This is a genomic window from Streptomyces sp. NPDC002643 (assembly GCF_053592555.1).
The window spans coordinates 1-57,671 of the sequence record NZ_JBSFVY010000008.1; the positions used below are offsets into that span (position 1 = coordinate 1).

The window sequence follows — 57,671 nt, forward strand, 5'->3', positions numbered from 1 at the left end:
GTCAGCCCACCACCCTGCGCATACCTCATGAAGACGGCGTACCGCGAGGATCAAGCCCTGTCAGCCGCTACGACAACCCGAGTTCAAGCTCAGTAACCTCCGCCGAGTCCACTGCCGAGGACTTTTGCCGCGATCATCCTCTCGCATGCGTGCGTATATCGATCTCGAATCTGGGCACCGGTGATCGATTCGAACCCGATCAGCCAGTGTTTTCCCGGTCGGAACATGGGCGTAACAGCGGCGGCGGGCGCGGCTTCACGAGCTGATTCCTGTACCCGCAAGCTTTCTCACTACTCCGCCGCGGCCGCCGCACCCAGCCTAAGCATCGCTTATCCCGGCGTAATTCTTCCTGCGTCTTGAGCCACTTCCTCAAAAGTTAATCATTCGGGCAATGTGACTCGCCAGACATCAGTCGCGGCGATCGCGGCGGACCGCTCTCAGGCCCGCGTGTGACGGGCGGTCGTACCGAGACGACCACCTCTCATGGGCCCGTCCTGTCTTCGCCACGAGGAGAACCACCGATGAACACATTGACCGAGTCCGTGATCGATGTGCGCTCACTGCGCAAGCACTACGGAGATCACGTGGTTCTCGACGATGTCAGCCTGTCCGTCGCCGAGGGCGAGGTCGCGGCCGTCATCGGACCCAGTGGTGCCGGCAAGAGCACCATGCTGCGCTGCCTCAACCTGCTGGAGCGCCCTGACGGCGGGCGGATACGCGTGGCCGGTACGAGCATCGATGTCGGCAAGACGGTCAGCGGCAAGGACCTGGCGGCCCTGCGGGGCAAGGTCGGCATGGTCTTCCAGTCGTTCAACCTCTTCCCGCACCTGACGGTGCTGCGCAACATCGCCCTCCCTCAGGAGCGCGTCCTCGGCCGCTCCAAGGCCGCGGCCGAGACCCGGGCCCGCGAACTGCTGGAGCGGGTCGGGCTCGCCGACAAGGCCGACCAGTATCCGAGCCGCTGCTCCGGCGGCCAGCAGCAGCGCATCGCCATCGCCCGCGCGCTGGCCCTCGACCCCGAGGTGATGCTCTTCGACGAGCCCACCAGTGCCCTCGACCCCGAACTCGGCCTCGAAGTCCTCGCGGTCATGCGCGAGCTCGCCAAGGACGGCATGACGATGGTCGTCGTCACCCACGAGATGCAGTTCGCCCGGGACGTCTCCGACCACCTCGTGGTGATGGCCGACGGCGGCATCATCGAGCAGGGCGCCCCGGAGCGGATCTTCTCCGCACCGGAGCAGGAGCGCACCCGCCGGTTCCTCCGGGCGGTGCTGGAGCGATGAACCTCGACGTACTGCTCACCATCCTCCAGGGCGCGCCGGTCACGCTCATGCTCACTGCCGCCGCGATGGGCATCGGCATCGTCGGCGGCATCCCGCTCGCGCTGGCCCGACGCTCCGGCAGGCTGCCGGTGCGCTTCGCCGCCCGCTGCGTCATCGAGTTGCTGCGCGGCATCCCGCCGATCGTCTGGCTCTTCGTCATCATCTACGGGCTCGGGCCCTCGATGCCCCAGATCGACCCGATGACCGGCGCCGTCGTCGGTCTCGGCGTCGTCTCCGCCGCGTACATGGCCGAGATCTACCGCGGCGGCGTCGCGGCCGTGCACCAGGGTCAGTGGGAGGCCTCCGCGGCCCTCGGTATGTCCGGCGGCGACACCCTGACCCGGATCGTCGGCCCGCAGGTGGTCCGAGTGTCCATCCCCGCCGCCGCCACGTACGCCATCGGTCTGATCAAGGACTCGTCGGTCGTGTTCACCATCGGTGTCACCGAGCTCATGTACTGGGCGAACGATCAGTCGCGCTCCACCACCGACGCCATCGGTCCGTTCCTGCTCGTCGGAGCCGTCTACATCACCATGTCGGTCCTGTGCGCCTGGGGAGCCCGCTCCCTCGACGCGCACCTGCGGAAGCGAGTCGCGCGATGACGTTCCTCCACGACTGGGCCGGCTTCCTTCCCGCTCTCCTCGACGGCCTGTGGATCAGCCTGCAGCTGACCGTCTTCAGCCTCGTCATGGGCCTGCCGCTCGGCCTGGGGCTGGCCATCGCCAACGGCTCCGGCGGACCCCTGATCAGGCGGGTCGCGGTGGCCGTGGTCGAGATCGGCCGCGGTATGCCGGCCCTGGTGATGCTGCAGATCGTCTACTTCGGCCTGCCCGAGGCGGGTCTGACCCTCACCGCCTTCCTCTCGGCGGGTATCGGCCTCGGCCTGACCACCGCCGCGTACACCAGCGAGATCATCCGCGGCGGACTGCAGGCCGTGCCGCAGGGCGAGGTGGAAGCGGCGCAGGCGCTCAACATGTCGCGGACCGACACGCTGCGCTACATCATCGTCCCGCAGGGGCTGCGGGTGGCGATCCCCGCCCTGATGGGCTTCGCCGTCCTCATCTTCCAGAGCACCGCGCTCGCCTACACGATCGCGCTGCCCGAACTCCTCGGCGCCGCCTACTCGATCGGCTCGTCGACCTTCCAGTACCTGAGCGTGCTCACCCTCGCGGGGCTGCTGTACGCCGCTGTCACGATCCCCGCGAGCCTGCTCACCGAACAGGCGGAGCGCCGCCTCTCCAGGCACCTGTGACCGGGCCGATCCGGCCCGCTCGTCGGCCCGGACCCGCGCGGCCGCTCCGGCCGTGACCGCCATCAGCTCGTGACGCCGTGACCGCCCCGACTGCCCTGATTGCCGTGACTGCCCTGGCCGCGGAGAACCATCCCGAGGAGAAGAAATGCTGAAGCGTACGACCACCGCGCTGGCGGTGACGGCCCTGGCCGCGGGTTTCCTCACCGCGTGCGGCTCGACCACCGCCTCCACCGTCGCCGACGACTGCGAGGCCAAGCACGAGTTCAAGACGCTCACCGAGGGCACCCTCACCGTCTCCACATACGATCTGCCGCCGTTCACCAAGGTGGAGGGAGCGAAGCTCACCGGCGTCGACGGCGACATCCTGGACGCGGTCGCCGAGATGGAATGCGTCGAGCTGAAGATCGCCCCGGCCGCGGCCGCCGCCGTCATCCCGGCCGTGCTGGGCGGGCGCGCCGACCTCGCCGCGGGCGACTGGTACCGCACCGCGGAGCGGGCCGAGGTGGCGGGCCTCACCGACCCCGTGTACACCGACCAGATGGGCATCATCTCGTCCGACGGCATCAGCGACATCACCGCGATGAAGGGCAAGAAGGTCGGCACCGTCGACGGCTATCTGTGGGTCGCCGACCTCAAGAAGTACCTGGGCGGCTCGCTGCGGCTCTACAACTCCCCGCTGAACATGTACCAGGACATGGAGGCCGGCCGTATCGACATCGCGGTGGACAGCTACGGATCTGGTGTGTACAACGTCGGCGAAGACGACCTGAAGGTGAAGGTCGCGGAATCCTTCGAGGAGGTCGCCGCCTCCACCGAGGGCGCGCAGTCCACCTTCCCCGTCCGCAAGAACAGCACCGATCTGCTGAAGGCGCTCAACGAGGACATCGCCGAGCTGCGCGAAAGCGGCCGACTGGCCGAGATCCTCAAAGAGAACGACCTGGACGAGTCCGCCGCCGAGCCCGGCGAAGCTCGCCTGATCGGCGACTGACCAGCGAGGCTCATGATGGCCCAGCAGCACGACGGGGCGGCCGGCAAGGAGGTCGCCGACCCGCTCGGCAGCGCTCACTCGCGGCTCGGCGCAGTCGCCCCGCCGCGTCACCGCGGGACGTCGGCGTGACCGGCCGACCGGACATCCAGCACAGCAACCACAGCACCGACCGGAGGAACCCGTGACCACCACAGCACGCCATGTGCCGCCCGACGTGGCGGACGTCGTCATCATCGGGGGCGGCATCATGGGGCTCAGCGCCGCCTACCACCTCGCCTCGGCAGGCGTCGAACGGGTCGTGCTGGTGGAGCGCGGTGCCCTCGGCGAGGGCTCGACCTGCAAGGCGGCCGGCGGGGTCAGGGCGCTGTTCTCCGACGAGATCAACATCAAGCTCGGGCTGCACAGCCTGGAGACCTTCGAACGCTTCGGCGCCGAGTTCGGGCAGGAGATCGACCTCCACCAGGTCGGCTACCTCTTCCTCCTCGACGACGAGTTGGACCTGGACACCTTCGCCAGGAACGCCGGGTTGCAGAACGCCCTCGGCGTGCCGAGCCGCGTCATCGACGTGGCCGAGGCCAAGAGGCTCTCCCCGCTCATCGACACCGACGGCATGGTGGGCGCGCTGTACTCGCCCCGCGACGGTCACTGCACCCCGGAATCGGTGGTGCTCGGCTACGCCACCGCCGCCCGCCGCGCCGGCGTCCGCATCGTCACCGGGTGCGCGGCCACCGGGATCGACACCGAGGACGGGGAGATCACAGCCGTGCACACCGAGCGCGGCACCATCCGCACCGCCACGGTCATCTGCGCCACCGGCGCCTGGGCCAAGCAGGTCGGCGCGTGGGCGGGGGTGACGCTGCCGGTGGAGCCGCTGCGCCGACAGATCGTGATCACCGAACCGGTACCGGGTCTGGCCCCAGACACCCCGTTCACCATCGACTTCTCCACCTCCTTCTACTTTCACAACGAGGGCAAGGGCCTGCTCATGGGCATGTCCGAGCGCACCGACTCGTGGGGGTTCGACCTGACCCGTGATCCGGAGTGGCTCGCCGACCTCGCCGAGGTGATGGAACGGCGCGTCCCCTCGCTCGGTGATGTGGGCATCGCCAGCGGCTGGACGGGCCTGTACGAGATGACGCCCGACCACAACGCGTTGATCGGCCGCTCGGCGGAGGTGCCCGGTTTCCTGTACGCGACAGGCTTCTCCGGGCATGGGTTCCTCATGGGACCCGCGGTCGGCGAGGTGATACGCGACCTCTACACCGGCGCCACCCCCCTCGTGGACGTCAGCGCGCTGAGCGCGGACCGGTTCACGGGCACGGACGTGCGGCCCGAACTCAACATCGTCTGACCCTCTGTCCGGCACAACCAGTAAGGAAGCTGATCCACCCATGACCCGAACCCTCATTCCCAGCCCCGACGTCCTCGGCGCCCAGGCCTTGGAGGCCGCCCGCCGCTGCGGCGTGGACGTGGCCGCCGTCGGCGGCGACGCCCCGCACCGCTCGCCGGTCAACGGCGGCTCGCTGGGCGGCGTCGCCTGGTGCGAGCCCGTCGGCCTCGACGAGGTGGTCGCCCGGTCCCGTGAGGCGTTCCTGGCCTGGCGCAAGATCCCCGCCCCGGCGCGCGGAGCCGTGGTCAAGCGTTTCGGTGATCTGCTCACCGCGCACAAGTCCGACCTCGGCGAACTGATCAGTCTGGAAGCCGGAAAGATCACTTCCGAGGCGCTGGGCGAGGTGCAGGAGATGATCGACATCTGCGACTTCGCGGTCGGCCTCTCCCGCCAGCTCTACGGCCGTACCGCCGTATCCGAGCGGCCCGGACACCGGCTCATGGAGACCTGGCACCCGCTGGGCGTGGTGGGCGTCATCAGCGCCTTCAACTTCCCGGCCGCGGTGTGGGCGTGGAACACCGCCATCGCGTTGGTCTGCGGCGACACAGTGGTGTGGAAGCCGTCCGAGCAGACGCCGCTGACCGCGTGGGCGAGTGCCGCGCTGCTCGACCGGGCCCTGGCGGAGGCGGGCGCGCCGCTCGATGTGAGCCAGGTCGTGGTCGGTGGCCCGGCGGTGGGTGAGGCGCTGGTCGACCACCGGGACGTGGCGCTGGTCAGCGCCACCGGCTCGACCCGGATGGGCCGCGCCGTCGGCCCCCGGGTGGCGAACCGCTTCGGCCGCTCGTTGCTGGAGCTGGGCGGCAACAACGCCGGCATCGTCGCCCCCTCGGCGGACCTGGACCTGGCCCTGCGCGGCATCGTCTTCAGCGCGGCGGGCACGGCCGGCCAACGCTGCACCACCATGCGCCGTGTCATCGCCCACCGCGGCATCGCCGACGAACTCACCGAACGCCTGGCCGAGGCGTACGGCAAGCTGCCCATCGGCAACCCGATGGCCGCGGGCACCCTGGTCGGCCCGCTGGTGAACCGGACCGCGTACGAGACGATGGGCTCCGCCGTCAAGCAGGCCACGGCCGAGGGCGGCTCGGTCGTCGTGGGCGGTGGCCGGGAGCTGACGGACGAGGCCCCGGACGCGTACTACGTCCAGCCGGCCATCGTGCGTATGCCGGCCCAGACGGACGTCGTCCGCGCCGAGACCTTCGCCCCGCTGCTGTACGTGCTGACCTATGACGACCTCGACGAGGCCATCGCGCTCAACAACGACGTCCCGCAAGGGCTGTCCTCGTCCCTCTTCACCCGCGACCAGGCGGAGGCGGAGATCTTCGTCTCCGACGAGGGCTCGGACTGCGGCATCGTCAACGTCAACATCGGCACCTCGGGCGCCGAGATCGGCGGCGCCTTCGGCGGCGAGAAGGAGACGGGCGGCGGCCGCGAGTCCGGCTCCGACGCATGGCGCGGCTACATGCGCCGCGCCACCAACACCATCAACTACTCAGGTGAACTCCCTCTCGCCCAGGGGGTCGATTTCTCGATCTGACCTATCGAACCTTCCCACCGCGTGGATGGGCTGCCGCCGATCACCGGGCGGCAGCCCCAACGCCGCGGGACCGCTGGGCGGCCGGGGCGTGAGCGTCAAGCGCGTGTGGTCAGGTCCTCGTCCGTGATGGGCCGGACCACCCGGCAGGGCGTGCCGACCGCGACGGTCATCGGGGGGATGTCGCGGCTGACGACGCTGCCGGCGCCGATGACCGAGCCGTAGCCGATGCGGACGCCGGGCAGGACCACGGCGTTGCTGCCGATCCATACCTTGTCCTCGATCACGATCGGCTCGGAGAAGCGGCCGAAGTCCGTGCGGCGCGAGGGGTGGACGGGGTGGCCGGTGGTGGTCAGGGTCACGCTGGGGGCGATCATCACCCCGTCGCCGATGCGGATGTCCACGTCGTCGACGAAGGTGAGGTTCACATTGCCGAAGAAGTCGTCGCCGATGTGGACGTTGCTGCCGAACCCGGCGTGGAACGGCGGCAGCAGCACCGTGCGTTCACCGACCGAGCCGAAGATCTCGACGAGCAGCGCTCGGCGTCTGTCCGGCTCGCTCGGTGGTGTGTGGTTGTACGCGAAGATCTGCTCGGTACGGCGCCGAGGGGCCTGGAAGGCGGCTTCCGACTCGGTGTAGACGCGGCCCTCGGCGATCCGCGCCAGGACCTCTTTCCGCGCTTCGTCCTGATCTACTTTCTGATCTGCTTCCTGCTGTTCTTCCCGCACTTCTTCCTCGCCCTCTGCCCTACTTGACCGTCTTGCAGTCGGTGCCGTTGAGGGTGAAGTCGGCGGGGGCCGTGTTGCTGTCGTTGTCCCAGGAGCCGAGGAAGCCGACGCCGAAGGTGGTGCCCTCGGTGACCGACCTGTTGTAGTCGGCGGCGGTGGCGGTGACGCGGGAGCCCTCCTGGGTGGCGGAGCCGTCCCACATCTGGGTGATGCGCTGGCCGTCCTCGTAGGTCCAGCCGATGGTCCAGCCGTCCAGGTCCTCGTCGGCGGTGACGGTGACGGTGGCCTGGAAGCCGCCGGGCCATTCGTTGACGACCTTGTAGCGGGCGTGGCAGGTGGCGTCGGACGAGTCGCCGGTCTCGACCGGTACGGGCTCGTGGGTGATCCGGGCGGGGGTGGAGGCGTCGCCCTGGGTCTCCTCGTTGCTGTCGTCGTCCTGGTCGGAGCCGGTCTCCTGGGGGCGCGAGGTGCTCTGCATCTCCGACTCGGAGTTCGCCGCGGACCTCCCCTCCCCCGCCGACGGCAGCGACGAGTCGTCGTCCTGCTGGACGACCGAGGACTCACCCGCCACCGCGCCGTCGGCGACCGTCCGGTCGTCGCCGGAAGGCATCAGGGTGACGGCGAGCGCGAGCACCGAGACGAGTCCGGCGCCGACGAGGAGGCCGTTGCGGCCGATCCTCGGGCGGGGTTCCCGGCCCGGCGAGAGCCCCCGGTCGGTGCCGGTCAGGTCCGCCCGGCCGGGCAGCAGTCCCGCCTCGGCCGCGCGGCGGCGGCGCTCCAGATAGGCGAGTCCGCCCCAGCCGATGACACCGCCGGCGAGCGCGGCGGGCAGTCCGCCGCCGTGCAGCCCGAGGCAGGCGGCGGCCTCGGCGCACTCCACGCAGGTGGCGAGGTGGCGGGACAGGTCGTCGGGGGTGTCGGTGCCGGGTGAGCGGGTGATCGCGTCCAGCAGCCGGGCGTAGCTGTGGCAGTCGGTGTCGACGGGGATGTCGAGCTGATTGCGGTGGCAGCGGTCCCGGAACAGGGCGCGCACCTGGTCGAGTTCGGCCCGGGCGACCGCCGGGTCGAGGCCGAGCCTGCGGGCGACCGAACCCAGCGGCAGCGACTCGACCTCGGCCAGCCACAGCAGGTTCGCGTCGGGCTCCTGCATGTCCCTGAGGGCGCGCAGGGCGAGGGGGCGGTGCAGCGGCGGGCCGATGTAGCGGGCGGCCTTGGCGGAGTTGAGCCACAGCCGCAGATCGGGGTCGAGTCGATGGCCCTGGCCGTCGCGCTCCCAGACCGCCGCGCTGGTCCTGACCCAGGTCAGCAGGAACGGTATTCGGGGCAGTCGTAAGGTCCGCCGCCCGACGCCGCGGCCGGCGCCCGTCTCCAGCTCCAGCGCCTGTGCCTCGTGCATGCCGTTGGTGAAGGCCTCGGAGGCCAGTTGGGTCGCCGCGATCGACCCGGAGGTGCACAGATCGGCGTAAGAAAGGACCGCGTCCCAGCACTCCGAGAACAGCGCGGCCTCGGCGGCGTCCTGGGGCTTCGGCAGGTCGGGCATGGGTCTCCTGCATCCACAGAGCGAGGGGGGAAGTCCACAAGAATGGTCAACTACCCTCTGATTCAAGGGAGTTGGGGGGACCACCTTGCGGTGGCCCCGAGCTTTTCACGGTTCCCACACAACTGACAAGCCACGTCTTCAGATGTGGTTACCGCCGGTTCTCGCTGTGGAGTTGTACGGACAGGAGCCCCAACCGACTCACCCGTCACGGGAGTTACTTGACTGTAACCTCCGCCGCCTTCGCCGTGTCCTCGACCGCGGTGTTCTCGACCGCCGGGAGGCTGTCCATGAACGAGCTCACCGAGAAGACGGCGTTCCCCGGTCCGGGCGGGCCGTAGCCGGGGGGCGAGGAGAGCCCGAAGTCGTCCATCGTCTGCCGGTAGGCCTGCAGCAGCCGGATGTGGTACTCCAGCGGCGCGCCCTGAGGGTTGGCCTTGCCGAGCGGGGTCGTGGGCTCCGGGCACCAGGTGGTGAAGCGGGGCGTGATGCCGTGCGACATGAAGAACCGCAGGCCCTCGGTGGTCGAGGCGATGGCCTCGTCGACCGTCTTGAACCCGAACGGCTCCGCCATCTCCACGCCGGCCACGAAGTTGGGGATGACGTTGCGGGCGCCGAACACCTCGGCGGAGTCCAGGATGCGCTTGTGCCACTCGTCGCGGCCGACGTACCGCTCCTTGCCCGGGCAGTACATCTTGAACAGGTACTCGTCCCACACCTCGTAGTTGGGGTGGTAGATCTGCACGCCGTAGTCCTTGAACCGCTGCACGTCCTCACGCGGCAGCGCCTGCGCGACGACCTTGCCGATCCACCGTCCCGGGAAGCGCTCCTCGATGGCCTTGGCGTAGTGGCCGTAGAAGTCGGCCTCGTCCCGCCCGGAGACCGTCTTGGTGATCGCGCCGCCGGTGAGGGTGTACGCGGTGGAGGTCTTGGCGGTGTCGTACCGGTCGATGATCTCCAGCGCCTCCAGCACCTCCTCGACGTCCTTCACACCCGTGTACGGCCGCCCGGCCGCCTTGTGCTGGCGCCAGTTGTGGTTGATGTCGCAGTACTGGCACTCCTCCTTGGCGCCGAAGTACTGACAGACCCGGAAGACGGTGAGGTAGATCAGATAACCCCACTGGATGGTGGGGGCCACCTCCATCACGGACTTCCCGTTGGAGAGGGTGTGCCGGTAGTACTCGGGCATCGGCGGCACACCGACGTCGGCGATCCGCTTCCCGTCGAGGTACAGCCCGAGCAGGCCCTCCTCGTCGGCGGCCACGCGGTACGGCGAGGCCGGGTTCACGCGGACCGAGACGACGGTCCGCCTGAGGTCGTACGGGCCGCCGGTGAGGATGATCTCCTCCGGCGGGCGACGCAGGGCGGCCTCGCCCAGCTCGGGGAGGGTGCCGTGGTCGAAGGAGAAGATGAAGTACGACTTCGGCTTGACATCGCCGCTCTCGTTGTCGCTGAGCGCGGACGCGTCGAAGGCCACGCCGCCCCTGAGCAGGTCCTCCTTGAAGACGGCCTCCCTCGGTACGTGCGGGAACCTCTCCATCAGGTCCTCCACCAGCGCGGTCCGGCTGCCGCCCATCCCGTTCTCCTCGCGTTCCGACGTCACACAGGGGTCGCCTGTGCCCGACCCTCACGGTATGCCGGGAGCGCGGCACCGATGGCAGCGGGGGTGGTGACCGGCGTTTCCCCGGTCCCCGGTGCGCCGTACCGCCGGGCGGCCGGGGCGGCCGGGGCGGAGAAACGGTCCGGATACGGCGAGGGCGGTTCGGCCGGGTACGGCACCCGTCCGAGACCTGCCGATCACGCCGTGCGCTCAAGCACCGAGCGGTCGATCGCATGGGCCAACTGCCGTCCGGCCGCGAACAGTTCGGCCTCCTCCGCCACCGCCAGCCCCAGCCGGGCCACCTCGTTGCCCTGGGAGCCGGCCAGGTGCGGGGTGATGAAGGCGTTGGGGAGGTCGTAGAGGGGGGAGTCGGTGGGGAGGGGTTCCGGTTCGGTGACGTCCAACACCGCCGAGAGCCGTCCGGTGCGGAGTTCGTCGGTCAGCGCGTCGTGGTCCACCAGTGGGCCGCGCGCGGTGTTGATCAGGACCGCGCCGTCCGGCATCAGGGACAGCGCCCGGCGGTCCAGAAGACCCTGCGTCTCGGGTGTGTCGGGGGCGTGGATCGTCACGATCTCGGAGGTGCGCAACAGGTCGTCCAGCGGGAGCAGGGGCACCCCCAGGGCGGCGGCGCCCGCCTCGTCGACGTACGGGTCGGTGAGGGTCACCCGCAGGTCGAAGGGGCGCAGCAGCTCGATCACCCGGCGGCCGATGCGGGACGCGCCGATCACGCCCACGCGGCGGCCGTGGTTGCCGATGCCGGGGACGAACGCCCAGCCGGGGGAGGTGCGTTCGGTGCGGAGGCGGTCGCGGTGGGCGAAGAGGTCCTTGCCCGCGAGGAGGACCATGGCGAGGGTGTACTCGGCGACCGGCAGGGCGTTCGCCTCGGCCGCCGTGGAGATCGTGATCCCCCGCTCCCAGACCGCCGGGGCGACGAAGCCCTTCACCGAGCCCGCCGAGTGCAGGATCGCCCGCAGCTTCGGCGCCGCGCCGAGGACCGTCTCGTCGATCCGGGGGCAGCCCCACCCGGTCACCAGCACCTCGGCCTCCGCCAGCGCCTCCCGCACCCGGGGGTCGCTGAAGTCCTCGGCGATCAGCGACGGGTCGATCTCCACGGCCTCCCCCAGTCGCGACAGCACCTCCGGCGGGAAGACATGAGGCACGTTCTCGGCGGTCATCGCGAACAACGCACGGGGACGCTCGGGCAAGGAAGACGCCTTCCGGAGGGGAGATCAAGGGACGGCAAACGCTTTCTACGGTAGGTGGGGCCCGGCGAGCCGGTCAATGGACGCGACCCGGCGGCGAGCGACGCACCCGGACGCCCGGGCAGCGGGACGGGATCGCGCGGCGGGAAGAGACCGGCCGACGAGAAGGGATCGGCCGGCGAGAAGGCGCGAGAACGGCACCCGGGAGCCGCGAGGGAGGATGGCCCCGACAACCACCACGGCTCGCGGACCGCTGAGGAGTGCCGGTATGACGACCGAGACCCTGACCAACTGGGCCCGGAACATCACCTACAGCGCGAAGGAGCTGCACCGGCCGCCGTCGGTCGAGGCGCTGCGCGTGCTGGTCTCGGGCAGCGAGCGGGTGCGGGTGCTGGGCAGCGGGCACTCCTTCAACGAGATCGCCGAGCCCGGGCCCGAGGGGGTGCTCGTCTCCCTCGCCTCACTGCCGCCCGCCGTCGATGTGGACTCGGCGGCCCGTACGGTACGGGTCGGCGGCGGCGTCCGGTACGCGGAGCTCGCCCGCGCCGTGCACGCCCACGGGCTCGCCCTGCACAACATGGCGTCCCTTCCGCACATCTCCGTGGCGGGCTCGGTGGCGACCGGCACCCATGGCTCGGGCGACGGCAACGGGCCGCTCTCGGCGGCCGTGCGCGAGGTCGAGTTGGTCACGGCGGAGGGGGATGTCGTCACCCTGGGGCGCGACGACGCGCGCTTCCACGGCGCCGTCACCTCGCTCGGCGCCCTCGGGGTCGTCACCGCGCTCACCCTCGGTCTGGAGCCGGGATTCGAGGTGAGCCAGCGGGTCTACGGTGATCTTCCGCTCGACGGGCTGGATTTCGAGGGTGTGGCGGCGTCGGCGTACAGCGTGAGTCTGTTCACCCGGTGGCTGCGCTCCGGGTTCGACCAGGTCTGGGTGAAGCGGCGGACGGACCGGCCGGTGGTGGACTTCCCCTGGGCCGAGCCCTCGACCGTGGCGATGCATCCGGTGCCGGGGATGCCTGCCGTGAACTGCACCGGGCAGTTCGGGGTGGCCGGGCCCTGGCATGAGCGGCTGCCGCACTTCCGGGCGGAGTTCACACCGAGCAGCGGGGACGAGTTGCAGTCGGAGTATCTGCTGCCGCGCGCGTACGCCATGGAGGCGCTGCGGGCGCTGGACGGCATCCGGGCGGCCGTCGCCCCGGTGCTGCAGGTCTGCGAGGTGCGGACGGTCGCCGGTGACGAGCAGTGGCTGAGTCCGTCGTACGGGCGGGACTCCGTCGCGCTGCACTTCACCTGGGTCGCGGACACCGCCGCCGTACTGCCGGTGGTGGGGCGGGTCGAGGAGGCGCTCGCGGGGTTCGGGGCGCGGCCGCACTGGGGGAAGGTGTTCACGGTTCCGGCGGGTGAGCTGCGCTCCCGCTACCCCCGGTCGGGTGAATTCCGGGCGCTGGCGGATGCGCTGGACCCGACGGGGAAGTTCCGCAACGCGTTCGTACGGGACGTGCTCGGGGGCTGATCAGCCGGCGGCGCCGGGGCTCTCACCTGGAGTCTCTCGGGGGCGTCGGGCTCCGGCCACAGTGGAGTGTTCACCGACCCGACTTCGTAAAACCCCTTTCCTAACCCCTTGTCGAAAGTCCTACCGGGTCATAGCCTTGCGCCGCGCCGGGGCATCAGGCCTCGCCATGGCCTGGAGGGATCGAGGGAGACCCATGTCTGAGGGAGACCCATGTCATCGTCGATGAAGCGCACCTCTCGCGACATCCGCACCGCGAACCGCTACGAGGTGCTGCGCCAGATCATCGCCGAGTCTCCCACGTCCCGGCAGGAGCTGGCGGCGGCCACCGGGCTCAGTCTGGCGACGGTCGCGACGCTGGTCGGCGAGCTGCTGGAGCTGGGGCTGATCACCGAGGTCGGGTTCGAGGACTCGGCGGGGGGACGGCCCCGGGGCCTCGTGGCCGTCAACGCGTCGGGGGGCGCGTTGATCGGCGTCGACATCGCGGAGACATACGTCCATGTGGAGCTGTTCGATCTGGCGCTGAACGTGCTGGCCCGCGCCGAGGAGAACATGCGCCCCGGCGAGAGCCGCCCCGAGCAGGTGGTCGGCCATGTCGCCACGGCCGTCGGCTCGGTCGTCGCCCAGGCCGGGGTGGACGCGGCCCGGGTGCTCGGCGTCGGGGTGAGCGCGCCGGGGCAGGTGGACCGGGACACCGGTATCGCCGAGTACGCGCCCAACTGGGACTGGCACGACGTACCGTTGCTCGATCTGCTGTCCAAACACATCGCGTACCCCCTGTACCTGGACAATCCGCTGCGGGCCAGCGCGGTCGCCGAGCTGTGGTTCGGGGCGGTGCGCGGACACGGCGACGCGGTCGTGGTGAACCTCGGTACGGGCGTCGGCGCCGGTCTGGTCCTAGGCGGCGGGCTGCACCGGGGGGTCAGCAACAGCGCCGGCGAGTGGGGCCACACCACGCTCGTACTCGACGGACGGCTCTGCCGCTGCGGCAACCACGGCTGTGTGGAGACGTACGTCGGCGCGCTGGGGATCATGCAGAACCTGCGGGAACTCAGCCCCGAGAGCGCCCTGCTGCACCCCGGCGACCAGACCGCCACGATCGACGCGCTGGCCGCCGGGGTCGCCGCGAAGGAGCCGGTCGCCGTCAAGGTCCTCAAGGACACGGCCCGTTACCTCGGCGCCGCCGTGGCGGTCCTGGTCAATGTGCTCAATCCCGAGGTGGTCGTGCTGAGCAGCTGGGTCGCGGCCCGGCTCGGCGACCCGCTCCTTCAGGAGGTGCGCGAGGCCGTCGCCCGGCACGCGTTGCACCGGCCGCTGGCCGCCAGCGAGATCGTCCTCTCCCCCATCCCCACCGACCCCGTGTGCCTGGGGGCGGCGACCTTCGCGCTCGAAGGCGCGCTGGCGTCGATCAACCAGAAGCCCGCCCGCCGCAACGGGCCGGCGAGGAGTCGCACCGCATCACCCTCATGACGATGCGGCCCCCCTGAGCCGAGGGCCGCCGGACCCTGACCCGGCGGCCCTCTTCCCCCTGCCTCGCTCGGTTTCCGCCCGCTTCACCCTTCGCGCCGACCCCTCGCCCACCCCGGACGTTCGGGAGACCGAACCGAATACAACGCTTCGAACAGACTTCGTCCAACCCCTTGCCGAAGCCTTAGCCGAAGGTTAACGTCCCGCTCCGCAAGCCCCTTTGAGCCATCTGGCGCTGAGCCGCCCCGCCATGACGAGGCCATGGCGAGGTACAGAGCCGCAGCCGTACTACGAGACAAGGACGTCAGCATGTCGGCATCGAGCAACAGCAACTTCAGCCGCCGCAACGTACTGCGGGCCGCCATGGGCCTGGCCGCCGCCGGCGGACTCGCCGCATGCGGCAGCAACACCGGAAGAAGCAGCGGCGGGGGTTCCGGTCTCACCCAGTACTTCCACGCCTACGGCGAGGCCGGCACCGAGCAGGCCATCAAGCGGTACGCCAAGGCCTACAAGGACGCCAATGTGACCACGCAGTGGATCACCGGCTCCAACTTCGAGAGCAAGCTGTTCGCCTCGCTGCTCACGGACAAGGCCCCGGACTGCTTCGAGTTCCACCCGCAGCTGCAGATGATCGAGAGCGGTCAGGTGGCGGACCTGTCCGAGCTGATCAACCCGGTCAAGGACGACTTCAACCCGGCCGACATCGCCTCGCACACGGTCGACGGCAAGATCTACGGCATCCGGATGATCGACGACCCACAGTTCTTCTTCTACCGCAAGTCGATGTTCGAGGACGCCGGTGTCGAGGTCCCCCAGACGCTGGAGGAGCTGATCGCGGCCGCCGCCAAGCTGACCACGGACAAGGTCAAGGGCGCCTACCTCGGCAACACCCTGCACTCGATCATCAGCCCGCTGATCTGGTCGGCCGGTGCCCAGCATCTCGACGACAAGAACCAGATCGCCTACCACACGGACGCGGTCGTCGACGGCTTCAAGCAGCTGCGCTCCCTGTTCACCAGCGGTGACCTGCTGCTCGACGCCCCCACCGACTTCTGGGACCCGTCCGCGCTCAACCAGGGCCTCACCGCCATGCAGTGGTGCGGTATGTGGGCGATGCCGCAGATGCAGGAGGCGCTCGGCGACGACCTCGGCATCTTCCCCTTCCCGAAGGTCGGCGACGCCGGCAAGCAGTCCGTCTACAACGGCGGCTGGTCGATGTTCGTCAACGCCAAGGGCAAGAACCTCGACGCGACCATGGAATACGTGAAGTGGCTGTGGATCGACCAGAAGGAGTACCAGGAGGACTGGGCCCTCTCCTACGGCTTCCACATCCCGCCGCGCACCTCCATCGCGGAGTCCGCCGACAAGCTGAAGTCGGGTCTGCCCGCCGAGGGCGTGAAGCTCTTCAACGAGTTCGGCCACTTCGACAACATCGGCTGGACCCAGGCCAGCATCACGGCCCTGGAGGACGTCATGGCCAACTGCGTCCGCAAGGGCGGTGACCCGGACGAGGAGCTGACCAAGGCCGACGCGAAGGTCAACAAGGAACTGAAGAAGCTCTTCGGATAGGCCGCCGGACAAAGGTACTGACGACATGTCGACCATCACCAAGGACGGCGCCTTGCACCCCGCCCCGGCGAAGGCCACCCCGGCCAAGCCGCGGCGGGGGCTGCGGGGCTCCCCCACCGTCAACTTCTGGCTCTTCACCGGGCCGTTCCTGATCGGCCTGGCGATCTTCGTCTATCTGCCGATCCTGTGGAGCTTCTATCTGTCGTTCTTCGAGGCCCGCTTCACGGTCACCCCGAGCGAGTTCATCGGCTTCGACAACTACGTGACGATGCTGACCGACGAGGACTTCATGGGGTCCCTCGGCACGTTCACCGTCTTCGCCGCCCTGATCGTGCCGCTGACCTGGGCGACCTCGCTCGGTCTGGCGCTGATGGTGAACCGGCTGCGGTTCATGCGGGCGTTCTTCCGCTCGGTGTTCTTCATGCCGATGGCGGTCAGCTATGTCGCCGCGTCGCTGATCTGGAAGATGTCCATCTTCAACGGTGTCCGCTTCGGTCTCGCCAACACCCTCCTGAACCTCTTCGGCATCGACAACACCGCGTGGCTGGCCAGCCCCGACCCGCCGTGGTACTGGCTCGTCATCGTCACCGTACGGCTGTGGCTCCAGGCCGGCTTCTACATGATCCTCTTCATCGCGGCCCTGCAGAACATCCCGCAGGAGATGTACGAGGCCGCCGCGATCGACGGTGCCAAGCCCGGCTGGCAGACCTTCTGGCACATCACCCTGCCCCAGCTGCGGGCCACCTCCACCGCCGTGATCCTGCTGCTGCTCGTCGCCGCCTATCAGGCGTTCGACGAGTTCTTCAACCTGCTGAGCAAGACCACCTGGGGCCGACCGCCGCTGATGGAGCTGTACTACAAGGCGCTCGGGGAGAGCCAGGACTACGGCGCGGGCAGCGCGGGCGCGCTGATCCTGACCGTGCTGATCTGCCTGGTCACCCTGCTCCAGGGCAAGTTCATGGGATTCGGAAGGGGGGAGGAGTCCAAGTGACGACCACCACCACACCTCCGGCGGAGCGGACGACCGCGCCGGCCAAGCCGCGTCGCGTCAAGAAGAGCGGCAGTGTGATCGGCTCGACCGGTCTCTACATCGCCACCGGCATCGCCGCGATCCTCTTCCTCATCCCCTTCTATCTGATCGTCCGCAACGCGCTGATGACGGACCCGGAGATCACGGGCGAGGAATGGAAGTGGTTCCCCGCCGACGTCCAGTGGGGCAACATCAAGGAGCCGTTCGAGGACCCGTCGGTCGACTTCGCGCGTTCGCTGTGGAACTCGGCGGTCGTCGGCGTCCTGCACACCGTCGGCACCCTGCTGGTCTGCTCGCTGGCCGGCTACGGCCTCGCCCGCATCCCGTACAAGCACGCCAACAAGGTCTTCTACGTCGTCCTCGGCACCCTGATGGTCCCGACCGCCGTGACCTTCGTGCCCAGCTTCGTGCTGGTGTCGTCCCTCGGCTGGATCGACACCTACCGGGGTCTCATCATCCCGGGCCTCTTCAGTGGTTTCACCTGCTTCCTGTTCCGGCAGTACTTCCTGGGGTTCCCCAAGGAGTTGGAGGAGGCGGCGCGGGTGGACGGGCTCGGTTACATGGGCGCGTACTGGCGGGTCGTCGTACCCAACTCGCTGAACTTCTTCGCCGCGATGGCGACGATCACGTTCATCAGCGGGTGGAACTCCTTCCTGTGGCCCTTGGTCATCGGCCAGGACCCGAGCGCGTGGACCGTCCAGGTCGCGCTCTCGAACTACACGACCGGCCAGACCGTCAACTTCCATCTGATCTTCATGGCCACGGCCATTTCCATCCTGCCCCTGGTGTTCGTCTTCCTCTTCCTCCAGCGCTGGCTGGTACAGGGCATCGCGCAGACTGGCATCAAGGGTTAGGACCGAGCTAGGAGACCGATGTCTTTCCGCACGACCAGCGGCGCCGCCGCATCCGTCGACCATGTCGACTACGTCGAGGACGTGTCACCCGGCAGCGGGGCGCTCGCGCCCCGCGCCTGGTACGCGTCCTCCGACGCCCAGTCCCTCTCGCTGGGCGGCAGCTGGCGGTTCCGGCTGTCGCCGACCGCCGACGCCGAGGACGACTCGTTCGCCGCCGAGGGGTACGACGCCGGGGACTGGGCCGAGGTGTCCGTCCCCGGCCACTGGGTCCTCCAGGGCGACGGGGCCTTCGGGGCGCCGATCTACACCAACCACCTCTACCCCTTCCCGGTGGACCCGCCGAGGGTGCCGACGGAGAACCCGACCGGTGACCATCTGCGCCTCTTCGACCTGCCCGATGGCTGGCCGGCGGACGGCGGTGCCGTGATCCGCTTCGACGGCGTGGAGTCGTGCGCCCGGGTCTGGCTGAACGGCACGGAACTCGGCGAGTTCAAGGGCTCCCGGCTGCCGCACGAGTTCGCCGTCGGCCATCTGCTCAAGCCGAGCGGCAATGTCCTCGCGGTCCGCGTCCACCAGTGGTCGGCAGGCTCGTACCTGGAGGACCAGGACCAGTGGTGGCTGCCGGGCATCTTCCGGGACGTCACCCTGCTGCACCGCCCCGAGGGCAGCGCCGCCGACTTCTTCGTCCACGCCTCCTACGACCACACCGGGGGCCTCGGGACCCTGCGGGTCGAATCCGATGTCGACGGCCGGGTCCTCGTACCCGCCCTCGACATCGATGTCGCGACCGGTGAGCCGGTGACGGTCGCGGTCGAGCCGTGGTCGGCGGAGATCCCCCGGCTGTACGACGGTGAGCTGGTCACGCCGGGCGAGCGCGTGCCGCTGCGCATCGGCTTCCGCACGGTCGTCGTGGAGGACGGCCTGATCAAGGTCAACGGCCGGGCGGTCCTCTTCAAGGGCGTCAACCGCCACGAGTGGCACCCCGAGCAGGGCCGCGCACTCGACCTGGAGACCATGCGCGAGGACGTCCTGCTGATGAAGCGGCACAACCTCAACGCCGTCCGCACCTCGCACTACCCGCCGCACCCCGCCTTCCTCGACCTGTGCGACGAGTACGGGCTGTGGGTCATCGACGAGTGCGACCTCGAAACCCATGGCTTCACCGAGCAGGCCTGGCGGGACAACCCCGTCGACGACGACCGCTGGACCCCGGCCCTCCTCGACCGCGCCGCCCGTATGGTCGAGCGGGACAAGAACCACCCCTCGGTGGTCATCTGGTCCCTCGGCAACGAGGCCGGCACCGGGCGGGGCCTGACCGCCATGGCCGAGTGGATCCACGGCCGCGACGACTCCCGGCTCGTCCACTACGAGGGCGACTGGAACTGCCGGGACACCGACGTCTACTCCCGGATGTACGCGGGCCACGCCGAGGTCGAGCGCATCGGCCAGGGCCTCGACGGCGGCACCCTCAAGCGCCGCGAACTCCCCTTCATCCAGTGCGAGTACGGCCACGCCATGGGCAACGGCCCCGGCGGCATCGCCGACTACCAGCGGCTCTTCGAGGCGTACGACCGGCTCCAGGGCGGCTTCATCTGGGAGTGGATCGACCACGGCGTCAAGCACCCGGAGCTGGGCTACGCCTACGGCGGTGACTTCGGCGAGGAGCTGCACGACGGCAACTTCGTCTGCGACGGCCTGATCTTCCCGGACCGCACGCCCTCCCCCGGTCTCGCCGAGTACAAGAAGGTCATCGAGCCGATCCGCATCGAGGGCGACGGCCCGGCCGGAACGGTGAAGGTCACCAACAAGTACGACTTCGCGGACCTCTCCTCCCTGGCCTTCGAGTGGTCGTACCAGGTCGACGGCGAGACCCTCGAACACGGCCCCCTGGCCGTCCCTGCCCTGGCCCCCGGTGAGTCGGCCGAGGTGAAGCTGCCGCAGCCGCCGGCGGGCGGTCCGGGCGGTGAGGCGCAGTGGACCGTACGGGCGCTGCTGGCCGAGGACACGGCGTGGGCGAAGAAGGACCACGAGGTGGCGTGGGCCCAACTCCCGGTGACGGAGCGGGTGTTGCCGACCCTGGCACCCGGCGACGGTCCGACGGCGAGCGAGAAGCTGATCTACCTGGGGCCCGCCTCCTTCGACGTCCGCACGGGTGCGCTGAAGACCATCGGCGGTGTCAAGGTGACGGCACCGAGGCTGGACGTCTGGCGGGCGACCACCGACAACGACGAAGGCGCCGAGTGGCAGACCGACACCCGCTACGCGACGCTCTGGCGCAAGTACGGCCTGCACCGTATGCGGCACCGTCTGGACTCCGTCGAGCTGGGCGAGGACGCGCTGACGGTACGGACCCGGGTGGCGCCCGCCGCCTGGGAGGTGGGCCTCGCCACCGAGTACCGCTGGACCTCCGACGGCACCCGGCTGCGGCTGACCGTGTCCGTGGCACCGGAGGGCGACTGGACGGTGCCGCTGCCCCGGCTCGGCATCCGGTTCGGGCTGCCGCAGGCGGACGCCGTCACGTGGTTCGGCGGCGGTCCCGGTGAGGCGTACCCGGACACCCGGGCGGCGTCGAGGCTGGGCCGCTGGCACTCGACCGTCGCCGAGCTGCAGACGCCGTATGTGCGCCCGCAGGAGAACGGGGCCCGTGCGGACATCCGCTGGGTCGAACTGGGTGGTCTGCGCATCGAGGGCGACCCGGAGTTCTGGTTCAGCGCCCGCCGCTGGACCACCGAACAGCTGGACGCCGCCCGGCACCGGACCGATCTCACCCCGGGTGACACCGTCTGGGTCAACCTCGACCACGGCCAGCACGGCATCGGCTCCCAGTCGTGCGGCCCCGGCCCGCTTCCGCGGTACTACCTGAACGCGGAGCGGACGGAGTTCTCGTTCGTGTTCACGGCGACGGACTCATAGATCACGGCCGAGCGGGAGCGGCCGGTCGGCGAACTGCCGGCCGGCCGCTGTCGTGTTCTTCACCAGAGCTGTTCGGCCTTGGTGGCTAGGGGCAGCTGATGCGGGTGTCGCCCGGGTCCGTGGTGCAGGTGTCCGTGCCGAGGCCGCCGTTGGCGGTGTCGTTGCCGGGGGTGTTGTCGACGGTGTTGAGGCGGTCGTTGCCGGAGTTGCCGATGAGGGTGTCGCCGCCCGGGCCGGCGGTGAGGGTGTCGTTGCCCCCGCCGCCGTCGACGCGGTCGTTGCCGAAGTCGCCGTAGGCCGTGTCCGTGCCGGAGCCGGCGTTGATCGTGTCGTCGCCGCCGAGGCCGCAGATCACGTCGTTGCCGATCGTGCCGGTGATGGTGTCGTTGCCGCTGGTGCCGACGCGGGTGCAGCCTCGGGGGTTGGTGACCGTGGTGGTGGCCGTGGCGGTGTTGTTTCCGGTGTTCGGGTCGCTCTGGCCGGCGGTCGCGGTGGCGCGGTCGGTGAGGGTTCCGGTGGCCCTGGGTTCGACGACGACGGTCACCGTGGTGCTCGCGTCGGCGGCGAGGGTGCCGAGGGCGCAGCTCGCGCCGGTGGCGGAGGTGGTGCAGGTGCCCTGGGCCGGGGTGGCCGAGACGACCGTGGCGGCGGGGCCGGTGACCGTGTCGGTGAGGGTGACGCCGGTGGCCGCGGTCGTGGTGCTGTTGTTGGTGACCGTCACGGTGTAGGTGGCGCGGTCGCCGATGCCGACCGTGCCGGTGCCGGTCTTGGTGACCGACAGGTCGGGCACGGTGGGCTCGGGGGCGCCCTCGCCGCCGAGGTAGCGGGCCAGGGCGCGCAGGCCGTCGCTGTTGCCGCCGTGGGCGACGACCTTGCCGTCGGACTGGAGCGCGAGGCTGGTCACCCGGTCGCCGGTGCCGAAGTCGGTGGTGGTGCGGCCGCCGGTGCCGAACCCGGTGTCGAGGCCGCCGTTCGCGTGGAAGCGGGCCAGCGCGAAGTCGCCGCCGGCGGTGCCGCCGGCCACGATCCGGTCGTCGGGCTGGAGCGCGACGTCGTACACGGAGGAGCCGCTGTCGAACTCGGTGGTCGCGACCCCGCCGCTGCCGAAGCCGCTGTCGAGGCTTCCGTCGAGGTTGTAGCGCACGAGGGTGAAGCGGCCGCCGGTCGGTCCGGCGGCGACGATCTTGCCGGTCGACTGGACGGCCACGGTCTCGCCCCAGTTGTAGCCGCCCAGATCCGTGGTGACCTTGCCGTCGCCGCCGAAGGTGGTGTCCAGGCTGCCGTCGGGGTGGTAGCGGACCAGGGCGAAGTCGAAGGAGGTCCGGCCCACGTCACCGACCATGACGATCTTCCCGTCGGTCTGGAGGGCCAGGTCGCGTGCGGTCGCGCCGACCGCGGGGTCGTCGGAGAGCGAGGTGGTGACCACGCCGTCGCCGCCGAAGGAGCTGTCGGGGGTCCCGTCCGTCAGATAGCGGACGACGGCGAACTCGCCGCCCGCCCGGGCTCCGGCGACGATCTTCCCGTCCGGCTGCACCGCGACACCGGCCGCGTCCTCGGCGCCACCGGCCAGACCGGGGCTGACCCAGCCGTCGCCGCCGCCGAAGGTGGTGTCGGTGGTGCCGTCGGCGTTGTAGCGGGCCACGGTGAACCAGCAGCAGCCCGCGAACTCGTCGTCGGTCTCCTGGTGCCGGCCGACCACGACGATCTTCCCGTCGGGCTGGACCGCCACCCCCTGGGCCAGGTCGTCCCCGCCCTCGAAGTCGGTCAGCACCTCGCCGTTGCCGCCGCCGAAGGAGGTGTCGCGGCTGCCGTCGGGGTTGTGCCGCACCACGGCGAACTCGGCGTCGAGGTTGTTCGGGTCCTGCTCCCAGCCGACCGAGACGATCTTTCCGTCGGGCTGGACCGCCACGTCCTCGCCCTCGGCGTAGGAGGGGGTGGTGATCGTGACCTTTCCGCCGGTGCCGAAAGCGGGGTCCAGGTCACCGGGCGCGGCGAAGGCGCCGGGGGACGCGGCCACGACGAAGGTCAGCGCGGTGACCAGGACGGACACGGCGCGCAGGGTTCCCCGTAGGCGGGGAGGCGGTGTTCCGGGTGGGGCTGCGGGCGGTGTTCCCCGTAGGGAAGGAATGGTGGACATGCCGTCAGAGTCGGGACGCGTCCGTGCCGCCCCGGTACGGCTGGCCAGCGGATCGGCTCACTGGGCGGCGGAGTTCCACCCTGCCGGGTGACCGGTCCGACGACGGTACGGGAGCCCGGTACGCTCGCCCGATGCATGAGCATGACGACCGTCTGAAGGCGTACGCCGCCGAAGCCGCCATATGGTCCCGTCTCGCCTCGCTGCTGCCGGACGCGGGGGACGTCGAGACGGTCCAGGACTGCTGGGACATCGGGGAACAGGAGGCGGGGCTCGGTGTGCTGGTGGAGAGGCTCACCGAGCTGCGGCTGCCCGTCGACGACAAGGCGCGCACCGAGATCGCGGTGATGGCCGAGGAGTGGAGTGTGTGGGACCGGCACGGGGCGGAGATCGTGGAGCTGGCCCAGGACGCCGAACGGCCGCCGCGGCTACGGGTCTTCGAGGACGGCGCCGAGGACACGCTCCCCGCGCGTGAGGTGCTGGCGGAACCCCCGTCCCCGACCTCGGAACTCGTCCCGTGGATCGCCTGCCCGCCCTGCGGCCGGACGCTGGCCCGCTCGCACCGGCGCGAGGAGTGGGGCGGTCTGTCGTATCTCTCCGAGGTGTACGTGGTCTTCGCCCACGACGGCGCCTTCGCCCCGCTGGTGTTCGACCGGGAGCGGGCCGGCGCGGTGTGGGCGGCGCTGGACGGACTGCGCACGGCGTGCGCGTGCGACTGAGGAGAGCCGGGGCGCGGCGGTGTGGCGGCGAGCCGATGCCGGGCCCCGGCCGTCCTCATGGGTGACTCCTCGGCAACCTCGCGGCGGCCGACGGCAACCTCGCGGCGGTCGGCGGCGACCCAGGAGTGAGACACCCGCATCCCCCCACCCCGCAGGAGTAGCCGTGTCCCGCTCCCCTCGCACCCACCGCCGTCGGCGTCTCTTCCGTCCGTCGCCCCTCGCCGCCGTGGGCGTGCTCGTCGCCGGCGCGGCCGTCGCGGTGCCGCAGTTCACCCCGGACGCCTCGGCCGCGACGACCCTGCGCGGCTACGCCGACGGCCGGGGCGTACGGATCGGGGCGGCCGTCGCCGACGGGCCGCTGGGGAACGAGGCGGCGTACACGGCCGTACTGGACCGGGAGTTCAACTCCGTCACCGCCGAGAACGCGATGAAGTGGGACGCCCTGGAGCCCAGCCGGAACAGCTACAACTGGGCCGCCGCCGACCGCCTCGTCAACCACGCCGCCGCCCACAACCAGGGCGTACGCGGTCACACGCTCGTCTGGTACGCGCAGCTGCCGTCCTGGCTGAAGAACGGCAACTTCTCGGCGTCCGAGCTGAACACGATCCTGAAGAAGCACATCGACACGACCGTCGGCCGCTACAAGGGCAAGGTCTACGCCTGGGACGTCGTCAACGAGGCGTTCAACGAGGACGGTTCGATGCGTAGTTCGCTGTGGCAGGACAAGCTGGGCACCGGCCATATCGCGGCCGCGCTGCGCTGGGCGCACGCCGTCGACCCGAGCGCCAAGCTGTACATCAACGACTACAACATCGAGGCGGACAACGCGAAGAGCGACGCCCTCTACAACCTGGCGAAGCAACTCCTCGCCCAGGGTGTCCCGTTGCACGGCATCGGCTTCCAGTCGCACTTCGTGGTGGGCGGGGTGCCGAGTTCGATGAAGGCCAATCTGAAGCGGTTCTCGGATCTCGGTCTTGAGGTGTCCGTCACCGAGCTGGACATCCGTATCCCGCTGCCCGCCTCCTCCGCCGAGCTGGCCCAGCAGTCCACCGACTACAAGACGGCGAGCGAGAACTGTCTGGGTGTGCCGCGCTGCGCCGGGGTCACGGTGTGGGGGCTGACGGACAAGTACTCGTGGGTGCCGGGCACGTTCAGCGGCTACGGGGCCGCGCTGCCGTACAACGAGAGCTATGCGGCGAAGCCGGCGTACACGGGTCTGTCGAACGGGCTGAACCCGAACGCCTGAGGGCACTCCGGGCACCCGGTATCCGGCATCTGTTAGGCAATTCTGCGAATACCGGGGCCGAGCCAGGTGATCTAGCCTCCTCCGTAGGGACCGCTGTACGCCGAGGAGGAGGACCTGATGAGCACAGCCGTGGTCGTGGGCGGCGGTCCGAACGGGCTCGCGGCGGCCGTGGCCCTCGCCCGCGAGGGGGTGGAGGTCACGGTCCTTGAGGCGGCGGCGACCATCGGCGGCGGTACGCGTACCAGTGAGCTGACGCCGGGGCTGCTGCACGACCACTGCTCGGCGACGCATCCGATGGCCGTGGGCTCGCCGTTTCTGCGCACCCTGGGGCTGGAGCGGTACGGGCTGAGCTGGCGGCTGCCGGAGATCGACTGCGTGCATCCGCTGGACTCGGGTGAGGCCGGGGTGCTGTACCGGTCGGTGGAGGAGACGGCTACCGGGCTCGGCGCGCGGGACGGGCGGCGGTGGCGGCGGGTGTTCGGGCCGCCGGCCGACGGGTTCGACGCCCTCGCCGAGGACGTCATGGGCCCGATCCTGCGGGTGCCCCGGCATCCGCTGCGGCTGGCCCGCTTCGGGCTCCCGGCGCTGCTGCCCGCGACCGCCGTGGCCCGCGTCTGGCGTACGGAGGCCGCGCGGGCGCTGTTCGGCGGGGTGGCGGCCCATGCGTTCCGGCCGCTGAACCGGCCGGCGACCGCCGCGATCGGGTTGACGATCGTGGCCGCCGGGCACCGGCACGGCTGGGCGGTGGCGGCGGGCGGCTCCCGGGCGATCACCGACGCGCTGGCCGCGCTGCTCGGCGAACTCGGCGGCAGGATCGAGACCGGGGTACGGGTGCGGTCCACTGCGGACCTCCCCCCGGCCGACGTGGTCCTCTTCGACCTCGCGCCCGCCGCCGTGGCCAGCATACTCGGCGACCGGCTGCCGGGGCGGGTGGCGCGCGCGTACCGCCGGTTCCGGCACGGGCCCGGCGCCTTCAAGGTGGACTTCGCCGTCGAGGGCGGTGTGCCGTGGCGCAGTGAGGCGGCCCGGAGGGCGGGGACCGTCCATCTCGGGGGCGCCTTCGAGGAGATCGCCCACACCGAGCGGCTGATCAGCGCCGGGCGCATGCCCGAGCGGCCGTTCGTGCTCGTCGGCCAGCAGTACCTCGCCGATCCACGGCGCTCCCGGGGCGACCTGCACCCCGTGTGGACGTACGCCCATGTCCCGCACGGCTACGACGGTGACGCGACCGAGGCGATCACCGCCCAGATCGAACGGTTCGCCCCCGGCTTCCGTGACCGGGTCGTGGACCGGGCGGTGCGGTCGACCACGGCGTACGAGGAGTACAACCCGAACTACGTCGGCGGCGACATCGTCACCGGCGCCAACACCGCGCTCCAGCTGGTGGCCCGCCCCCGACTCGCCCTCGACCCCTACCGCACGGGCGTCCCCGGAATGTTCATCTGCTCGGCGGCGACCCCTCCGGGCGCGGGCGCGCACGGCATGTGCGGGGCTCATGCGGCGGCGTCGGCGTTGCGGCACCTTGAGAGGGCTCACGGCTGAGCACTCCGCCGACTGTGTCATCGGATCACCTCGGCACTCACTGTTTCCCCGGCAGCTCTTTGCCGTCACACTGGTCGCCACCGAAGCTGAGCAGCGTTCAACTTCCTGGTCAGTTACGGCTGTTCTCCTGCTCCCCCGTTGCCCCGGATTCGCCCCGACCCCGAATCCCCCGACCCCGACCGGAGACACCCCCACCATGAGACGACTCATCGGGACGCTGATGGCCGGTGCGCTGGCCGTCACCGGCCTCGCCGCCGGTGCCGCGACGCCCGCCGCGGCGGCCACGACCGGCACCTTCAATGTGCTGACGTACAACGTCGCCGGCCTCCCCGCCGGGCTCAGTTCCAGCGACCCGGAGACCAACACCCCGCTGATCTCCCCCCGCCTCGGCGCGTACGACATCGTCAATGTGCAGGAGGACTTCAACTACCACGCGGCGCTCTACGCGGGCGACGACCACCCCTACCGCACGGCGACCAGCGGCGGAGTGCCCTTCGGCGACGGCCTCAACACCCTCTCCGACTACGCGTTCGAGGACTTCGAGCGGGTGAAGTGGAACGACTGCACCGGCACCAACTGCCTGACCCCGAAGGGCTTCTCGCTGGCCCGGGTCCGGCTCGCCGAGGGCGTCTTCGTCGACCTCTACAACGTGCACACCAACGCCGATGACGACGACGCGGCGCTGGCCGCCCGCCGCGCCAACATCGAGCAGCTCTGCGACTTCATCCAGGCCAATTCCTCCGGCAACGCCGTGATCGTCATGGGCGACACCAACACCCGGTACACGCGCGCCGGCGACAACATCCGCACCCTGCTGTCCGAGAACAACCTCAAGGACCCCTGGGTGGACCTGGTCAAGGGCGGTACGCCCCCGGCGCAGGGCAGCGACGCGCTGGTCTGCGACTCGGCCGCGCCGACCAACACCTGTGAGGTCGTCGACAAGGTCCTCTACCGGGGCAGCGACCTCGTCTCCCTCGACGCCACCCGCTACAACAACGAGTGGACGAAGTTCCTCCGCGAGGACGGCGAGCACCTCTCCGACCACTACCCGCACACGGTCGACTTCTCGTACACCCTCAACTCGTCCCTCAAGGCCAGCGACTTCTTCGGCGGCCCGCACGGAACGGCGTACAACGACGCCGACGACCTGCCCACCACCGTCGCGCCCCGCACCCTCACCCTGCGCGGCGGCTCCCGCCTCGACGCGGTGTCGCTCACGCACGCCGACGGTACGGCCCTCTCCCACGGCGGTACGGGCGGTACGGCCACCTCGCTGACCCTCGCCTCCGGTGAGCACCTGACCTCGGTGAACCTCACCCAGGGCCAGAAGGACGGCCACACCCGGATCTTCTCCGCCGCGTTCTCCACGGACAAGGGCCGCACGCTGACCGCCGGTACGGCCACCTCCGACACCAAGACCTTCACGGCCCCCTCCGGCTGGCAGATCGCCGGCTTCACCGGCCGCGCGGGCGACGAGATCGACAAACTGGGCGTGCTGTACGCGCCGATCGGCTGAGCAGACTTCATCCCATACGCCGACGGCGGGGACGAGTGGCCGAGTAGCCGCCCTCGTCCCCGCCCTCGTCCCCGCCCTCGTTTCTGCCCCGGCAGCATCGGCGGTGTGCCCGACGGCGAACGGTGGCCGAGGCCATCCTGGATTGTCAGTTCCCGCCCGTGGCTGTGATCTCCCGCAACCACACTCCCGCGTGGACCTACCATCGAGAGTGAACCGCGCCCCTGCGACCCACTGAGGTGACCGTGAGCAACTGGGCAGACCTGACCAACGGTAAGCGGATCAAAGTCCTTCGGGGCTCCGACATGACACAGCAAGAACTGGCCGATGCCGCGGGACTCTCCTACGCCCTGGTGCAGAAGGCGGAGCAGGATCGCGGAGAGTTGTCAGTGGGCTCCCTGCTCAAGCTTGCCGAGGCGCTTCGAACCGACGTATCGGTGATCCTCGGACAGCAAGCCCCCCGACGCGGCATGGACCGGGCCGACCGAGCGGCACTTGTTCGACTGTCGGATGCCACCCATGAAAGCGCACTCGGCCTGTGGGAGGGCATCGACGACCCGAGTAGCGTCGAGGAACTGGCCGAGGCCCGAGACCGGGCGTGGGAAGCCTACTGGGCAAGCGACACGGCGAAGGTGAGCGCCTACGCCTCTCAGGTGATGCTGGAAGGTCAAGTCAGGTACGCCAGTGCGACCGGCAGAGAGCGTGAGCGGTTGGGTTCCATCCTGGCCAGCACCTACCGGGTAGCCGCCTCGTGCTCAACCGGCTTTGGCCAGCGAGACCTGGCGCTCAGTGCGCTCACGACCGCGAAGGCCCTGGCTCGGGAAGCCGGCGACCCGGTTCTTGGTGCGCTTCTGGACTCCACCCTGTCCTGGGTCTACTTGCGCGGAGCGAAGTTGCCCCGAGCCGTGGCTGTTGCGGAGCGGGCGGCATTGGCCATCGAGCCGAGTTTCAGTAACGGCTCGCGGCCTCAACTCGTCGCGTACGGACGCAACATGATCTCGGCGGCCGTGGCCGCATCGCGGCGGGAAGACGCGGGAGCGGCCGACAACTACCTGTCCCAGGCTCACGCTGCCGCAGCGCGACTTGGCCGAGACGAGAAGCTGTATGGAACCAACTTCGGACCAACCTCTGCGAAAGCAGAGGCGGTTGGCATTCACGTTGCACTGAAGAACTACGGCCGCGCCCTTCAACTCGCCAATCAAGACGACATGAAGAAGCTCCCCAAGGGCATGTCGAAGGTTGCCCGCAACCGGTACAAACTCGATGTCGCGCTGGCTCAGGCGTCAACTGGGCTGTACGACAAAGCTGGTGACACGCTGGTCGAGGTGGCGCTGGACGCCCCCGAGTGGGTCAAGCACCAGGCGCTTCCCGGCGTCATCGGGAAGCGCCTCGCGAAGGTCTCAACGGCCAAGGTTCGCCACATCGGCGAGGTGATCGGGGTTCCACTGATCTAGAAACTCCTACGCTCCGTAGGAGTCGGGTCTCTCTCACTTCGCCCGCTCCTACGGCTCGTCTCTTCACGTTGCGTGATCGAGCCGCCACGATTGATGCATGGTCAGCCAGAGAAACAAGAACCGGGGAGCCGCCCACCGGCGGACCCCCGAGGACATCACGCGGCGGCAGAACATCGCGGACGCGGCGGCCGGAATCCCGTTCGAACCAGCCGCGACGGAGGGTTTCACGTCGCGGGTGACCGCATTTCGCGTGATCATCTACCTGTGCGCGGCCCCGAACGCGAACATCAGTGTTCCACGCCAACAGTGCCGCGAGTACGCCGAGGCATTCGGATGGGAGATTGTCGCGACGGTCGAAGACCGCGACGGCCTCGGCCACCCCAAGCAACGCGAGGGCCTGGCACGAGTGCTGGAGCGTATTGAGCGGGGCGAAGCCGGGGCAGTGCTCACTCCGTCCCGATCGATGATCTCGCCCATTCCCCAGGAGTACGCCGAGGTTGCTCGCAAGGTCGAGAAGTGCGGTGCCTTCCTCCAGGTCGCGGCCTCCGAACGGATGCGGGCTCGCACCGAGGGGTAACGAGATGACTCGCTCACGGATCAAGCACGTCACCTACCGCATTCGTCAAGACGACTTGGCCGAGTCGGAATTCGAGGCTCGATGCGTCTTCGGTGACGAAGTCGAGTGCGGGGCCGAGTCCGGCCGTCGACCAGAGTCATCTCAGGTCGACGAGTGGCAACGCAAGCACACCCAGGCCACACGCCACAACCGCTACCGGCGATCGATGTCCGACTACCAGATCTGGGAGCCGACCGAAGACGTACCTCCCCCGGTCCAGCCCGAACGGGCCGGGAAGGCATATCGAGCGTGAACTCGATGGCCCGAGAGTTGGACGCCCTCGATCTCCTTCGCAAGGCCGGCGCCCCCTTCCCTCTATGAGTGGACTGTCGGTGTCTCCCTTGCCCCAACTCCCGCTCCGCCGGTCCATCCCCGCTTCCCCTTCCCGGCGGAGCGGGGCTCACCCTCCCGAGAGACCCATGGCCTGTCCGATTCCGCAGGGCGGTGAATGCGCCGGCTGCGGCCAGTGCAGCCCTGAACTGTTCCTCCCCATGCAAGCGCCCTACTTCGATCCCGTCACTCCTGGCGGGGACGACGACCCGTACGAGCAGGCCAACGAACACCCCCGAGTCTGAGGCACCTACGGTGCCCACCCTCTTGTAGCTCAGCGGCAGAGCACTGACGCACGCGCGGCTTCGAGCATGAGCCGCGTGCAGGGGCCCCGGTTCGAGTCCGGGCAAGGGGGCGTCGCCCAACTGTACGTAAAGCGGCGGTAGTTGGGCGTCCCGACCGATGCGGCACTCAGCGGTCGGGCGGTATTGACCGACATTTGACCGATGTCGGAGATGCGGATGAAAGGAGGTGCCCATGAGGTGCACACTGGGAACTGTCCGTGGCGGTGACGACGACAACCAGGGCAATAGCCCCGGCGACCCCGGCAACCCGATGCCGTCACCGGAAGACGACCCGCCGACCCCTCCCCCGAACGGGTGATCGTATGACGAATCGCTACAGGCCGATGACTCCCAAGGAGTTGGCCGAGGACGAGCGGCGCATGGATACCAGGGGCGGGCGACGCTTCTGCCCGCAACATAGGGATCAAGAAATGATCCCGTTGATCCGTGGCACGCTCGACTTGTGTCCGCTGGCCCACGATCAGGCCGGTAGCGACAAGTCCTGACGCCCCGAAGGGCCCTCGGTACCCGCTGCCATCCCTGCGGCGGGTACCGAGGGCTCACTCGTGTCAGCGCGTGCAGTGCACCCGCGGGCTTCATCGGCGACCGGATTCGAACCCGAGCACGGCGAAGGGGCACCCTGGAGGGCAGGCCGCCGACGACCAGAGCAGACATGATCGCGCGGACCCGCCCGACCAGACCCGCCCCAACAGACCCGGAGGTGTTCCGATGGCCCGTGCCGGACTCACGGCCGATCGTGTCGTCGAGGCCGCGGCCGATCTCGCGGACGAGATCGGCTTCGAGAACGTCACCTTGTCCGCCTTGGCACGGCGCTTCGGGGTGAAGGACGCGAGCCTGTACTCCCATGTGAGGAATCTCCGGGACCTGCGGACCCGCATCGCCCTGACGGCCGGCGCCGAGATGATCGACCGGATCGCCGAGGCGGTCGCGGGACGCGCCGGCAGGGACGCCCTGGCCGCGTTCGCCGACGCCTACCGGGCCTACGCGTTGGAGCACCCCGGCCGATACGCGGCCACCCAGATCCCGGTGGACCAGGACCTGATCGCCGACACCGCCGCCCTGCGCCGCACCGCCGAGATCACCTACGGCATGCTCCGCGCCTACGACCTGGACGAACCCGACCTCACCGACGCCGTGCGGCTGCTGCGCAGCACCTTCCACGGCTACTGCGTCCTGGAGGCGGCGGGCGCCTTCGGCGCACCCCGCGACGTACAGCGCTCGTGGGACAAGTCCGTCGAGGCCCTGCATCTGGCGCTCACCCACTGGCCGCGCGAGGACAACCCGGCGTCCCCCGCCTCTCTGTGAGGCATGAGCGCCACCATCCCTTTGGCATCACCGACCACCACCGACCCGTGGCGGGGGCCCGGAGTCAACCTCGAAGGTTCCAGGTACGGGTGCGGGCGGGATTCGGTCACGATGCGTCCATGACGATTCTGTTCAGGGGTATCCGCACCAAAGCGGCCGCCGCCGTCGGCGCCGTGGCGCTCGCAGGCATGGGAGTCACACTCGGGGCGACGCCGGCCCACGCGGCCAAGTCCGACTGCCCGTCGGGGGCGCTGTGCGTCTGGACCCAGACCAGCTACGGCGGGACCCGGGGCCAGGTGTTCGGGAACAACGCCGACCTGACGATCTACTACGCGTTCAACAACGCGAAGTCGCTGTACAACCACGGCAACTCCTGCGACGTCACCATCTACACGGGCAAGAACTACAGCGGCTACAGCATGACGATCGACCGTGGGGACGCCTTCAGCCTGAGCGAGAACAGCGTCTTCTACAACAACATCTCCTCCAACAAGTGGACAAACTGCTCCTGACCGTCGGGCCGGTGTCCGAGCGGGAGGTCATGCTGTTCGGCGGTGGGTGAGAAGCTCAAACATTTTTTCGCCACGGCGGCAACCTCTCACCCCCCGGCGGCGACCTCAGGGCATGACTTCCGCAACACCCACCCCCTCCGCCCCGTCCGCGCACCGTCGTAGACGGGGCTTTCGCAAGCCCGTCATCGGCTCGCTCGCCGCGGCCTCCGTGCTGGCCGGTGCCTGGTACGCCACCGCCGGGGCCGCGCCCACGACCACCGCGGCCACCACAGGTCTCACCGCCACGAACACGACCGTGAGCCTGCCCGCGAAGTTCCCCTATCTCTCGGCCGGCTACAACAACAGCCGGGAGTGGACGCGTACGGCGACGGCCGTGGCGCCGAACGGCACGCTGCGGGTCGCCTGGCCCGCCTCGGACGGCATCCATGTCACCCCGCTCACCTCGGCCGGCAAGCGCTCGGGCGCGGACACCGTGGTCAAGGGCGCCAAGGAGGTCGGCGGGCTCGTCGCGCACAACGACGGGTTCGCGCTGCTGACCCGGGTCGCCGACAGCAACAAGTGGAAGGAGACCGCCGCCGCGCTCGTCCGCTACAGCAACGGCAAACAGGCCTGGCGCACCAAGCTCACCGGCACCTCCAGCGATGACACCGCCCCGCTGCTCGACGGGCAGCTCGCCTGGAACGGCAAGAAGTACGGCGCCTACTTCGTCGTACACGGCGCCGGGGGCTTCGCCGACGGTCACTTCGGCGACAAGCTCGCCTACGTCGGCCCCAAGGGCAAGAAGCTCAGCGGTGGCTGGGGCTGGGGCTGCTCCCACAACGAGGGCATAGCCCTGCGCGCCGAGACCTCCGGCGCCTTCACCTCCCTCTGCTTCGACGACTGGCGTTCGGGCCTGTTCGTGTCGACGGGTATCGCCGCCCCCGACAACGCGCCCGTCGTGCAGCGCGAGCAGTGCTGGGCCGGCTACTGCGGCGGCACCTTCGCGGGCCGCACCGGCGAGATCGTGAAGTCCTCCACCGGCCGTTACGCCACCGCGTTCGCCTCGCGCGGCGCCGCCTCCGCCAAGAAGAACCCGGAGGACTCCAGCGGCCGCGGCTGGACGGTCAAGCCGAAGACCAGCACCCACCAGGTCGCCATCGCGTTCCTGAAGAACCGCAACACGCCCTCCGGCAAGACGGTCTACCTCACCTCCGCCAAGGGCACCGAGCACGTCAACGTCCACGTCGCCCCGTACGGCAAGAACCGCCTCCTCGTCTCCTACGAGACCCTGAAGAACGCCAAGTGCGCGAACGGCACCTGCACCGGCACCTTCACGGGCACCCACTTCCGCCTCGTCGACTGGAACGGCAAGCTCCAGGGCGCCGACAAGGTCGTCAAGGAGCGGATCAGCGGTGATGTCGCGGTCCTCAAGGACGGGACCCTGACCTGGGCGTACGCCGCCGTGACCCCGTCCTACTCGTCCCCGCTCAACGGGGCGTCACCGACCACGAAGACCCTGAGGATCGCCCGTCTGAAGCCGTGAAGAACGTGAACCGCTGAGGTCGCGGGTCGCCGTCGGCCCAGCTGACGGCGACCTCGAAGGTCCCCTGCCCCTCCCACACCTCCACGGACACCCGTCCGGGGAGGGGCAGGGACTCGGCCGCCGGGTCGGCGGTGAGACGGGCGAGAGCCACGAAGAGGGTCGCGCCCTCGGCACCCGTCTCACCGATGAGCCCCGGCCCGGCACCCGTCCCACCGGTGAGCCCCGGCCCGGCCCCGTCCGGCGACAGCCCCCGCACCGGGAGGAGTTCGGTCTGCAGCCCCTCCGCCCCGGCCCACCCCGTCACCCGTACCGGAGTCCCGGGTGCCGCGCCGCTCACCAGTTGGGCCCGCACCTCGGCCGCGCCCCGAGCCACCACCAGGCTGGTCACCCGCACGTCGCTGTCGTCGCTCTCGTCGCCGACCGAGTGCCGGGACGCGGCCCAGCCCTCCCCCACCCCCAGCGGCTCGATACCGACCCGGCTCGCGTCGCCGCCGACGATCACGCTGTTGTCGTACGACTCCGCGGGCTCCGCCAACGGCACGGGCACCGTCACCGTCGAGTACGCCAGCCTCGTGTAGAACGGGTCGTAGCGGACGTCCTCGCTGCCGTGGTTGTGGAGGCGGACGACACCGTCCGAACCGGTCGACTGCAGAAGCCAGTTGGGCGGACCGACGGGCCGCAGCTCGTCCTCCCGCTCCACCGGACCCGCCGCCTCCGTCGCCGTCCACACCTCGTGCTCCGGCGGCAGCAGCAGGCCCAGGAACCCCTTGCTCGCCCAGTACGGGGACGCCGGTCCCGAATAGCCTTGGAGGACGGCCGAGTCGGGCCCGTGCCAGCCCAGCGACAGCAGGCCCCGGTCGTCCACGGCGCCCCGGTCGAGGAAGTACTTCAGCGCGCCGGAGGCCAGGCGCCTGGTCTCGCCCGGCGACAGCGGCGTACGGCCCGTCAACGCGCCCAGCCACAGCGGGACCGTCGTCGCGAAGCGGTACGTCAACGAGCGGCCCTGGTGCAGGGGGGCGCCGTCACCGCCGAACAGGCGGGCGTAGTCGGCGAGATGGTGCGACAGCCGGCCACCGTACAGATCCAGCAGGCGTTCGTCGTTCGCCAGCCAGGCGTGCAGCACCGGGTAGAGGTGCATCGCCCAGCCGTTGTAGTAGTCGAACTTGCGGCCGTCGCCGTCGGTGTACCAGCCGTCGCCGAGATACCACTGCTCGATGCGATCGAGGCGGTGATCGATGACGCGGCGGGCCAACTCCGGTTCATGGCCGATCTCCTCCAGGAAGCCGCCGACCGTCACCGGGAACAGCTCCCAGTTGCAGGGCCAGGGTTCCGCCGTGAGCGCGTCGCCGAGCCAGGCCGCCGCGCGCTGACGTACGGAGTCGTCGAGGCGGTCCCACAGCAGGGGGCGGGTCAGCCGGAGCGCGAAGGCGATGGACGCGGCCTCCACGAGGGGTTGGCTGCGGTCCCCGATACGGGGCCAGACGCCCGAGACACCGGCGGCCAGTCCGTCGCCGTACCGCGCCAGCGCCTTCTCGTCACGGCGGAAGGCCGCCAGCAGCAGCGTACGGGCGTAGCCCTCCAGCCCGTCCGAGAGCCGGCCCGACCAGCTCGTACGGTCGCCGGGGAGGTGGTAGAGCGCGCCATCGGCCGTGGCGTACGGCTCCACGGCGCTCAGCAGCGCGTCGGCTGCCGCCTCCCAGTGGGCGCGGGTGTAGCCCGTGTACGGGCTGAGGGTGCGGTTTTCTTTGGGCTGGGAGGTCATACGTGCGCCTTCTGACAAGGGGTTCGGGGTGGTTGGGTGAGTAGTTCGACTGCGGGCCGGTGGGGGTTTCTCGCGCAGTTCCCCGCGCCCCTAAAAGACACGGCCCCTGCGGGCCGAAAAGCAAGGGGCGCAGCCCCTGCTTTTCAGGGGCGCGGGGAACTGCGCGAGCAACCACCCACAACCCGCACCCGCCAACCAGCCCCCACCACCCGAGCTCTCCCGCGTTTCGAACCTGGAGCGCCCCGGTTCCGGTCGGGGCGCCCCAGGGGCTCAACCCTCCCTCGTTTTCCCCTCCGGGAGGAGACCCCGCGCGACGAGTCCGTCGCGAACGAGCCCGGCGTACACGCTCGCCCCGTGCACGGACGTGTGCGTGTTGTCGCGCTTCTCGTTGTAGAGGTACAGCGCCTTGGACCCCTCGGTCCCCAGCGACTCGACCAGCGCCTTGGTCTGCGTGGTGAGGTCGATCAGCGGTACGTCGTGGTCGGCGGCCACCGAGCGCGTCACCGCCGGGTGGTCGACACCGAGCCCGTTCACCAGCAGCGCGGTCCCGTTGTTCAGGGTGCCGTCGGCGTTGAACCAGCGGCGCACGATCGGGGTGACCAGCACCGGCCGGCCGCCCTTCTCCCGGACGCCCGCGACCAGCGTCTCCAGGTTCGCCCGGTACGTCGCCTCGTCGGTCTGCTTGTCGTTGTGGGCCAGCTGGATCAGGACCAGGTCGCCCCGGCGGATCAGCGGTTGGACCGTTCCCCACAGCCGTGCGTCGGCGAGGTACGACACCGTGCTCTCGCCGGAGTCGGCGTAGTTGGCGACGGAGACGCCCTTGCGCAGGTACTGCGGAAGCTGCTGGCCCCAGCCCGAGTACGGGTCGCCGGGCTGGTCGCACACCGTGGAGTCGCCGACGAGGAAGATCTGCCGGGCGTGCCTGGAAGGGGTCACCCTGATGTCGGCCAGCGCGGGTGCCGAGCCGCCGATGACGAGGTCCAGGCCGGGGGTGCCCTCCGCGCCGGTCGGCTCGCCCTCCGGCGTACGCACGTCGACGGTGAAGCTCCGGGAGACGACCTCCCCCGCCGCCGTCGCCGTCTCCGGCAGCAGCGAGCGCCGGGTCTCACCGGCCACACGCGTGCTGCCCGCGCTCTCCCCGCCGAGGCGGACGGTCACGTCGTACGTCCCGGCGGGCACGTCGAAGTGGCAGGCGTTCGCGGCGCAGTTCTCCAGGCCCAGTGCGACGGGCCGTCCCCGGTTCGCCTGGGCCGCCGCCGGTCCGGCCGTGAGGACGGTGCTGCCCAGGGTCGCCACGGTCACGGCGGCGACGGTGAAACGTCTCATTGCGGCTCCTCGACGGGCTCGGCGGACACGGCAGGCACACCAGACACAAACAGACACGACGGCTCGACACGGGTGGCAGGGGTGACACGAGTGACAACACCCCGGCGGGTGGACGGTACATCTTTTGGCAAGCGCTTTCTAGATGTCGTGCCGATTTCACAAGGTTGCCAACTTCCTCCCCACGAAAGCCCTTTCGCGAAAACGATTCAACTGTCACCCTTCCGAATCACCCGCACTCCCCCCACACCATCGAGGAGGACCCCCATGTCCGAATCCATCGACAGACCGGCCCCCACCCCCGGAACCGCCCCCGCCCACGGTCTCGGCCGGCGCGGCTTCGTCCTCGGGACGGCGGCCACGGCGGCCGGGGCCGCGCTCGCCGGGCCGCTGGCCGGTACGGCGCGCGCGGCGGCGTTCGGCTGGTCCGACGACGGCACCAACTACGTGATCGACACCGGCGCCAACCTGGTGTTCAAGGTCAGGAAGAGCAACGGCGACCTGTCGTCGCTCGTCTACCGGGGCACGGAGTACCAGGGCTACGGCGGGATGAACTCCCACATCGAGTCCGGACTCGGCAGCTCCACCGTGACGATCCAGCAGTCCGGCTCGACCATCCTCGTCTCGGTCGTCTACGGCACGCTCCGGCACTACTACGCGGCCCGCAGCGGCGAGAACAACATCTACGTGTGGACCAACAAGGCCGACACCTCGGTCTCGGCGACCCGGTTCATCCTGCGCGTCAAGGCAGGCATGTTCCTCAACGACGAGCCCGACTCGTACACGTACACGAACAGCACCATCGAGGCCTCGGACGTCTTCGCGAAGTCCGACGGGCAGACCCGCTCCAAGCACTACTCGAAGCTGCGGGTGATGGACTACGACTACGTCGGCTGGTCGGCGAACGGCGTCGGTCTGTGGATCGTGCGCAGCAACCACGAGAAGGCCTCCGGCGGCCCCTTCTACCGCTCCCTGCTGCGCCACCAGAGCGCCGACGGCGGCGGCCTCTACGAGATCCTGTACTACGGCCAGAACCAGACCGAGGCCCAGCGTTTCGGCCTCCAGGGCCCGTACGTCATCGCCCTCACGGACGGCGGTGCGCCCTCCTCGTCGCTGTTCCCGGGCACGCTGACCACCTCGTGGGCGGACTCGCTCGGTATCTCCGGGTATGTGGGCGCGGGCGGCCGGGGCCGGGTCGCGGGCGTCGGCATCACCGGGCGGAACACCTCGTACGCGTACACGGTCGGGCTCGCCAACTCGGCGGCGCAGTACTGGGGTTCGGCACGCTCCTCGGACGGCTACTTCTCCATCGGGGGTGTGCTGCCGGGGACGTACACGCTGACCGTCTTCAAGGCGGAGCTGGCGGTGTACACGGCCTCGGTGACGGTCACGGCGGGCGGTACGACGACGCTGAACACGATCGCGATCCCGTCGTCGAACGACCCGTCCAACGCGAGCGCGATCTGGCGGATCAACGACTGGAACGGCACGCCCAGCGGCTTCAAGAACGCCGATCTGATGACGTACGCGCACCCGTCGGACGTCCGGGCCGCCTCCTGGACCGGCAATGTGGTCATCGGCAGCGGCAGCGAGACCTCCGCGTTCCCCTGCTACCTCTGGAAGGACGTCAATAGCGGCATCCTCGTCTACTTCCGGCTGACCGCCGCCCAGGCCGCCGCCGCGCACACCCTGCGGATCGGTGTGACGACGGCCTACGCCAACGGCCGGCCGCAGATCGAGGTGAACGGCTGGACCTCGGCCATCCCCTCCCCGCCCACCCAGCCGAACACCCGCTCGCTGACGAACGGGTCCTACCGGGGCAACAACAACACGTTCGCCTACAGCGTGCCCGCGTCCGCCTGGCTGACGGACACGAGCCAGTACAACATCCTGAAGATCAACGTGGTGAGCGGTTCGGGGACGACCTCCTATCTGAGTGCGGGGACGGCGATCGACGCGATCGACCTACTCGCCTGAGATCACGTCCCGCGCGTCCACTGCTGGTTCGTACCGCCGTTGCACGTGTATGTGATGACGGCGGCCGAGTCGGCGGTGGACGCGCCGTTCACGTCCAGGCACTCGCCGGTCGCTCGGGAGACGACGTTGACGTAGGAGCCGGAGGTGACCACGGACCACTGCTGGTTGGTGGCCGAGGAGTCGCAGTTCTCCTGGGTGACGTTGGTGGCGTTCTCCTGGACGCACAGGGAGCTGTGGCGGGTCACCAGCTGGTAGTAGCCGCTGCCGACGGACTTGAACCAGTACTTCTGGTTGTTGCCGCTGTTGCAGGTGTACTGCTTGATCTGGGCGGCGGCCCACTGCGACTGACTCGTGACATCGGCGCACTTGGAGGAGTGGCGGGCGATCAGCGTGTTGTAGGTGGCGCTGGTGCCGGTGAGCGTGCCGGTGGCGGTGTCCACGGTGATCTCGGGCGACCAGGACATGGACATGGTGGTGGAGGTCGGGAAGGTCAGCGGCAGCCAGACATAACGCGAGTCGTTGACCGTGCCGCCGAAGGAGTTGCCCCAGCGGTCGCCCATGTAGAGGTACGAGGTGGTCGACGTGCCCTGCACCGGGAGGACGTACGCGGTCTGCGAGCCGAACGTCGTGGAGTCGCCGACGTTGGCCATGGCCGTCCAGGGGCCGGCGATGTTGGTGGCGGTGGCGTACTGCTGCTGGTTGGGGTTCCAGCCGGTGGCACCCGAAGTGAGCATGAAGTAGACGCCGTTGCGCTTGAACAGGGCCGGGGCCTCGCGGTGGCCGCCGTGCCAGGGGTCGGCGACGAGGGCGTCGATACCGGTGTAGTCGGAGGTCAGCCGGTAGATCTGGAGGTCGTAGTTCTCGCGGGCCGCCGAGATCATGTAGCCGGTGCCGTCGGTGTCCACGAAGACGGTGATGTCACGGGACATATGGGTGTCCAGCGGGCGGAAGCTGCCGAGCCAGGTGTAGTCGCCGTCGACGGTGTCGGAGACGGCGACGGCGGCGCGGGCCTCGCTGTAGTCGACGCCGTTCTCCTTGTGCATCCACATCACGAACTTGCCGGTGGACGCGTTGTACATGACCTTGGGCCGCTCGATGTTGGCGGTCTGAAGCTCGGGGTCGGTGGCCTCGGTCAGGACGTGGTTGCGGAACTCCCAGTTCTTCAGGTCCGTGGAGCGGTACGCCGAGACGTACCGGAAGGTGTTGTCGGAGTTCCGGTTCTCGCCGAACCAGTAGTAGTACGAGCCGACCTTGATGACCCCGCCGCCGTGGGCGTGCAGGGCGCTTCCCGAAGTGTCGGTGAACTGGGTGCCGTTGGGGATGGTCTGCGCGGCCGCCTGCGCCGGGCCGGCGGTGACGAGGGCGCCGGCCAGCGCCATGCAGAGCGCGACGAGGATCGCGTACACACGTCTCATGTCAGTCACTTCCCTTCTTCAGTTGCTCGGGGTGTCGGCTACGGGGATGCCGAAGTCGGGGGTGCCGTCCGGCTTCCAGCCGAGGCGCTGGATACGGGTGTGGCGGTTGGGGTCGTTGAGGGGGTCGCCGACGATGTCCTTGTACTGGCGGGCGTGGTAGACGAGGACATCGGTGCGGCCGTCCTCGGCGACGGTGAAGCTGTTGTGGCCCGGCCCGTACTGCCGGGTGGTGTCGTTGCTGGTGAAGACCGGTGTCGGGGACTTCGACCAGTTCGCCGGGTCCATGAGGTCGGCGTCGGCGTCGATGGTCAGCAGGCCCATGCAGTAGTTGAAGTCGGTCGCGCTCGCCGAGTACGTCATGAAGAGGCGGCCGTTGCGCTTGATGACGGACGGGCCCTCGTTGACCTTGTAGCCGATCACCTCCCAGTCCAACTCCGGGGTGGTGAGCCGGACCTGAGGTCCCGTCAGGGTCAGCGGGTCGGCCATCTTCGACAGCCAGAGCGCGGTGTTGTTGTTCATGCCGGGCTCGTGCTGGGCCCAGGCGAGATAGCGGGAGCCCCGGTGGGTGAAGGTGGTGGCGTCCAGGGAGAAGGTCTCCCAGGCGGTCTTGAGCTGGCCGCGCTCGACCCAGGTGCCCAGAGACGGGTTGGGGTGGGAGTTCTCAAGCACCCAGATGCGGATGGCCCAGATGTCCTCGGCGGGCGCGGAGGCGAAGTAGATGTACCACTTGCCGTCGATGTGGTGGATCTCCGGCGCCCAGATGTGGGCGCCCATCACGCCGGTGTCGTGCTTGCGCCAGATCACGGACTCGGCGGCCGTGGACAGTCCGCGCAGGGTGCGGGATCTGCGCAGGATGATCCGGTCGTACTCGGGCGCGGTCGCCGTGAAGTAGTAGAAGCCGTCGCGGTGGCGGTTGATGTGCGGGTCGGCACGGTTGCGGACCAGCGGGTTGACGTACGGGGCGGCGGCACCCGGACCGGCCGGGGAGCTCGCCGCGTGGGCGACCGACGGCAGGGCGGTGAGGGCGCCCGCGGCCATGGCCCCCTTCAGGAGCAGCCTGCGATTCGGGGGTTCGGGCAGGAGGTTGTCGCGGCTCATACGGTCTGCCTCTCTTCAGGAGTGGGGGGAACAAAAAGAAACAGAATCGTTCGACATATCGCACAAGATCATTCATATCGAACGCCGAAAAGGTAAGGGCGTGGTACGTCGAGGTCAACGGGTCGGACGAGACGAACACAAGCTCACAGGAACGAACCGAAGGGTCGAACCGGGCCGCCGTGAAATTTCTGTTATCCGGGTGAGCCCCGACCCGTCTCCCCTCTCGTGCGCAGCCAAACCCACAAGACAGCGGCGGCGGCCGGAGCCCTGGCCGTCACCGCCCTCATGCTCGGTGCCCCCACCGCCGCGGCCGCCGGCCCCCGCGATGTGACCGCCGATGTCCTCGCGGGCCGCGATGTGACCCTGAACGGCGACACCGTGGTGACCGTGCCGTCGGGGACGACCAAGTACAACGGCGTCCTCAGCGGCACCGGCACCCTCACCGTGCGCGGCACCGGAACACTGGTCCTCACCAAGGACAGCGACTTCACCCTGCCGAAGTCCCAGCAGCGGCAGACCGTGAAGACGCTCGGCGGCAACCACCCGTACGTCACCGTCACCAACCCGGACCCGCCCGCCATCACCGTCGCCAAGGGCGCGACCCTCCAGTACGGCGACAGCGGCTCTACCGGGGTGATCGGCCACTACCCGTACAACACCCCCGCGTTCAGGCTGAACCAGAACAACATCCGCGTCGACGGCACCCTGCGGCTCGCGCTGAAGAACGTGGCCTACAACCTGGGCACCATCAGCGGCTCCGGTCTGGTCACCCAGCCCCGCTTCCTCTGGGCCACCTGGGACCTCTCGGGCACCCACCCCTTCACCGGTGTCATCGACAACGGCACCCAGGTCAACGCGGGCCGCCCCGAGTTCGCGACCTCGCTCCCCCGCGCACGCAAGGTCCTCAACCAGGGCACCTGGACCGTGGACACCCCGCTGGGCCAGACCGTCACCCAGGGCATGGACTTCTACCAGCGCGAGTACGGCAGCGACATCAACGTCCAGTCCCGGCCCGGCAGCAAGGTGATCCTCACCGGCCAGTACAGCTGGTCGGACCAGGGCGGCGACACCAACCCCTCGCTCAGCGACCCCGCCCTGAACTGGACGCCCGCCCACAAGAACGTCAACAAGCGCGGCACCAACATCAAGGGCGCCAACGTCCAGTGGGGCGACGGCACCACGAACAAGATCTTCATGCCGGGCACGGCCAAGACGGTCTACATCAACCTCCTTGCCGCACGCTCCCGTTCGCTGCTCACCTTCGACTACAACGGGCCGGTGACCCTGGGCGCCCCCATCGGCGGCGGCCGCTTCCACGACACCCTCTCCGCGCCCGGCGCCGGGGACATCGTCATCAAGGGCACCAAGGGCAACGACGTCACCTTCGCCGCCGTCCAGTACTACAACGGCTCGACGACCGTCCAGAAGGGCGCCGTACTGCGGCTGGGCAGCGGGAAGAAGGGCGGCGACGGCGGGCTGTACACCAAGGGCGACCTGTACAAGGTGGTCAACAACGGCTCGCTGGTCGTACGGAACGTCTCGACTCCGGTGACGCTGTCCAAGGTCGGCGGCAGCGGCTCGTTCACCCAGTCGGGGACGGCCACCACCACCCTCACGGGCACGGCGGTGACGTACACCGGGACGACGACCGTCAGCAAGGGCACGCTGGCGCTGCGCGGCGGGGCGACCCTCTCGCGCAGCAAGTCGATCCGGCTCACCACGGGCGGGGCGAAGCTCGACGTGGGCACGACCGGGCTCAAGGTGACGAAGTCGCTGTCCGGCAAGGGCACGGTGAGGGGTTCGGTGACGAACGCGGGCGTGGTCGTGGCCGGCGTCACCGTGACCGGCGGCTACACGCAGTCCCAGCAGGGCGAACTGGTGCTGCGCGACAAGCCGTTGAAGGTGAGCGGTGCGGTGAAGCTGGCCGGTGGGCTGGACTACGCCGCGCTGAGCGAGGTCGGCGGCCCCGGCGAGAAGATCACGGTGCTCCAGCACACGGGCGAGGCGAAGACCACGGGCACCTTCACCGGGCTGCGCGAGGGCGCCAAGGTGAAGCTCGCCGGATCGACGTACAGGCTCAGCTACAAGGGCGGCGACGGCAACGACGTCGTCCTCACCGCGACGAAGACGGGTACGGCGACGACGGCGAAGTCCGCCACGGGCGACGCCACCGGCACGGACAAGGACGCCGCTCAGGACACCCTCACCCAGAACGCGGGCGCCTCCGCCGACAGCGGTCTCGGCTGGTGGCCGTACGCCCTCGCCCTCGGCATGCTGTCCGGCCTGGCGGTACCCATGAGCCGCCGCAGGACCAACCGACGGCGGGGCGGGCGGCACTCGGCGGCGGGGTGAGTACGGCGGCTTCGACAGCTACTTCAACGTCCGGATTCGCTCCCACCGTTGGGTGGCTTCCTGCTGATCCCGAGTTGACCCGGTGACACATCGGCGGGCCCCGGAGTACCGGGGCCCGCCCTTTCACACCGCCCGCTCCGCCCCTTCCTGCCGTCCCCGCAGCCAGACGTAGACCGGGATGCCCGCGAAGAGGAACAGCACGCCCTGGTAGACGGCCGCGTAACCGGCGCCCGCGATCAGCCAGAAGGAGAAGACGAAGGAGAGGCCTGCGACGACCAGGTCCCGGACGAGCCCGGCGGGGCGGACGCGCTCCCGCGTGCCCTTGGCCAGCCAGTACAGCTGGGCGGCGGCTGAGAGCAGATAGGGGACGCAGCCGGTGAACGTGGTGATGAGGACCAGTACACGGAAGGCGGTCTCGGGGTCGTCGGCGTAGTTGACGGCGATGAGGACCGTGCCGAGCACGGCCGTGGCGAGGACGCCGAAGCCGGGGACGCCGCCCTTGCCGACGCGGGCGAAGGCCTTCGGGAAGAGCCCGTCGCGGGCGGCGGCGTACGGCATCTGGGCGCTCATCAGGATCCAGCCGTTGAGGCAGCCGACGATCGAGGCGACGGCGACGAACGCGATGACCGTGCCGCCGCCGGTGCCGCCGGTGATCGAGTTCACGGCGTCGGCGAACGGCGCCCCGGACTCCACCAGCTTCTCGTGCGGGACGAGACCGAAGACGGCGACCGTGCCGAGGAGGTAGACGACGGCGGAGGCGAGCGTGCCGAGGACGCTGGCGCGGCCCACATTGCGCTCCGGGTCACGGACCTCGCCCGCGCTGACGGCGGCCGACTCGACGCCGAGGAAGCTGTAGAGGAGCAGCGCGGCGGAGGCGGCGACCGCGCCGGGGACGCTCTCGCCGGAGGTGTTGAAGGCGCCGAAGTTGTCGGTGTCGATGAAGAACAGACCGATCGTGGCGACCAGCAGCAGCGGTACGAACTTCAGGACCGTCGACACGATCTGCACGGCGCCCACCCAGCGGGTGCCCGCGAAGTTCGCGGCGGCCGGCAGCCACAGCGCGACAAGCGCGACGACCGCCAGGACGACCTTGCTGTCACCCAGGGGTATCAGCACGTCGACATAGCCGACGACCCCGACCGCGAGCGCGGCGATGCTGACCCAGCACATCGTCCAGTACGACCACGCCGACAGGAAGCCCGCGAAGGGGCCGAAGGCGTCGCGCGGGTAGACGTACAGACCGCCGGTGACGGGGCTGCGCCGGGCCAGCTTGCCGAAGAGCAGGGCCAGCAGGACGGCCGCCACGGACAGCACGACGAAGGCGAGCAGACTGACCGTGCCGTACGGGGCGACGGCGGCGGGGAGGGTGAAGATGCCGCCGCCGATGATGTTGCCCATGACGAGCGCGGTGGCCGCCGCGAGGCCGAACTTGCGGCCGGAGGGCGCGGGAGTGCCGGGGCCGTCCTGGACGGCCGAGGTCGGCTCGGGCCCGGGGGCCTCGGGGGTGCTGGTGGTGGTCATGGCGGTTCCCGTGCGGAGTTGGGGAGTGTGGGCGGGTGTGGGGAGTGCGGGTGGTTGTGGGGAGTGCGGAGGGGGCGTACAGGGTGCGGTGAGGGGTGAGCGGGTGCGATCGTAACCCGGTGTCCCACATCGTGGGCAATCTGTTCACGTTACGGACATAAATCGGGGGCGGGTGCCCGCCTCGACTACCGTCGACGGCATGACGCCCGACCAGACCCCCGCCGTGTCCCCCGATGTGACCCCGGAGATGTCCGCCCTCCTCGCCGACGCGCTCGCCTCCGGTGTGTTCGTCCTCGACGGCGGGATGTCCAACCAGCTCGAAGCGGCCGGGCACGATCTGAGCGACGAGCTGTGGTCGGCCCGGCTGCTCGCCGAGCACCCGGAGGCGATCACCGAGGCGCACCTCGCCTACTACGAGGCGGGCGCGCATGTGGCGATCACCTCCAGCTACCAGGCCACGTACGAGGGGTTCGCGCGGCGCGGGATCAAGCGGGCGAAGGCCACCGAACTCATGGGCCTGAGCGTCGACTTGGCCCTGGACGCGTCGATGGAGGCATGGCGGAAGGGCATCGCGGGACCTCGGTGGGTGGCGGCGTCGGTCGGCCCGTACGGGGCGATGCTGGCGGACGGCTCCGAATACCGGGGCCGGTACGGGCTGAGCGTGGCCGAGCTGGAGCGCTTCCACCGGCCCCGTCTGGAGGCGCTGGCCTCCATGCACCCCGATGCCCTCGCGCTGGAGACCATCCCCGACACCGACGAGGCGGAGGCCCTGCTGCGGGCGATCCGCGGCCTGGAGGTCCCCGCCTGGCTGTCGTACACCGTCGCCGGGGAGCGCACCCGTGCCGGTCAGCCCCTTGAGGAGGCGTTCGCCCTGGCCGCCGACGCCGACGAGGTCATCGCCGTGGGCGTCAACTGCTGCGCCCCCGAGGACGTCGACAACGCCGTCGAGACGGCCGCGCGGATCACGGGCAAGCCGGTCGTGGTGTACCCCAACAGCGGCGAGACCTGGGACGCCGTGAACCGCACCTGGACCGGCCGCTCCACCTTCACCCCGGAACAGGTGAAGGGCTGGCGCGACGCCGGCGCCCGTCTGATCGGCGGCTGCTGCCGGGTGGGGCCGAAGGCGATCGCGGGGATCGCGGAGACACTGGCCTGAGACGGTGGTCTCGTCCCTGGGCTGAGACGGCGGTCTCTTCCCTGGGCTGAGACAGCGGTCTCGGACGGCGGACGGCGCCTGGGCCCGGAGGGACCGTCGAACACGCTGGCCCGAATGGGTCATCACTCCGTCGCGCGCTGCTAGCCTCCGGTTGGGAAACCGGTTACCAGGGCGTTGCCAAGGGGTGGGGCGGGGCATGACGAGGAAGAGCGGCGGGGCCGGTGGGGGGCGCAGCACCATCCGGGACGTGGCCGCGCGGGCGGGTGTGTCGGCGGCGACGGTGTCGCGGGTGCTCGGCGGGGTGTACCCGGTGAGCGCGACGACCCGTACGCGCGTCATGCGGGCCGTCCGCGATCTGGACTATGTCGCGGACGCGCGGGCCAAGGCGGTCGCGGGCGCGGGCACGCCCACCCTCGGGTTCGTCCTCGATGACATCACCGGCCCGTCGTTCGCGCTCATGGCGCACGGTGTGGAGCGTGAGGCGACCCGGCTCGGCCATCTCTGCCTGGTGTGCAGCACCGACGGCGACGCCCGGCACGAGCTGGACTTCCTGGAGACGATGCGGGCGCAACGGGCCGCCGCCGTGATCCTGGTCGGCGGTGGCGCGGACACCCCCGAGTACCGGTCCCGGATGGCCCATGTCGCGGACGCGCTCGCCTCCGCCGGTTCACGTCTCGTGCTGTGCGGACGCCCGCCGCTGGACCCGGGCGCCCCGGTCACGGTCATCGAGTACGACAACGAGGGCGGCGCCTACGCCCTGTGCTCCCATGTGCTGGCCCAGGGCCACCAGCGCATCCTCTTCCTCGGCGGCAAGCCGGACCACACCACCGCGCAGGGCCGCGAACGCGGCTATGTGGCCGCGCACCGAGCCCGGGGCCTCGACCCCGACCCCGCGCTCCGGCTGACCGGCGACTTCACCCGGGACTCCGGCTACCGCCTGATGCGGCAGGCCCTGGACGCCGGCCTGGACTTCACGGCGGTGATGGCGGCGACGGACATGGTGGCCGCCGGCGCCCTGACCGCCCTGCACGAGGCGGGCCTGTCGGTCCCCGGCGACGTCTCCTTGGCCGGCTACGACGACATCCCCTTCGCCCGCGACCTCCACCCGCCCCTCACCACCGTCCACGTCCCCTACGAGGAACTGGGCCGCCTGGCGGTACGCACCGCCCTGCAACGGGAACGGGACTCCGCCGACGAACATCTGCTGCTGGGGACGCATGTGGTGGTGCGGGGTTCGGTGGGGAGCCCGCAGCGGTAACGGCCGTCAGAGCTTGGCCAGTCGCTCGATCCGCAGGGTGGCCAGGTCTTCGGGCCGGAAGGCCACGGTCTCGTCACCGGCGTCGTGCGCCTCGGTGGTCTTGACGGTGGTGGAACCGCCGCCCTCGCAGGAGGTGCACTGTTCGAGGGCGTCACGCAGCTCGGCGAGGACCTTCTCGGCGCCCGACTGGTCGTGACCCATGAGGCCGATCACGGCCGTCGAGCCGGCGGCGGGCCCGGAGACGGCCTCGGCGGCCCTGGCGACGAAGGCTCCGGGATACGGGTATCGGGACGTCCCCCGGCCATGTTGTGAACGGGCCGGCACGCGGCGGGACTTGTGGTGAGCGGCTGGTCCCCGCCCGGCCCCACGGGCCAGTCGATGATCTGGAAGTCGCCATCTGACCGGTCAACGCGGCCGACGCCGGGCGGTGCTCACCGAGCGCTTCGGCGGGCGCTTCGGCGGGCGCCTCCGCCTGCTCCTTCCCTTCCCCGTCCCGCTCGGCCGCCGATGAGGGTGGCCGCACTACGTATTGGCGTACGCCGAGACGTGAGCGGGGAGGTTGGAGACGATCAGTGATCGTTCGGCGGTGTCACCGCGGTGTCAGCCGAACGGTCTCGGCCTCGGGTGAGTGAGGAGAAGCGTATGGACGTCGACAGGCGGCGGTTCCTCGGCGGGTGGGGAGCGGCGGTGACGGGGGTCGCGGCGCCCTTCGCGCTCACCGGGTACACCTTCCCGGCGGACCGCGCCCGCCCCGTCGCCGACCCCCCGGACACCGGCGGCCACACCGATCACGCCGACCACGCCGACCACGAGCGGTTCATGTGGCTGGCCATCGAGCAGGCCCGGGGCAACCCCTACTATCCCTTCGGTGCCGTGATCGTCCGCAGCCGTACGGGGGAGGTGCTGGCGGGCGGGTTCAATGCCTCGGCGGACAATCCGATGCTGCACGGCGAGGTGGTCGCCATGAACGACTATCTGGCGCGGCACGGGAACGAGGGGTGGGAGGAGAGCACGCTCTACACCACGGGTGAACCGTGCTCGATGTGTATGAGCGCGATGGTGTGGGCGGGGCTGCCGCGCGTCGTCTGGGCGAGTTCGGTGGAGGAGATCCGGCGGACCGGGATCGGTCAGATCTCCCTGTCAGCCCGTCAGGTGGCCGCCGCCGCGCGGTCCCTCTACACCCCGGAGTTGCTCCTGGGCGGCGTACTGGCCGACCGCACCAACCGCCTCTTCGAGGAGGCGGAGCGGCTGCGCGAGGAGAGCACGGCCTCGGCCACGGCCTCACCGAGCGGCGGCTGACACCCCGTCCCCCTGGTGACGCTTCTAGGGAGCCCGGCGGAAGCGGCGCAGGGAGGGGCGGGGGGAGCCGCCGGAGCTGATGAAGACACCGGCGCCCTGGGTGCGGCGGGGCGGCCTTCTGGCGTCCGCGTCCCAGAGGGCCAGCTCGGGGTCGTACGGGCCGTGGACGACGTGAGCCGCGTCCAGGACGGCCGTCCCTACGCGCTCCCCCGCACCCGCACCCGGAGCGTCGAACACCCGCACGGGATGTGTCGCGTCCCATGCCGGCCAGCCCGGGTCGCCGTCCGTCGCGAAGCGAACCCACGCGCCGTGCATGGCCGTGGCCAGGGCGCTCGGCGGATTGTCGCCGGCCAGCTTCGCGGACGCGGGGGTGTGGCCGGTGTCGAAGACGAAGCCGAGTTCCAGGGCGTGGCAGGAGCCGAGGCCGGGGAGGGCGGAGGGCCAGGCGAACTCGTAGACGTAGGTGGGGGCGGCGTACTGGGGTTGCTGTGCCCGGGCGAGGCGGGCGTCCGCGACCCGGTGGAGGGGGACGCGCAGGAGGTGGTCGGTGACCAGGTGGCCGACCAGGTCCGCGGTGCCCTTGTCGGGGTGGAGTTCGCGGTAGCCGCGGATGACGTCGGGGCCGCAGTGGCAGCGGGCGCGGGCGGCGGCCAGGGCGACCGCGCCGAGGCGGTCGACCCGGTCGAGGAGGCCGCCGGGGACGAGCCAGAGGCGGTGTTCGTCGCGGGTCCAGCCCATGAGGAGGTCCACGTCCCGAGCGGCGCCGTCTTCGGTCAGGGCCGTCAGGGGGTCGGAGGGGAGTACGTCGTCGTCGACGACCAGGCCGAACGCGGGGCCGCCCAGTACGGGGCTGCTGAGGCGGCCCGCCTCCGTCTGGGCCTCGGCGAGGGTCGTACGGTCGACGGCGGCGAAGGCTTCGGCGGTGGCCGGCACCTTCAGCCGGTTGGCCATCCTGCGGACCATTCGGCGCACCTTGTCCCGGTCCAAGGCCTCCGGTGGCCCGCTCTGCAGCACCGCCCGTCGGAACAGGCCGCGGGCGCGGGGCGCGGCCAGCAGGGCGCCGATGCTGATGGCTCCGGCCGACTGGCCGAAGAGGGTGACCCGGTCGGGGTCGCCGCCGAATCCGGCGATCGAGTCCCGCACCCACTCCAGCGCGGCCAGCTGGTCGCGCAGTCCGTTGTTGGCCGGGGCGTCCGGGAAGAGGCCGTAACCCTCCACGCCCAGCCGGTAGTTGAAGGAGACCAGCACCACTCCGTCGCGGGCGAAGGCGTGGCCGTCGTACACCGGGACGGCCGACGAGCCCCTGGTCAGGGCGCCGCCGTGGAACCAGACCAGGACGGGGAGCCGGGCCCCTCGGCCCGGCTCCGGTGTCCACACATTGAGGTTGAGGCAGTCGTCGCCCGCCACGACGGGGTCCGACAGATAGCGGGCGAACGCCTCCGAGTACGGCGGTTTCGGCGGGGTGGGCCCGAAGGCGCCCCCGTCGCGTACCCCGTCCCAGGGCTCCGGCGGTACGGGCGGCCGGAACCGGCGGGGGCCGAAGGGCGGGGCCGCGTACGGGATGCCCCGGAAGACCGCGACACCGTGCTCGTACCGCCCGCGTACGGCACCGCGGGGGGTGTTCACCACGGGGTCAGCCTGGACTGCCGTCATGGTCCACCGGCCTCCTCACCGCGCTCGTGCACCCATGAAGATCGGAGCAACTCATCGTGGCCCGATATTCCGGCGCACGAGCGGGTGGGAGGGCTGTTCGACGTACATGCTGTACACGCGTTCACCCTGTGCGTGGTGTACACGTGTACACGGCGTATATCGGCCGTCGGGGCTACTTGGCGTACATCAGCGTGCCGAAGCCGGTCTGGTCGAAGCCGCCGCTGGTCGAGCCGTAGTCACCGCCGCCCCCTTCGGGGCGGACGCTCTCGGCCATGCGGGTGATGTACGGGACGGACAGGCCCCGTCGGCGTGCGTAGTGGTAGTGGAGGATGTCCCACACCGGGCGGACCTGGCCCCGGCTCGCGGAGGAGATCGCCGTGTGGGTCTGCTGGGCGCAGTTCTGGCCACTGCCCCAGGTGTACGTGGTGAAGGGCACGTCCTCACCGAGGTTGTACTTGGCGACGTACTGCGCGGCCTTCATGAACCGGTTGCTGTCGTAGCCGTAGAGGTCCTCGCCCTGGGACCAGGCCATCTCGCAGAAGGCGCCCATCTGGCCCATGCCCATCATGGTGTGCCCCTGGTCGCGGCCGGACTCCTGCCACTGGGCAAGACCCTGGCTCTCGTACACGAACGGCACCGCGTTGCGGATCGCGCCGTTGCCCGCGCCGTTCTTGAAGTAGTTGACCGCCTGGTCGTACTTGGCCCCGTCGTCGCACAGGATCGCGATGGCGAGGATCGAGTTCATGGTGCACAGGTCCCAGTTGGCCCAGTAGTTGGTGATGCAGGCGTCGTTGTGGTTGTTCAGGAACTGGTTGTTGAGCGGGTAGAAGACGTTGAGCATCATCGTCTTGAACCGGTCCAGGTCGAACCCGCTGTAGCCGCGCATGAGTTCGGCGGCGTTCGCGAACTGGTAGCCGTAGATCCCGGCGGCCAGGAACCGGTCGGCGTTGCCGGTGACGGTGGTCAGCGTCGACGACCAGGCGTTGAGGATGCGGACGGCGGCGTCGCCGTTGGCGGTGGTGCCGGCGATCTTCCAGCGCAGCGCGTTCTGGTAGGCGGCGTGGATGTCGTTGTAGAGGAGGGTGTAGTTCTCGCCTGTGCCGCCGCGGATGATGGTGGCCTGCGGCCTCGGCGTCCAGGTGCTCGCCGAGTGGGAGTTGGCGGTCAGCCGGTTCCAGCCGGACAGCCAGGGGTCGTCCCCGGCGGCGACCCGCACCTTGGCGCGGTTGAGTTCGCCGTAGGCGTGGAGCATGCCGGGGTGGGTGAAGGTGGCGGGGGCCGCCTCCGCCGTACCGGCGGCGAAGGCGGAACCCAGCGCGAGGGCGGCGGTGAGGCCGCCCGCTGTCTTGAGCAGACCGCGGCGGCTCACCTGGTCGCTCTCGTGGTGCGTGTGGGGGGAAGTGCGGCTCATGTGGGGTTTCTCCATTCCGTGGAGGTCTACATGGGGGTGATGCTCACCTCGTCGAACTCGGTGGTGCAGCGGGCCAGGGGGTCGCGGGAGCAGACCACGAGGCCCACGTAGTGGGGGGCGTCACCGAAGCCGGGGATGTCTCCCTCGGCGAGGGGGGTCCAGGTGGCGCCGTCATCGGTGGAGGCGTAGGCGGTGAAGTGCGTCCCGGTGCGCTTCAGCCGCAGCAGGCAGGGGGCGGTGACCGCCGCGCCGCCCGTGAAGGCGGACTTTCCGGCCACGGTCGTGCGCAGCATGAGCTGTGCGCTCGTCCCGCCGGAGACGATGGCCCCGGCGGCCAGGTCGAAGGGCGAGGGCGACTTGGCCATCAGCAGGCCCACCCGGTCGGCGCTCGCGCCGGTGCGGGAGACGAGCCGGGCGGTGATCTCGCAGTCGCCGGTGACGGGCTGTCGTACGAACTGGCCTGTCATTCCTTGGTTGTTGGCGGTCAGGTCGACACCGGCGCCGCGCACGGTGAAGGTGCCGTCGGTGTACGAGGTGCTGCCCGGGGTGCGGATGGCGACCACGCCGAGGGTGCCGAAGGCCCGGTCGTCGAGCACGGGGTCGCCGAGGTCGCCGTACGTCCAGGGGGCGGGCGGCGGGGTGCCGACCGTGAGGGTGAGCGTGCCGGTGCCGGTGCCGGCCGCGTTGCCGGCCCCGGTGGTGACGGCGAACTCGCCGGTCTCGGTGGGTGTTCCGGAGACCAGGCCGGTGCGCCGGTCGAGGCGCAGTCCGTCGGGCAGTCCGTCCGCCGTGAACCGTACGGGGTCGTGGGAGCCCCGCAGCAGATGCTGGAAGGGGACGCCCTTGTTGGCGAACGCGGCCGTGGCGGAGGTGAGTTGGGGCACGCCCGGGGTCGGCATCCGCGCGGAGACCGGTTCTGTGAGCGGCCCTCGGCCGCCGCAGCCGGTCTTGGCGACGACGTAGTGGTATGTCGTCCCGGGTGTGCCGGTGGCGTCGGTGTAGCGCAGGCGGGCGCCGAAGCCGACCGGTACGACGGCGCCGGCGATCGTCTCGAACGGGCCTTCGGCGCTGGTGGCGCGCAGCACCTTGTAGCGGGCGGAGAGGTCTGGATCGGTCCAAGCCAGCCGTACCGCGTCGGCGTCGGCGCTCGCGCTCAGGCCGGTGGCGGTGCGGGCGGGCCGGGGCGCGGACCAGACCTCGCCCGCCGTCCTGGAGACCACGCTGACGTTGTCGAAGGCTCCGGTGCCGGTCTCGGCGTACTCCTCGTCGACCCCGAGGCAGGAGGTGAGGACGAGCCCCGCGTACGCGGTGTTCCCCAACTCGACCTCGGTGGTGCCGACTTCACTCCAGCGGATGCCGTCCGGCGAGATCGCCCCGGTGCAGCGGCGGCCCTTACGGGTCACCCGCACCCAGTACGGGGCCCGCAGCCGGTACCCGTCGCCCGCGCCCTCGACGTACGGGGCCTCCAGCGGGGTCGCCGACTCGGGGAGGATGCCCAGGTCCGAGATCGGGAACGCGGCGGAGGTGGTGATGGCCTGCTGCTGAGTGGGCGGTACGGGGGTGCTGCCGGTGCCCGAGATCGCGGCGCCCGTCTTCGGCCGTACGCTCCACACGCCGCTCCAGGTGTGCAGCGGCAGGCCCTGGATCAGCATGGAGGCGTGGGCGGCGTCCGCGTCGAGGGAGTCGCGCAGGGTGACGCCGATCTTGGCGTACTGCGAGCTGAGCGGGAACACGATCCGTGCGGTGACCGTGCCGTCGCCGCGCAGCGGCAGGTGGACGGCCCGGTAGGTGTCGGCGGTGCCGGACGCCTCCAGCACGAACCGCTCGCCGTCGTAGGCGGCGGAGCCGGGGATCTTGACGTCGCCGATGTCCTGGGTGGCCCAGGGTTCGGGGAGAGCGGCACAGGCGGCGGCGAGGCTCGACTCGGCGCTGGTTCCCTGGGAGTTGGCGGCGGTGACGGTGTAGTAGTGGACCCGCCCGCCGCGCGCGTTCTCGTCCGTGTACGTCGTGCCGTCGACGGCCGGGGCGATCTCCTCGTACGGCCCCTCGGGGCGGGTCGCCCGGCGGACGGTGTAGGTGCTCGCCCACGCGGACGGCAGCCAGGCCACGGTGACGTTCTCGCCGTCGCCCACCGCCGTGACCCCGGCCGGGGCCGTCGGTACGGCCGGTGCGGGGGCCTTGGTGCCTGCGTAGGTGAGGGTGCCGAAGCTGGGCAGGTCGTCGTTGCTGCCCTCGACCACGCGGGCGCCGCCGGTGCCGCGGAAGACGGCCGCCTCGGTGTACGGGGTGTCGAGGCCGCGTACGCCGGCGTAGTGGGCGTAGTACATCTCGTAGATCGGCGGGATGTTGCCGCGGACCTTTTCGGAGACGGTCGTCTTGATGTACTTGCCGGTGCGGTCGAGGTCGGGGGTGAAGGGGACGTCGCCGCCGAGGTTGTACTTCGCCGCGTACTCGGCGTTCGCGAGGATGCGGTTGCCGTCGAAGGCCCAGAGGTCGACGCCCTGGTTCCAGGCGACCTGGGCGGTGTCGCCCATCAGGCCGATGGCGAGCTGCTCGTGGCCCTGGTCGCGGCCGGACTCCTGGCCCTGTCCGGCGGCCGTGACGACGCGGTTGCGGACGCTGCCGTTGCCCGCGCCGGCCGCGACGAACCGCAGGGCGTCCTCGAAGAGCGTGCGTTCCTCACAGAACACGCCGATGGCGAGGATGGACTGAATGGCCGTCAGATCCCAGTTGCCGTTGGCGTAGAGCATGTAGCCGGAGATCGCCGGATACCAGACGTCCAGGAAGGAGCGCTCGCAGCGGGCGATGTCGGCGTCCGTCCAGCCGTCGTAGTCGCTGTGGCGGAGCAGTTCGGCGGCGTTGACGAACTTGAAGACCTGCAGGCCCGCGCCGAGCGGTCCGTCCGCGCCGGTGATCATCGTCAGGGACGACGACCAGGCGTTCAGGATGTCTCGTGCCTTGTCGGCGTGGGCGCGGTTGCCGGTGACGCACCACATCAGGGCGTTCTGGTAGGCGGCGGCCGAGTCCGCGACGGCCTGGCTCATGAAGTTGGTCGGGCCGCGTCCCCAGGAGGTGATCTGGCCGGTGTTCTGAATCGTGTAAGTGGACTTGGAGCGGGCGTGGGCGGCGAACGTCGAGTAGCCGTCGTGGATCGGCGATTCCTGGGCGGCGACGGCGGCCTTCATCCGGGCGAGGTCGGCGGCGCTGTGCAGGAGGCCGGGGTGGGTGAACGCGCGGGGCGCGGCCTTCGTGTCCTGGGCCCAGGCCGCCGTGGCGGAGGCGGAGGCGGCGAGCAGTCCGCTGCCGGCCGCGACGACGAGGCCCGTCGCGCCGAGGAAGTTTCTTCGGGTGAGAGGGAACACGGGTGACTCCATGGTGGTTCTCGGGTGCCGCGTCACGCGTGCGCGACGGTGAAGGTGACGGTCCGGGTGGCGGTGCCGACGCTGGTGGCCGTGGCCGTAGCGGTGGCCGTGGCGGTGAAGCTGCCGACGCCGCCCCGGGCGGTGCCGGAGATCAGAACGCGGCAGCGAACGCCGTGGGGGTCACTTGAGGCCGGAGGTCGACATCCCGGCGATGAAGCCGCGCTGGGCGACCAGGAAGATCAGCAGGATGGGGACGACGTACATCACGGAGGCGGCGGCCTGGAGTTGGGGAACGGGCTGCCCACCGGGGGTGACATAGGCGGACATGATGGCGACGGCCAGCGTGGAGCGGTCGCTGGACAGCAGCAGCTGTGGGGCGATGTAGTCCCCCCAGCTCCAGGTGAAGGCGATGATGAAGCTCGCGGAGAGGACCGGCCAGGACTGGGGCAGGAAGATCCGCCAGAAGATCCGGGCGTAGCCACAGCCGTCGACGATCGCGGCCTCCTCCAGCTCGCGGGGCATACCGGCGAAGAACTGGCGGAACAGGAAGACGAGATACGGCGCGGCGGACAGGCCCCACAGCACCCACGGCCAGTATGTGTCGACCAGGCCGATCTTGGCGAAGATCAGATAGGTCGGCAGCAGGGTGACCATCTGGGGCAGCATCATCGAGCCGATCAGAATGCCGAACAGCGTCTTCTTGCCCGGCGCGTTCAGCCGGGCGAAGCCGAAGCCGACCCAGGCGGAGCTGAGGGTGACGAGGACGGCGTAGATGAGGGCGATGATGAGGGAGTTGCGGGCGTAGCCGAGGAAGTCGATCTGGCTGAAGGCGTCCGTGAAGTTGTTCCACTGGACGTGCTCGGGGAGCCAGCGGACCGGGGAGGAGGCCAGTTCGGCCTGGGTCTTGAGGCCGGAGATGACGAGCCAGCCGAAGGGCCCGAGGAACAGTCCGGTGATCACGACGAGGACCGTGTAGAGGACGAGACGGTTGACGCGCACCTTCACGCGGGCCGAGGAGTCCGAGGACTGGGGAGACACACTGGTCGCGGTCACTTCTTCGCCTCCGGATCGACGTTGTAGAACACCACGCCGGACGTGAACCGGAAGATGAGGCCGGTCGCGACGAGGATCAGGACGAAGAGCACCCACAGCAGCGCGGAGGCGTAGCCGTAACGGCCTATCGCGAAGTACTGCGCGAACACATGCATCATGTAGAGGTAGTTGGACTGCGGGACCAAGTTGACGCCGGCCGTGGTGGCGTCGGCCGCCAGCAGCAGCGGCATGATCGACTGCACCGAGGCGATCATCCCGGTCACCGTCTGGAAGAGCAGCACGGGTGAGAGCAGTGGCACGGTGATGCTGCGGAAGGTGCGCCAGGCGCTCGCCCCGTCGACGCGGGCCGCCTCATGGAGTTCGCGGGGCACGTCCTGGAGCCCGGCCAGCGAGATGATCATGATGTTTCCGGCGGCCCACAGCACCGTCATCAGCAGCACATAGCGGGCGTAGGGGTCGGCCAGCCAGCCGAGGGCGTCGATGCCGAAGATGTTCAGTACGCCGTTCGCGGCGCCGGAGTTCTGGTCGAAGAGCTGCTTGAACGCTATGCCCGCGGCCACGGGCGGCACCACGGCGGGCAGATAGAGCAGCGTGCGGAACAGCCCGCGCGCCTTGAGGGGACGGTTGATCAGGACGGCGAGGGCGAGCCCCGCGATGATCGACAACGGTACCGAGGTCACCGCGAACAGCCCGGCGCGGCCCAGGGCCTTCCAGGTCACCGAGTCCGACAGCAGCTCACGGTAGTTGTCGAGACCGACGTAGCGCCAGTGGGGCGACAGGCCGTCGAACGTGGTGAAGCTGAGCCACAGCGCGTACCCCATGGGGGCGATGGTCAGCAGCAGGAACCCGATGATCCAGGGCGAGGTGAACATGTAGAACGCCCGGTGCCTGCGGGCGGTCATGGAGACCCTCGGCCGGTCCGCGGTCGTCCTGG

General features: G+C 70.0%; 43 protein-coding genes and 1 tRNA gene (1 of these 44 running past the window's edge). 28 read left to right on the forward strand and 16 right to left on the reverse strand.

Annotated features, from left to right (window positions below):
* Positions 1-521: 521 nt before the first annotated feature.
* The 6 genes from ACWD4G_RS14015 to amaB all read left to right on the forward strand — a co-directional run bounded on the left by ACWD4G_RS14015 (position 522) and on the right by amaB (position 6,489).
* The gene (locus ACWD4G_RS14015; RefSeq protein ID WP_451292944.1) at positions 522-1,283 is read left to right on the forward strand and encodes an amino acid ABC transporter ATP-binding protein; all 762 of its coding nucleotides are present in this window, start codon (positions 522-524) and stop codon (positions 1,281-1,283) included.
* Positions 1,280-1,924, forward strand: coding sequence for an amino acid ABC transporter permease (locus ACWD4G_RS14020; RefSeq protein WP_451292945.1), 645 nt, complete (start codon positions 1,280-1,282; stop codon positions 1,922-1,924). Before ACWD4G_RS14015 ends, ACWD4G_RS14020 begins: the two co-directional genes overlap by 4 nt.
* Positions 1,921-2,574 (forward strand): amino acid ABC transporter permease, encoded by a 654-nt coding sequence (locus ACWD4G_RS14025; protein ID WP_451292946.1) that lies wholly within the window; start codon positions 1,921-1,923, stop codon positions 2,572-2,574. The genes ACWD4G_RS14020 and ACWD4G_RS14025 overlap by 4 nt, the downstream gene beginning before the upstream one ends.
* 145 nt (positions 2,575-2,719) lie before the next feature.
* The gene (locus tag ACWD4G_RS14030; protein WP_451292947.1) at positions 2,720-3,562 is read left to right on the forward strand and encodes a substrate-binding periplasmic protein; all 843 of its coding nucleotides are present in this window, start codon (positions 2,720-2,722) and stop codon (positions 3,560-3,562) included.
* Positions 3,563-3,743: 181 nt separating this feature from the next.
* Positions 3,744-4,913, forward strand: coding sequence for an NAD(P)/FAD-dependent oxidoreductase (locus tag ACWD4G_RS14035; RefSeq protein ID WP_451292948.1), 1,170 nt, complete (start codon positions 3,744-3,746; stop codon positions 4,911-4,913).
* A gap of 40 nt (positions 4,914-4,953) precedes the next feature.
* Positions 4,954-6,489 (forward strand): L-piperidine-6-carboxylate dehydrogenase, encoded by a 1,536-nt coding sequence (amaB, locus tag ACWD4G_RS14040; protein WP_451292949.1) that lies wholly within the window; start codon positions 4,954-4,956, stop codon positions 6,487-6,489.
* Between the two features lie 95 nt (positions 6,490-6,584).
* Here amaB and ACWD4G_RS14045 read toward each other — a convergent pair whose 3' ends face one another.
* From ACWD4G_RS14045 to ACWD4G_RS14060, 4 genes are all read right to left on the reverse strand, one after another.
* Positions 6,585-7,214: a sugar O-acetyltransferase gene (locus tag ACWD4G_RS14045; RefSeq protein WP_451292950.1), complete on the reverse strand. Its 630-nt coding sequence runs from the start codon at positions 7,212-7,214 to the stop codon at positions 6,585-6,587.
* Positions 7,215-7,233: 19 nt separating this feature from the next.
* Positions 7,234-8,754 carry a cellulose binding domain-containing protein gene (locus ACWD4G_RS14050; protein WP_451292951.1) on the reverse strand — a complete coding sequence of 507 codons (1,521 nt, stop codon included), beginning with the start codon at positions 8,752-8,754 and terminating at the stop codon, positions 7,234-7,236.
* 214 nt (positions 8,755-8,968) lie between these two features.
* Entirely contained in the window at positions 8,969-10,327 is a 1,359-nt protein-coding gene (locus tag ACWD4G_RS14055) for a radical SAM protein (protein ID WP_451293428.1), read from the reverse strand.
* Between the two features lie 221 nt (positions 10,328-10,548).
* On the reverse strand, positions 10,549-11,556 hold the full coding sequence (locus ACWD4G_RS14060) for a hydroxyacid dehydrogenase (protein ID WP_451292952.1): 1,008 nt from the start codon (positions 11,554-11,556) through the stop codon (positions 10,549-10,551).
* Positions 11,557-11,821: 265 nt separating this feature from the next.
* On the opposite strand from ACWD4G_RS14060, the gene ACWD4G_RS14065 reads away from it, so the two are divergent.
* From ACWD4G_RS14065 to ACWD4G_RS14090, 6 genes are all read left to right on the forward strand, one after another.
* A complete protein-coding gene (locus tag ACWD4G_RS14065; RefSeq protein WP_451292953.1) occupies positions 11,822-13,069 on the forward strand; it encodes an FAD-binding protein in 1,248 nt (415 codons plus the stop codon).
* A 222-nt stretch (positions 13,070-13,291) separates the two neighbouring features.
* On the forward strand, positions 13,292-14,536 hold the full coding sequence (locus ACWD4G_RS14070; protein ID WP_451292954.1) for an ROK family protein: 1,245 nt from the start codon (positions 13,292-13,294) through the stop codon (positions 14,534-14,536).
* Between the two features lie 306 nt (positions 14,537-14,842).
* Positions 14,843-16,102: an ABC transporter substrate-binding protein gene (locus tag ACWD4G_RS14075; RefSeq protein ID WP_451292955.1), complete on the forward strand. Its 1,260-nt coding sequence runs from the start codon at positions 14,843-14,845 to the stop codon at positions 16,100-16,102.
* Between the two features lie 25 nt (positions 16,103-16,127).
* Complete coding sequence (locus ACWD4G_RS14080) at positions 16,128-17,093, forward strand: carbohydrate ABC transporter permease (protein ID WP_451292956.1); 966 nt, start codon at positions 16,128-16,130, stop codon at positions 17,091-17,093.
* Positions 17,090-17,986 (forward strand): carbohydrate ABC transporter permease, encoded by an 897-nt coding sequence (locus ACWD4G_RS14085; protein ID WP_451292957.1) that lies wholly within the window; start codon positions 17,090-17,092, stop codon positions 17,984-17,986. Before ACWD4G_RS14080 ends, ACWD4G_RS14085 begins: the two co-directional genes overlap by 4 nt.
* An 18-nt stretch (positions 17,987-18,004) precedes the next feature.
* Positions 18,005-20,899 (forward strand): glycoside hydrolase family 2 TIM barrel-domain containing protein, encoded by a 2,895-nt coding sequence (locus ACWD4G_RS14090; RefSeq protein WP_451292958.1) that lies wholly within the window; start codon positions 18,005-18,007, stop codon positions 20,897-20,899.
* 85 nt (positions 20,900-20,984) lie between these two features.
* Here the strand turns inward: ACWD4G_RS14090 and ACWD4G_RS14095 are convergent, their stop codons facing one another.
* Positions 20,985-22,949 carry a calcium-binding protein gene (locus ACWD4G_RS14095; protein ID WP_451292959.1) on the reverse strand — a complete coding sequence of 655 codons (1,965 nt, stop codon included), beginning with the start codon at positions 22,947-22,949 and terminating at the stop codon, positions 20,985-20,987.
* 218 nt (positions 22,950-23,167) lie between these two features.
* On the opposite strand from ACWD4G_RS14095, the gene ACWD4G_RS14100 reads away from it, so the two are divergent.
* The 11 genes from ACWD4G_RS14100 (at position 23,168) to ACWD4G_RS14150 (ending at position 34,097) form a co-directional block, all read left to right on the forward strand.
* Entirely contained in the window at positions 23,168-23,752 is a 585-nt protein-coding gene (locus ACWD4G_RS14100) for a hypothetical protein (protein WP_451292960.1), read from the forward strand.
* Positions 23,753-23,915: 163 nt separating this feature from the next.
* Entirely contained in the window at positions 23,916-24,998 is a 1,083-nt protein-coding gene (locus ACWD4G_RS14105) for an endo-1,4-beta-xylanase (protein WP_451292961.1), read from the forward strand.
* A gap of 117 nt (positions 24,999-25,115) precedes the next feature.
* Positions 25,116-26,540, forward strand: a complete 1,425-nt coding sequence (locus ACWD4G_RS14110; RefSeq protein WP_451292962.1) for a phytoene desaturase family protein — start codon at positions 25,116-25,118, stop codon at positions 26,538-26,540.
* Positions 26,541-26,736: 196 nt separating this feature from the next.
* On the forward strand, positions 26,737-28,056 hold the full coding sequence (locus ACWD4G_RS14115) for a jacalin-like lectin (protein ID WP_451292963.1): 1,320 nt from the start codon (positions 26,737-26,739) through the stop codon (positions 28,054-28,056).
* Positions 28,057-28,298: 242 nt separating this feature from the next.
* Positions 28,299-29,507, forward strand: a complete 1,209-nt coding sequence (locus ACWD4G_RS14120; RefSeq protein WP_451292964.1) for a helix-turn-helix domain-containing protein — start codon at positions 28,299-28,301, stop codon at positions 29,505-29,507.
* A gap of 97 nt (positions 29,508-29,604) precedes the next feature.
* Positions 29,605-30,084 carry a recombinase family protein gene (locus ACWD4G_RS14125; protein WP_451292965.1) on the forward strand — a complete coding sequence of 160 codons (480 nt, stop codon included), beginning with the start codon at positions 29,605-29,607 and terminating at the stop codon, positions 30,082-30,084.
* 4 nt (positions 30,085-30,088) lie between these two features.
* Complete coding sequence (locus ACWD4G_RS14130) at positions 30,089-30,376, forward strand: DUF7848 domain-containing protein (protein ID WP_451292966.1); 288 nt, start codon at positions 30,089-30,091, stop codon at positions 30,374-30,376.
* A gap of 340 nt (positions 30,377-30,716) precedes the next feature.
* Positions 30,717-30,808 (forward strand) — tRNA-OTHER (locus ACWD4G_RS14135).
* 658 nt (positions 30,809-31,466) lie between these two features.
* Entirely contained in the window at positions 31,467-32,063 is a 597-nt protein-coding gene (locus ACWD4G_RS14140; RefSeq protein WP_451292967.1) for a TetR/AcrR family transcriptional regulator, read from the forward strand.
* 119 nt (positions 32,064-32,182) lie between these two features.
* A complete protein-coding gene (locus ACWD4G_RS14145) occupies positions 32,183-32,575 on the forward strand; it encodes a peptidase inhibitor family I36 protein (RefSeq protein WP_451292968.1) in 393 nt (130 codons plus the stop codon).
* Between the two features lie 112 nt (positions 32,576-32,687).
* Entirely contained in the window at positions 32,688-34,097 is a 1,410-nt protein-coding gene (locus tag ACWD4G_RS14150; protein ID WP_451292969.1) for a hypothetical protein, read from the forward strand.
* On the opposite strand, the gene ACWD4G_RS14155 is transcribed toward ACWD4G_RS14150, so the two are convergent.
* Positions 34,042-35,859 carry a DUF2264 domain-containing protein gene (locus ACWD4G_RS14155; RefSeq protein ID WP_451292970.1) on the reverse strand — a complete coding sequence of 606 codons (1,818 nt, stop codon included), beginning with the start codon at positions 35,857-35,859 and terminating at the stop codon, positions 34,042-34,044. The genes ACWD4G_RS14150 and ACWD4G_RS14155 overlap by 56 nt on opposite strands.
* Before the next feature lie 270 nt (positions 35,860-36,129).
* A complete protein-coding gene (locus ACWD4G_RS14160) occupies positions 36,130-37,185 on the reverse strand; it encodes a rhamnogalacturonan acetylesterase (RefSeq protein WP_451292971.1) in 1,056 nt (351 codons plus the stop codon).
* A 264-nt stretch (positions 37,186-37,449) separates the two neighbouring features.
* Here ACWD4G_RS14160 and ACWD4G_RS14165 point away from each other — a divergent pair, with 264 nt between their 5' ends.
* Entirely contained in the window at positions 37,450-39,159 is a 1,710-nt protein-coding gene (locus ACWD4G_RS14165; protein ID WP_451292972.1) for a rhamnogalacturonan lyase B N-terminal domain-containing protein, read from the forward strand.
* 2 nt (positions 39,160-39,161) lie between these two features.
* Here ACWD4G_RS14165 and ACWD4G_RS14170 read toward each other — a convergent pair whose 3' ends face one another.
* Both ACWD4G_RS14170 and ACWD4G_RS14175 read right to left on the reverse strand, forming a co-directional pair.
* On the reverse strand, positions 39,162-40,574 hold the full coding sequence (locus ACWD4G_RS14170; RefSeq protein WP_451292973.1) for an RICIN domain-containing protein: 1,413 nt from the start codon (positions 40,572-40,574) through the stop codon (positions 39,162-39,164).
* Positions 40,575-40,592: 18 nt separating this feature from the next.
* Complete coding sequence (locus tag ACWD4G_RS14175; RefSeq protein ID WP_451292974.1) at positions 40,593-41,672, reverse strand: glycoside hydrolase family 43 protein; 1,080 nt, start codon at positions 41,670-41,672, stop codon at positions 40,593-40,595.
* A 225-nt stretch (positions 41,673-41,897) separates the two neighbouring features.
* On the opposite strand from ACWD4G_RS14175, the gene ACWD4G_RS14180 reads away from it, so the two are divergent.
* Complete coding sequence (locus ACWD4G_RS14180; protein ID WP_451292975.1) at positions 41,898-44,024, forward strand: autotransporter; 2,127 nt, start codon at positions 41,898-41,900, stop codon at positions 44,022-44,024.
* Between the two features lie 123 nt (positions 44,025-44,147).
* On the opposite strand, the gene ACWD4G_RS14185 is transcribed toward ACWD4G_RS14180, so the two are convergent.
* Positions 44,148-45,545, reverse strand: coding sequence for an amino acid permease (locus ACWD4G_RS14185; RefSeq protein ID WP_451292976.1), 1,398 nt, complete (start codon positions 45,543-45,545; stop codon positions 44,148-44,150).
* Positions 45,546-45,792: 247 nt separating this feature from the next.
* Between ACWD4G_RS14185 and mmuM the strand changes: the two genes are divergently transcribed.
* Entirely contained in the window at positions 45,793-46,701 is a 909-nt protein-coding gene (mmuM, locus tag ACWD4G_RS14190; RefSeq protein ID WP_451293430.1) for a homocysteine S-methyltransferase, read from the forward strand.
* Between the two features lie 196 nt (positions 46,702-46,897).
* Positions 46,898-47,959 carry a LacI family DNA-binding transcriptional regulator gene (locus ACWD4G_RS14195; RefSeq protein ID WP_451292977.1) on the forward strand — a complete coding sequence of 354 codons (1,062 nt, stop codon included), beginning with the start codon at positions 46,898-46,900 and terminating at the stop codon, positions 47,957-47,959.
* A 6-nt stretch (positions 47,960-47,965) separates the two neighbouring features.
* On the opposite strand, the gene ACWD4G_RS14200 is transcribed toward ACWD4G_RS14195, so the two are convergent.
* Positions 47,966-48,283 carry a hypothetical protein gene (locus ACWD4G_RS14200; protein ID WP_451292978.1) on the reverse strand — a complete coding sequence of 106 codons (318 nt, stop codon included), beginning with the start codon at positions 48,281-48,283 and terminating at the stop codon, positions 47,966-47,968.
* A 318-nt stretch (positions 48,284-48,601) separates the two neighbouring features.
* Between ACWD4G_RS14200 and ACWD4G_RS14205 the strand changes: the two genes are divergently transcribed.
* The gene (locus ACWD4G_RS14205) at positions 48,602-49,258 is read left to right on the forward strand and encodes a nucleoside deaminase (RefSeq protein ID WP_451292979.1); all 657 of its coding nucleotides are present in this window, start codon (positions 48,602-48,604) and stop codon (positions 49,256-49,258) included.
* A 24-nt stretch (positions 49,259-49,282) separates the two neighbouring features.
* Here ACWD4G_RS14205 and ACWD4G_RS14210 read toward each other — a convergent pair whose 3' ends face one another.
* From ACWD4G_RS14210 to ACWD4G_RS14230, 5 genes are all read right to left on the reverse strand, one after another.
* The gene (locus tag ACWD4G_RS14210; RefSeq protein WP_451292980.1) at positions 49,283-50,911 is read right to left on the reverse strand and encodes a carboxylesterase/lipase family protein; all 1,629 of its coding nucleotides are present in this window, start codon (positions 50,909-50,911) and stop codon (positions 49,283-49,285) included.
* Positions 50,912-51,083: 172 nt separating this feature from the next.
* Positions 51,084-52,322 carry an alginate lyase family protein gene (locus ACWD4G_RS14215; protein WP_451292981.1) on the reverse strand — a complete coding sequence of 413 codons (1,239 nt, stop codon included), beginning with the start codon at positions 52,320-52,322 and terminating at the stop codon, positions 51,084-51,086.
* Between the two features lie 26 nt (positions 52,323-52,348).
* On the reverse strand, positions 52,349-55,684 hold the full coding sequence (locus ACWD4G_RS14220) for an alginate lyase family protein (protein WP_451292982.1): 3,336 nt from the start codon (positions 55,682-55,684) through the stop codon (positions 52,349-52,351).
* Positions 55,685-55,864: 180 nt separating this feature from the next.
* Positions 55,865-56,737, reverse strand: a complete 873-nt coding sequence (locus tag ACWD4G_RS14225) for a carbohydrate ABC transporter permease (RefSeq protein ID WP_451292983.1) — start codon at positions 56,735-56,737, stop codon at positions 55,865-55,867.
* A protein-coding gene (locus ACWD4G_RS14230; RefSeq protein ID WP_451292984.1) for a carbohydrate ABC transporter permease crosses the window boundary here: on the reverse strand, positions 56,734-57,671 show its 3' portion. 64 nt of this gene lie beyond the right edge of the window; only the last 938 of its 1,002 coding nucleotides appear in the window; its start codon lies beyond the right edge, outside the window; it ends in the stop codon at positions 56,734-56,736. The genes ACWD4G_RS14225 and ACWD4G_RS14230 overlap by 4 nt, the downstream gene beginning before the upstream one ends.

Coding starts and splice junctions, on each gene's coding strand:
- ACWD4G_RS14050 (WP_451292951.1), bottom strand. CDS start 8,754: ATGCCCGACCTGCCGAAGCCCCAGGACGCCGCCGAGGCCGCGCTGTTC.
- ACWD4G_RS14145 (WP_451292968.1), top strand. CDS start 32,183: ATGACGATTCTGTTCAGGGGTATCCGCACCAAAGCGGCCGCCGCCGTC.
- ACWD4G_RS14125 (WP_451292965.1), top strand. CDS start 29,605: ATGGTCAGCCAGAGAAACAAGAACCGGGGAGCCGCCCACCGGCGGACC.
- amaB (WP_451292949.1), top strand. CDS start 4,954: ATGACCCGAACCCTCATTCCCAGCCCCGACGTCCTCGGCGCCCAGGCC.
- ACWD4G_RS14165 (WP_451292972.1), top strand. CDS start 37,450: ATGTCCGAATCCATCGACAGACCGGCCCCCACCCCCGGAACCGCCCCC.
- ACWD4G_RS14205 (WP_451292979.1), top strand. CDS start 48,602: ATGGACGTCGACAGGCGGCGGTTCCTCGGCGGGTGGGGAGCGGCGGTG.
- ACWD4G_RS14025 (WP_451292946.1), top strand. CDS start 1,921: ATGACGTTCCTCCACGACTGGGCCGGCTTCCTTCCCGCTCTCCTCGAC.
- ACWD4G_RS14215 (WP_451292981.1), bottom strand. CDS start 52,322: ATGAGCCGCACTTCCCCCCACACGCACCACGAGAGCGACCAGGTGAGC.
- ACWD4G_RS14155 (WP_451292970.1), bottom strand. CDS start 35,859: ATGACCTCCCAGCCCAAAGAAAACCGCACCCTCAGCCCGTACACGGGC.
- ACWD4G_RS14100 (WP_451292960.1), top strand. CDS start 23,168: ATGCATGAGCATGACGACCGTCTGAAGGCGTACGCCGCCGAAGCCGCC.
- ACWD4G_RS14160 (WP_451292971.1), bottom strand. CDS start 37,185: ATGAGACGTTTCACCGTCGCCGCCGTGACCGTGGCGACCCTGGGCAGC.
- ACWD4G_RS14080 (WP_451292956.1), top strand. CDS start 16,128: ATGTCGACCATCACCAAGGACGGCGCCTTGCACCCCGCCCCGGCGAAG.
- ACWD4G_RS14175 (WP_451292974.1), bottom strand. CDS start 41,672: ATGAGCCGCGACAACCTCCTGCCCGAACCCCCGAATCGCAGGCTGCTC.
- ACWD4G_RS14185 (WP_451292976.1), bottom strand. CDS start 45,545: ATGACCACCACCAGCACCCCCGAGGCCCCCGGGCCCGAGCCGACCTCG.
- ACWD4G_RS14150 (WP_451292969.1), top strand. CDS start 32,688: ATGACTTCCGCAACACCCACCCCCTCCGCCCCGTCCGCGCACCGTCGT.
- ACWD4G_RS14065 (WP_451292953.1), top strand. CDS start 11,822: ATGACGACCGAGACCCTGACCAACTGGGCCCGGAACATCACCTACAGC.
- ACWD4G_RS14075 (WP_451292955.1), top strand. CDS start 14,843: ATGTCGGCATCGAGCAACAGCAACTTCAGCCGCCGCAACGTACTGCGG.
- mmuM (WP_451293430.1), top strand. CDS start 45,793: ATGTCCGCCCTCCTCGCCGACGCGCTCGCCTCCGGTGTGTTCGTCCTC.
- ACWD4G_RS14110 (WP_451292962.1), top strand. CDS start 25,116: ATGAGCACAGCCGTGGTCGTGGGCGGCGGTCCGAACGGGCTCGCGGCG.
- ACWD4G_RS14090 (WP_451292958.1), top strand. CDS start 18,005: ATGTCTTTCCGCACGACCAGCGGCGCCGCCGCATCCGTCGACCATGTC.
- ACWD4G_RS14195 (WP_451292977.1), top strand. CDS start 46,898: ATGACGAGGAAGAGCGGCGGGGCCGGTGGGGGGCGCAGCACCATCCGG.
- ACWD4G_RS14030 (WP_451292947.1), top strand. CDS start 2,720: ATGCTGAAGCGTACGACCACCGCGCTGGCGGTGACGGCCCTGGCCGCG.
- ACWD4G_RS14170 (WP_451292973.1), bottom strand. CDS start 40,574: ATGAGACGTGTGTACGCGATCCTCGTCGCGCTCTGCATGGCGCTGGCC.
- ACWD4G_RS14210 (WP_451292980.1), bottom strand. CDS start 50,911: ATGACGGCAGTCCAGGCTGACCCCGTGGTGAACACCCCCCGCGGTGCC.
- ACWD4G_RS14140 (WP_451292967.1), top strand. CDS start 31,467: ATGGCCCGTGCCGGACTCACGGCCGATCGTGTCGTCGAGGCCGCGGCC.
- ACWD4G_RS14115 (WP_451292963.1), top strand. CDS start 26,737: ATGAGACGACTCATCGGGACGCTGATGGCCGGTGCGCTGGCCGTCACC.
- ACWD4G_RS14020 (WP_451292945.1), top strand. CDS start 1,280: ATGAACCTCGACGTACTGCTCACCATCCTCCAGGGCGCGCCGGTCACG.
- ACWD4G_RS14015 (WP_451292944.1), top strand. CDS start 522: ATGAACACATTGACCGAGTCCGTGATCGATGTGCGCTCACTGCGCAAG.
- ACWD4G_RS14055 (WP_451293428.1), bottom strand. CDS start 10,327: ATGGGCGGCAGCCGGACCGCGCTGGTGGAGGACCTGATGGAGAGGTTC.
- ACWD4G_RS14130 (WP_451292966.1), top strand. CDS start 30,089: ATGACTCGCTCACGGATCAAGCACGTCACCTACCGCATTCGTCAAGAC.
- ACWD4G_RS14070 (WP_451292954.1), top strand. CDS start 13,292: ATGAAGCGCACCTCTCGCGACATCCGCACCGCGAACCGCTACGAGGTG.